Origin of the sequence: Candidatus Nitrotoga arctica, assembly GCF_918378365.1 — a bacterium.
Classification (GTDB): Bacteria; Pseudomonadota; Gammaproteobacteria; order Burkholderiales; family Gallionellaceae; genus Nitrotoga; species Nitrotoga arctica.
The window spans coordinates 287753-344403 of the sequence record NZ_OU912926.1; the positions used below are offsets into that span (position 1 = coordinate 287753).

General features: G+C 51.6%; 56 protein-coding genes, 1 tRNA gene and 3 pseudogenes (2 of these 60 running past the window's edge). 41 read left to right on the top strand and 19 right to left on the bottom strand.

All coding sequences use genetic code 11. The annotated features are described in order from the left end of the window. The 3 genes from aat to yjgA form a co-directional block, all read right to left on the bottom strand. Positions 1-11, bottom strand: the 5' end (the start) of a protein-coding gene (gene aat / locus MKZ32_RS01300) for a leucyl/phenylalanyl-tRNA--protein transferase (protein WP_239795613.1). Its footprint begins 688 nt before the window's first position; only the first 11 of its 699 coding nucleotides appear in the window; it begins with the start codon at positions 9-11; its stop codon lies beyond the left edge, outside the window. A gap of 73 nt (positions 12-84) precedes the next feature. Next, positions 85-759: an alpha/beta hydrolase gene (locus MKZ32_RS01305; protein WP_239795614.1), complete on the bottom strand. Its 675-nt coding sequence runs from the start codon at positions 757-759 to the stop codon at positions 85-87. Between the two features lie 9 nt (positions 760-768). Beyond that, entirely contained in the window at positions 769-1326 is a 558-nt protein-coding gene (gene yjgA / locus MKZ32_RS01310) for a ribosome biogenesis factor YjgA (RefSeq protein ID WP_239795615.1), read from the bottom strand. Between the two features lie 61 nt (positions 1327-1387). Here yjgA and pmbA point away from each other — a divergent pair, with 61 nt between their 5' ends. From pmbA to MKZ32_RS15345, 3 genes and pseudogenes are all read left to right on the top strand, one after another. Further along, positions 1388-2743, top strand: a complete 1356-nt coding sequence (pmbA, locus tag MKZ32_RS01315; protein ID WP_239795616.1) for a metalloprotease PmbA — start codon at positions 1388-1390, stop codon at positions 2741-2743. A gap of 71 nt (positions 2744-2814) precedes the next feature. After that, positions 2815-3483: pseudogene (locus tag MKZ32_RS15340) on the top strand (AGE family epimerase/isomerase); the annotation flags it as partial. Positions 3484-3529: 46 nt separating this feature from the next. After that, on the top strand, positions 3530-4084 hold the full coding sequence (locus MKZ32_RS15345; RefSeq protein WP_275584238.1) for an AGE family epimerase/isomerase: 555 nt from the start codon (positions 3530-3532) through the stop codon (positions 4082-4084). 29 nt (positions 4085-4113) lie between these two features. On the opposite strand, the gene MKZ32_RS01325 is transcribed toward MKZ32_RS15345, so the two are convergent. From MKZ32_RS01325 to MKZ32_RS15350, 3 genes are all read right to left on the bottom strand, one after another. Next, on the bottom strand, positions 4114-5964 hold the full coding sequence (locus MKZ32_RS01325) for a putative bifunctional diguanylate cyclase/phosphodiesterase (RefSeq protein ID WP_239795617.1): 1851 nt from the start codon (positions 5962-5964) through the stop codon (positions 4114-4116). Positions 5965-5966: 2 nt separating this feature from the next. Further along, entirely contained in the window at positions 5967-6512 is a 546-nt protein-coding gene (locus MKZ32_RS01330) for a heme NO-binding domain-containing protein (protein WP_239795618.1), read from the bottom strand. Between the two features lie 440 nt (positions 6513-6952). Then, positions 6953-7081, bottom strand: coding sequence for a hypothetical protein (locus tag MKZ32_RS15350; RefSeq protein ID WP_275584239.1), 129 nt, complete (start codon positions 7079-7081; stop codon positions 6953-6955). Between the two features lie 67 nt (positions 7082-7148). Here MKZ32_RS15350 and MKZ32_RS01335 point away from each other — a divergent pair, with 67 nt between their 5' ends. The 6 genes and pseudogenes from MKZ32_RS01335 (at position 7149) to MKZ32_RS01360 (ending at position 11620) form a co-directional block, all read left to right on the top strand. Beyond that, positions 7149-7445, top strand: a complete 297-nt coding sequence (locus tag MKZ32_RS01335; protein ID WP_239795619.1) for a hypothetical protein — start codon at positions 7149-7151, stop codon at positions 7443-7445. Between the two features lie 269 nt (positions 7446-7714). After that, positions 7715-8702: pseudogene (locus MKZ32_RS01340) on the top strand (IS110 family RNA-guided transposase). A gap of 143 nt (positions 8703-8845) precedes the next feature. After that, a complete protein-coding gene (locus MKZ32_RS01345; RefSeq protein ID WP_239795621.1) occupies positions 8846-9127 on the top strand; it encodes a DUF768 domain-containing protein in 282 nt (93 codons plus the stop codon). 403 nt (positions 9128-9530) lie between these two features. Next, positions 9531-10568, top strand: a complete 1038-nt coding sequence (locus MKZ32_RS01350; protein ID WP_239795622.1) for an IS110 family RNA-guided transposase — start codon at positions 9531-9533, stop codon at positions 10566-10568. A 144-nt stretch (positions 10569-10712) separates the two neighbouring features. After that, a complete protein-coding gene (locus tag MKZ32_RS01355) occupies positions 10713-11198 on the top strand; it encodes a hypothetical protein (RefSeq protein ID WP_239795623.1) in 486 nt (161 codons plus the stop codon). Between the two features lie 8 nt (positions 11199-11206). After that, the gene (locus MKZ32_RS01360; protein ID WP_239795624.1) at positions 11207-11620 is read left to right on the top strand and encodes a HEPN domain-containing protein; all 414 of its coding nucleotides are present in this window, start codon (positions 11207-11209) and stop codon (positions 11618-11620) included. Between the two features lie 76 nt (positions 11621-11696). Here MKZ32_RS01360 and MKZ32_RS01365 read toward each other — a convergent pair whose 3' ends face one another. Then, on the bottom strand, positions 11697-12266 hold the full coding sequence (locus tag MKZ32_RS01365; protein WP_239795625.1) for a hypothetical protein: 570 nt from the start codon (positions 12264-12266) through the stop codon (positions 11697-11699). A gap of 242 nt (positions 12267-12508) precedes the next feature. Between MKZ32_RS01365 and hrpA the strand changes: the two genes are divergently transcribed. The 15 genes from hrpA (at position 12509) to MKZ32_RS01440 (ending at position 27701) form a co-directional block, all read left to right on the top strand. Further along, complete coding sequence (gene hrpA, locus MKZ32_RS01370; protein WP_239795626.1) at positions 12509-16267, top strand: ATP-dependent RNA helicase HrpA; 3759 nt, start codon at positions 12509-12511, stop codon at positions 16265-16267. A gap of 83 nt (positions 16268-16350) precedes the next feature. Beyond that, positions 16351-18666 carry an NADP-dependent malic enzyme gene (locus tag MKZ32_RS01375; RefSeq protein WP_239798072.1) on the top strand — a complete coding sequence of 772 codons (2316 nt, stop codon included), beginning with the start codon at positions 16351-16353 and terminating at the stop codon, positions 18664-18666. Continuing rightward, positions 18651-18908 (top strand): hypothetical protein, encoded by a 258-nt coding sequence (locus tag MKZ32_RS01380; RefSeq protein WP_239795627.1) that lies wholly within the window; start codon positions 18651-18653, stop codon positions 18906-18908. Before MKZ32_RS01375 ends, MKZ32_RS01380 begins: the two co-directional genes overlap by 16 nt. A gap of 21 nt (positions 18909-18929) precedes the next feature. Continuing rightward, on the top strand, positions 18930-20099 hold the full coding sequence (locus tag MKZ32_RS01385; protein ID WP_239795628.1) for a patatin-like phospholipase family protein: 1170 nt from the start codon (positions 18930-18932) through the stop codon (positions 20097-20099). Positions 20100-20110: 11 nt separating this feature from the next. Further along, positions 20111-21130, top strand: coding sequence for a biotin--[acetyl-CoA-carboxylase] ligase (locus MKZ32_RS01390; protein ID WP_239795629.1), 1020 nt, complete (start codon positions 20111-20113; stop codon positions 21128-21130). Continuing rightward, positions 21127-21855 (top strand): type III pantothenate kinase, encoded by a 729-nt coding sequence (locus tag MKZ32_RS01395; protein ID WP_239795630.1) that lies wholly within the window; start codon positions 21127-21129, stop codon positions 21853-21855. Before MKZ32_RS01390 ends, MKZ32_RS01395 begins: the two co-directional genes overlap by 4 nt. 79 nt (positions 21856-21934) lie before the next feature. Beyond that, complete coding sequence (locus tag MKZ32_RS01400; protein ID WP_239795631.1) at positions 21935-22621, top strand: hypothetical protein; 687 nt, start codon at positions 21935-21937, stop codon at positions 22619-22621. 109 nt (positions 22622-22730) lie between these two features. Next, positions 22731-22807 (top strand) — tRNA-Met (locus MKZ32_RS01405). A 176-nt stretch (positions 22808-22983) separates the two neighbouring features. Further along, a complete protein-coding gene (locus MKZ32_RS01410) occupies positions 22984-24198 on the top strand; it encodes a tyrosine-type recombinase/integrase (RefSeq protein WP_239795632.1) in 1215 nt (404 codons plus the stop codon). 100 nt (positions 24199-24298) lie between these two features. After that, positions 24299-24976 carry a hypothetical protein gene (locus tag MKZ32_RS01415; RefSeq protein ID WP_239795633.1) on the top strand — a complete coding sequence of 226 codons (678 nt, stop codon included), beginning with the start codon at positions 24299-24301 and terminating at the stop codon, positions 24974-24976. 127 nt (positions 24977-25103) lie between these two features. Beyond that, positions 25104-25307, top strand: a complete 204-nt coding sequence (locus MKZ32_RS01420; RefSeq protein WP_239795634.1) for a helix-turn-helix transcriptional regulator — start codon at positions 25104-25106, stop codon at positions 25305-25307. A 13-nt stretch (positions 25308-25320) separates the two neighbouring features. Next, a complete protein-coding gene (locus MKZ32_RS01425; RefSeq protein WP_239795635.1) occupies positions 25321-25671 on the top strand; it encodes a helix-turn-helix domain-containing protein in 351 nt (116 codons plus the stop codon). Continuing rightward, positions 25664-26443: a KilA-N domain-containing protein gene (locus MKZ32_RS01430; RefSeq protein ID WP_239795636.1), complete on the top strand. Its 780-nt coding sequence runs from the start codon at positions 25664-25666 to the stop codon at positions 26441-26443. The genes MKZ32_RS01425 and MKZ32_RS01430 overlap by 8 nt, the downstream gene beginning before the upstream one ends. Then, positions 26436-26909, top strand: a complete 474-nt coding sequence (locus tag MKZ32_RS01435) for a hypothetical protein (protein ID WP_239795637.1) — start codon at positions 26436-26438, stop codon at positions 26907-26909. The genes MKZ32_RS01430 and MKZ32_RS01435 overlap by 8 nt, the downstream gene beginning before the upstream one ends. A 189-nt stretch (positions 26910-27098) precedes the next feature. Further along, positions 27099-27701, top strand: coding sequence for a hypothetical protein (locus MKZ32_RS01440; protein WP_239795638.1), 603 nt, complete (start codon positions 27099-27101; stop codon positions 27699-27701). Between the two features lie 158 nt (positions 27702-27859). Here MKZ32_RS01440 and MKZ32_RS01445 read toward each other — a convergent pair whose 3' ends face one another. Continuing rightward, positions 27860-28786 carry a right-handed parallel beta-helix repeat-containing protein gene (locus MKZ32_RS01445; RefSeq protein WP_239795639.1) on the bottom strand — a complete coding sequence of 309 codons (927 nt, stop codon included), beginning with the start codon at positions 28784-28786 and terminating at the stop codon, positions 27860-27862. A gap of 149 nt (positions 28787-28935) precedes the next feature. Beyond that, a complete protein-coding gene (locus MKZ32_RS01450; RefSeq protein WP_239795640.1) occupies positions 28936-29091 on the bottom strand; it encodes a hypothetical protein in 156 nt (51 codons plus the stop codon). A 254-nt stretch (positions 29092-29345) separates the two neighbouring features. Between MKZ32_RS01450 and MKZ32_RS15355 the strand changes: the two genes are divergently transcribed. Next, positions 29346-29471: a hypothetical protein gene (locus tag MKZ32_RS15355; RefSeq protein ID WP_275584240.1), complete on the top strand. Its 126-nt coding sequence runs from the start codon at positions 29346-29348 to the stop codon at positions 29469-29471. A 254-nt stretch (positions 29472-29725) separates the two neighbouring features. Here the strand turns inward: MKZ32_RS15355 and MKZ32_RS01455 are convergent, their stop codons facing one another. Both MKZ32_RS01455 and MKZ32_RS01460 read right to left on the bottom strand, forming a co-directional pair. Next, positions 29726-31486, bottom strand: coding sequence for a hypothetical protein (locus tag MKZ32_RS01455; RefSeq protein WP_239795641.1), 1761 nt, complete (start codon positions 31484-31486; stop codon positions 29726-29728). A 200-nt stretch (positions 31487-31686) separates the two neighbouring features. Beyond that, entirely contained in the window at positions 31687-31860 is a 174-nt protein-coding gene (locus tag MKZ32_RS01460) for a hypothetical protein (protein ID WP_239795642.1), read from the bottom strand. A 126-nt stretch (positions 31861-31986) separates the two neighbouring features. On the opposite strand from MKZ32_RS01460, the gene MKZ32_RS01465 reads away from it, so the two are divergent. Genes MKZ32_RS01465 through hsdR form a run of 4 tightly spaced genes read left to right on the top strand, consistent with a single transcriptional unit; the run spans position 31987 to position 37998 of the window. After that, on the top strand, positions 31987-33468 hold the full coding sequence (locus MKZ32_RS01465; RefSeq protein WP_239795643.1) for a class I SAM-dependent DNA methyltransferase: 1482 nt from the start codon (positions 31987-31989) through the stop codon (positions 33466-33468). After that, the gene (locus tag MKZ32_RS01470) at positions 33465-34700 is read left to right on the top strand and encodes a restriction endonuclease subunit S (protein ID WP_239795644.1); all 1236 of its coding nucleotides are present in this window, start codon (positions 33465-33467) and stop codon (positions 34698-34700) included. Before MKZ32_RS01465 ends, MKZ32_RS01470 begins: the two co-directional genes overlap by 4 nt. 11 nt (positions 34701-34711) lie before the next feature. Next, complete coding sequence (locus MKZ32_RS01475; RefSeq protein ID WP_239795645.1) at positions 34712-35572, top strand: BRO-N domain-containing protein; 861 nt, start codon at positions 34712-34714, stop codon at positions 35570-35572. Beyond that, positions 35569-37998: an EcoAI/FtnUII family type I restriction enzme subunit R gene (gene hsdR / locus MKZ32_RS01480; RefSeq protein WP_239795646.1), complete on the top strand. Its 2430-nt coding sequence runs from the start codon at positions 35569-35571 to the stop codon at positions 37996-37998. The genes MKZ32_RS01475 and hsdR overlap by 4 nt, the downstream gene beginning before the upstream one ends. 130 nt (positions 37999-38128) lie before the next feature. On the opposite strand, the gene MKZ32_RS01485 is transcribed toward hsdR, so the two are convergent. Beyond that, positions 38129-39457: an NnrS family protein gene (locus MKZ32_RS01485; RefSeq protein WP_239795647.1), complete on the bottom strand. Its 1329-nt coding sequence runs from the start codon at positions 39455-39457 to the stop codon at positions 38129-38131. A 317-nt stretch (positions 39458-39774) separates the two neighbouring features. Between MKZ32_RS01485 and argS the strand changes: the two genes are divergently transcribed. From argS to MKZ32_RS01505, 4 genes are all read left to right on the top strand, one after another. Beyond that, the gene (gene argS, locus MKZ32_RS01490) at positions 39775-41451 is read left to right on the top strand and encodes an arginine--tRNA ligase (protein WP_239795648.1); all 1677 of its coding nucleotides are present in this window, start codon (positions 39775-39777) and stop codon (positions 41449-41451) included. Between the two features lie 124 nt (positions 41452-41575). Further along, complete coding sequence (locus MKZ32_RS01495) at positions 41576-42211, top strand: SPOR domain-containing protein (RefSeq protein WP_239795649.1); 636 nt, start codon at positions 41576-41578, stop codon at positions 42209-42211. Between the two features lie 216 nt (positions 42212-42427). Then, the gene (locus tag MKZ32_RS01500; RefSeq protein ID WP_239795650.1) at positions 42428-43054 is read left to right on the top strand and encodes a thiol:disulfide interchange protein DsbA/DsbL; all 627 of its coding nucleotides are present in this window, start codon (positions 42428-42430) and stop codon (positions 43052-43054) included. Continuing rightward, entirely contained in the window at positions 43054-43821 is a 768-nt protein-coding gene (locus MKZ32_RS01505) for an SDR family oxidoreductase (protein ID WP_239795651.1), read from the top strand. The genes MKZ32_RS01500 and MKZ32_RS01505 overlap by 1 nt, the downstream gene beginning before the upstream one ends. Before the next feature lie 10 nt (positions 43822-43831). Here MKZ32_RS01505 and MKZ32_RS01510 read toward each other — a convergent pair whose 3' ends face one another. Genes MKZ32_RS01510 through MKZ32_RS01520 form a run of 3 tightly spaced genes read right to left on the bottom strand, consistent with a single transcriptional unit; the run spans position 43832 to position 45338 of the window. After that, positions 43832-44782 carry a DNA ligase gene (locus MKZ32_RS01510; protein ID WP_239795652.1) on the bottom strand — a complete coding sequence of 317 codons (951 nt, stop codon included), beginning with the start codon at positions 44780-44782 and terminating at the stop codon, positions 43832-43834. A 59-nt stretch (positions 44783-44841) separates the two neighbouring features. Beyond that, positions 44842-45057: a hypothetical protein gene (locus MKZ32_RS01515; RefSeq protein WP_239795653.1), complete on the bottom strand. Its 216-nt coding sequence runs from the start codon at positions 45055-45057 to the stop codon at positions 44842-44844. Next, positions 45057-45338: a plasmid mobilization protein gene (locus MKZ32_RS01520; RefSeq protein WP_239795654.1), complete on the bottom strand. Its 282-nt coding sequence runs from the start codon at positions 45336-45338 to the stop codon at positions 45057-45059. Before MKZ32_RS01520 ends, MKZ32_RS01515 begins: the two co-directional genes overlap by 1 nt. 80 nt (positions 45339-45418) lie before the next feature. On the opposite strand from MKZ32_RS01520, the gene MKZ32_RS01525 reads away from it, so the two are divergent. Continuing rightward, positions 45419-45580, top strand: coding sequence for a hypothetical protein (locus MKZ32_RS01525; protein WP_239795655.1), 162 nt, complete (start codon positions 45419-45421; stop codon positions 45578-45580). Positions 45581-45758: 178 nt separating this feature from the next. Here the strand turns inward: MKZ32_RS01525 and gatB are convergent, their stop codons facing one another. From gatB to gatC, 3 genes are read right to left on the bottom strand one after another with little or no spacing between them, the layout of a single operon-like run. Beyond that, a complete protein-coding gene (gatB, locus tag MKZ32_RS01530; RefSeq protein WP_239795656.1) occupies positions 45759-47207 on the bottom strand; it encodes an Asp-tRNA(Asn)/Glu-tRNA(Gln) amidotransferase subunit GatB in 1449 nt (482 codons plus the stop codon). A gap of 11 nt (positions 47208-47218) precedes the next feature. Then, complete coding sequence (gene gatA, locus MKZ32_RS01535; RefSeq protein ID WP_239795657.1) at positions 47219-48679, bottom strand: Asp-tRNA(Asn)/Glu-tRNA(Gln) amidotransferase subunit GatA; 1461 nt, start codon at positions 48677-48679, stop codon at positions 47219-47221. An 18-nt stretch (positions 48680-48697) separates the two neighbouring features. Continuing rightward, positions 48698-48985 carry an Asp-tRNA(Asn)/Glu-tRNA(Gln) amidotransferase subunit GatC gene (gatC, locus tag MKZ32_RS01540; RefSeq protein ID WP_239795658.1) on the bottom strand — a complete coding sequence of 96 codons (288 nt, stop codon included), beginning with the start codon at positions 48983-48985 and terminating at the stop codon, positions 48698-48700. A gap of 112 nt (positions 48986-49097) precedes the next feature. Here gatC and MKZ32_RS01545 point away from each other — a divergent pair, with 112 nt between their 5' ends. The 5 genes from MKZ32_RS01545 (at position 49098) to rodA (ending at position 54704) form a co-directional block, all read left to right on the top strand. Next, complete coding sequence (locus MKZ32_RS01545; protein WP_173053658.1) at positions 49098-50141, top strand: rod shape-determining protein; 1044 nt, start codon at positions 49098-49100, stop codon at positions 50139-50141. 148 nt (positions 50142-50289) lie between these two features. Beyond that, positions 50290-51201, top strand: a complete 912-nt coding sequence (gene mreC / locus MKZ32_RS01550) for a rod shape-determining protein MreC (RefSeq protein ID WP_239795659.1) — start codon at positions 50290-50292, stop codon at positions 51199-51201. Next, positions 51198-51716 (top strand): rod shape-determining protein MreD, encoded by a 519-nt coding sequence (gene mreD / locus MKZ32_RS01555; RefSeq protein ID WP_239795660.1) that lies wholly within the window; start codon positions 51198-51200, stop codon positions 51714-51716. Before mreC ends, mreD begins: the two co-directional genes overlap by 4 nt. After that, positions 51713-53614: a penicillin-binding protein 2 gene (gene mrdA, locus MKZ32_RS01560; protein WP_239795661.1), complete on the top strand. Its 1902-nt coding sequence runs from the start codon at positions 51713-51715 to the stop codon at positions 53612-53614. Before mreD ends, mrdA begins: the two co-directional genes overlap by 4 nt. Further along, positions 53607-54704: a rod shape-determining protein RodA gene (gene rodA, locus MKZ32_RS01565; protein WP_239795662.1), complete on the top strand. Its 1098-nt coding sequence runs from the start codon at positions 53607-53609 to the stop codon at positions 54702-54704. Before mrdA ends, rodA begins: the two co-directional genes overlap by 8 nt. 90 nt (positions 54705-54794) lie before the next feature. On the opposite strand, the pseudogene MKZ32_RS15595 reads toward rodA, so the two are convergent. Next, a pseudogene (locus tag MKZ32_RS15595) lies at positions 54795-55025 on the bottom strand (IS3 family transposase); the annotation flags it as partial. A gap of 131 nt (positions 55026-55156) precedes the next feature. Here MKZ32_RS15595 and MKZ32_RS01570 point away from each other — a divergent pair. Then, a complete protein-coding gene (locus MKZ32_RS01570) occupies positions 55157-56086 on the top strand; it encodes a septal ring lytic transglycosylase RlpA family protein (RefSeq protein ID WP_239795663.1) in 930 nt (309 codons plus the stop codon). 112 nt (positions 56087-56198) lie between these two features. After that, positions 56199-56651 carry the 5' portion of a TOBE domain-containing protein gene (locus MKZ32_RS01575; protein WP_239795664.1) on the top strand. The gene runs 357 nt beyond the window's last position, so 453 of the gene's 810 nt are visible here — the first part of the coding sequence; it begins with the start codon at positions 56199-56201; its stop codon lies off the right edge, out of view.

The window sequence follows — 56651 nt, forward strand, 5'->3', positions numbered from 1 at the left end:
CACGCGATCATCTTCTGTAACGAGCCAGCAGCGTGAAGAGGTGTAAGCAGGCAATCTGCTTGGCAGATGCTCGTAAATCAAGGTTTAACGAGGGTCTGTATTTAATTTGTGTGTCAGCCAAGTCTGGATATCCCGCACTTCTTCCGCGCATACCGAATGCGGCATGCCATATTCATGCCACTCGACCTGATAACCCTGTTTTTTTAATTCATCAGCCGAGGCTTTTCCTCGCGCATAGGGCACGATCGAGTCACTATGCCCGTGTGCCATGAAGATGGGGGTATTGAGAGCAGCTGCGCTGGCTTCACTCGACAATGTTTCGGCCAGCGGAAGATAGGTGGATAGGGCAAGAATACCGCCCAGGCGCGATGCATGACGCAAACCAGTATGCAGCGCAATGGCGCCGCCTTGTGAGAAGCCCGCGAGAAAAATATTATCTGTAACAATCCCACGCTGCTTTTCCTGTGCAATAAGCACTTCAATAGCGGCTTGTGAAGCACGAATACCCTTTACATCTTGTTTTGTAACCATATCAGAAGCCATGATGTCATACCATGCGCGCATGATTAAGCCGCCGTTGAGGGTGACTGGCTGCTTGGGTGCATGCGGAAACAGGTAGCGAACCGCTACCGGCAGTTTCATTTCTTCCCCCATGGAAACAAAATCCTCGCCGTCAGCGCCCAAGCCATGCAGCCAGATGATGCTGTGTTGGGGGGACTTCCCGGTTTCAAGCGTGATATGTGGTAGAACGCTATTCATGGGTTGATGTTATGCGCCTGAAATGGAAGATGAGTCTATTTCGGGTGCTTGGGAAGTCTGCTCCGGCAGAATTTCACGCAGCACCTGAAAAATTTCACGATAGCTCTTCGGCGGTTTTGCCAGTTCTTTTTCTTTTAGTGCATTTCGGACCAGCGCGCGCAACCTTTGTGCATCTGCTTCGGGATGATCAGCGAGCAACTCGGTCAGGGCCGCATCGTTTTCCAGAAGGCGATCTCTCCACCGTTCCAGTTGATGCAGCCACGCGATATGCTGGTGCGATTTGCCGCTCCATGCTTCCAGCTTGGCGATGATGGGCGCGGTTTCCACGTCGCGCATCAATTTGCCAATGAATTGCATTTGCCGTCGTTGCGCGCCAAATTTATTGATGCGCTTCATCTCGCGAAGCGCGTCAAACAAGCTTTCCGGCAAATCCATTTGTTTCAGTTTGTCGATACTGAGTTCAGCCAATTGCTCACCGATATCCTGCAGATCATGCATTTGTTGCTTGATCTTGGTTTTGCTGGGTGGCAAATTTAATTCTTCGGTATTGTCATTGTAGTGGTGCATAGGTGCGAAATTATAAATAGATATTGTTATGATAACGCTTTCCCATGAAAGCGTTTACCTTATGAATGACATTACACCACCTGAACATCGTTTTTCCCATTCCGCAGATACCCTGCACCAGATTGCGCGGGATATGCTTGAATATGCCAACCATCAAGGGGCAACCGCCGCTGCGGCGGAAGTGTCGGATGGTTTCGGGCAAGCCGTTACTGTCCGTCATGGTGAGGTCGAAACCATAGAATACAACCGGGACAAAGGTGTTGGCATTACCGTTTACATCGATCAGCGGCGCGGCAATGCCAGTACTTCCGATTTCTCGCCGCAGGCAGTACGCGACACGGTGGACGCCGCCCTCTCCATTGCTCGCCACACTGCCAGCGACGACTGCGCCGGGTTGCCTGAAAAGGATATGCTGGCCACCGAGTTTCCCGATTTCGACCTGTACCATCCCTGGTTGCTGGACGTGGAAGGTGCCATTGAGCTGGCCAAGACCTGCGAGCAAGCTGCATTTGATACCGATGAGCGGATTGACAATTCGGAAGGTGCCACGGTAAATGTGCATGAATCCCACTTCGTGTATGCCAACAGCCTGGGCTTTATCAGCGGTTATCCCACTTCGCGTCATGGCATCAGCTGCGCTGTCATTGCTGGCAAGGACGATGGCATGCAGCGCGATTACTGGTATAGCGAAGCGCGTGCCGCAGGCGACTTGGTGGCAGCGGAAAAAGTCGGACAAATCGCTGCAGAACGTGCCGTGCGGCGGCTCAATGCCCGCAAGCTCGATACCATGCAAGTGCCGGTGCTGTTCGAGGCGCCAATAGCCGCCAGCTTGCTCGGTCATTTTGTCGGAGCAGTGAGCGGTGGCAGCTTGTACCGAAAATCCTCTTTTCTGCTCGACTACATGGGCAAGCAAGTGTTCTCATCCAACATCTGTATTGATGACATACCAGACATTCCCCGTGGCCTGGCGAGCAGTTCGTTTGATGGCGAGGGCGTGAAAACGCAGCGCCGCACCATCGTTGAAAATGGCGTACTGCAAAGCTATTTTCTCGGCACCTATTCCGCGCGCAAGCTGAGCATGAAAACGACCGGTAATGCAGGCGGCAATCACAATCTCATTCTGCGTCCGGGCGAACTGGATTTCAACGGCCTGCTAAAGAAAATGGGACGTGGTCTGCTGGTTACCGAACTGCTCGGACAGGGTGTAAATCACATCACCGGAGATTATTCGCGCGGCGCGGCGGGCTTCTGGGTGGAGAACGGAGAAATCCAATACCCGGTAGAAGAAATCACCATCGCCGGTAATTTGAAGGACATGTACACGCATATTGCGGCTGTGGGTAATGATATGCTGGTGCAGGGGTCACGGCAGTGTGGTTCCATCTTGGTTGAAAACATGATGGTGGCGGGGCAATGAACCCATTTGAAACAGTGAAGTGTTGATGGCAATCGTTTCGTGATCGATACAAAGGCTATAGGGCCCCCCTAATGCTAAGCCAATTCTTCCAGCGAGTCAGGCTCTATGCGCTTCATTTTTCGTGCCTGTTGGGTGTGGTGTTGCTGTGTGGTTGCGACATCGCATCCGACAACACTCAGGTCATTGATACCAAGTGGCACCGACAGGACCTAGAAACACATTTGTCGCGATGGCTGGCAGTAGCGCCCACGCCATCAGGCCTGCTATTAGGCAGCTTTGATCGACAGTGGCGCCCCGTATCGACAAATGAAAGTGATTTGACCACGCATAGCCGACTGATCTTCGCCATGGTCATGGGCTATGAGATTACGGGAGATGCTCGCTACCTTGAAGTGGCCGTTCGAGGCACGGACTTTCTACTTAGTAACTTTCGGGACCCTTTGAATGGTGGTTTTTTCGCCCGTGTCGACACCAGTGGGCGGGTTATCAATGCAGCCAAGAACACCTACGGCCACGCCTTCGCGTTGTTGGCCTTGTCTCATATGGCCCGTGTCACCAAGGAAGAGAAGTATCGTGTGGCTGCATTGAATGCGTGGCGTGACATAGATCTTCATCTGAGTGATTCCGATGGAGGTTTTCGCCCGGAGGCTCCTCGTGACTTTGGCCCATCGAATGATCTACGCACCCAGAACCCCGTGATGCATATGTTCGAGGCCTTGCTGGCCTTGGTTGACGCTACGGGAGACCCCCAGGCGCTAGCTGGGGGTACAACGTGTGGGGCATTTCGTGCTGTACAAACTACTAGAGGGGCAACCAGATGGCAGCGCCTATATCCCAGAGTGGTTCGACGAGCACTGGAAACCACTTCCTACCAAGGGCAAGAACGAGGGGGGCTATATCGATATCGGCCACCAATTCGAATGGAGCCACCTACTTGCCGGTGCGGAACGCCGAGGGCTTCCAGCACTCTATGGACCGGCTGCGGAAAGGTTGCTGAAATACGCGCTGAAAATTGGGTATGACGAGATCGAAGGAGGAGTGTTCAATCGTGCCTATTCGGATGGCTCGGTCGACCGTGACAAGTTCTGGTGGGAACAGGCCGAGGGTTTGCGCGCTCTGATGGTCACTGCCTCTACTAGCCACAGTCGTGACTTGTGGCATCGGTACGAGCAGACGCTAAAATTGGTGAAGGAGCAGTTCGTCGATGATGCCCATGGTGGATGGAAGCTTACAGTCAAGCAGACCTGTGATTCCGGCCATTGCGGTAATGAGCAACCTGATCCGTACCATATGATCGGGATGGACGTCATCGCGCTGGGTCTGTCGAAAGCTGGCCGCTAGTTGGCAGGGAGCAGCCAGATGGCTGCCCCCTATGTCGATTGGCTTCCGTGCACAGCCGGGTCCAGCCCGATTCCGGACTGAAGCATGGTAATCATCTGTTCTTCCGGGACCGGCCGGCTGAAGTAGTAGCCTTGGATCTCGTCACACCCTTCGGCTGCGAGCATCCGCAGCTGCTCGACCGTTTCAACTCCTTCAGCGACCGCGCGCAGTCCTAAGCTGTGGGCTAGCCGGATTACTGCCGTGACGATGGCGCCGTCTTCTGGCACGAAGGTGAGGCCGCGCGTGAACGACTGGTCGATCTTCAGCTTGTCGACCGGGAAGCGCTTCAGGTAGCTGAGGTTCGAGTAGCCGGTGCCGAAATCGTCGATCGACAAGGTGATGCCGATTGCCTTCAGGCGATTCATCAAGGCGATCGATGATTCCGGGTCTTCCATCGACAGGCCCTCGGTCAATTCGAGGCTAAGGAAACGCGGCTCCACGGCATGGCGGTCAAGGGTGCTGCGCACCAGCTTGTCTAGGTCCTGGTTGGCGAACTGCGAGGCGGCCACGTTGATCGCCATCGGCACCAGCGGCACCCCGCTGTCCTGCCAGCGGCGCAGCGTGGCGCAAGCCTTCTCCAGCACCCACTGGCCTATCGCTACAATCAGGTTGCTTTCCTCGGCCACCGGGATGAATTGCATCGGCGGCACCAGCCCCAATTCGGGCGACTGCCAGCGTAGCAGCGCTTCGATGCCGATCACCCGCCCGCTGGCCAGGTCGACTTGCGGCTGGTAGTGAAGCACGAATTCGTTACGCTGCAAGGCGCGGTGCAGGCCCTGCTCTAGCGCGACGCGCGCATCGAGGCGACGCTGCATTTCCTCGGTAAAAAACTGGAAGCCGTTGCGCCCGCTTTCCTTGGCCCGATACATGGCGATGTCGGCCTGGCGCAGCAGCACTTCGGCGTCGCCGCCATCCTCGGGATAGGTGCTAATGCCAATGCTGCCGGTGACGACATGCTCCTGTCCCGCCAACATGACGGGCACGCCGAGCCGCGCGCCGATGCGTTCGGCGATGGCGCCAGGCATGGCCGGACCAACCGGGTCGTCGAGCAGCAGCACGAATTCGTCGCCGCCCAGTCGCGCCACGGTATCCGATTCGCGTACGCACAGTTTGAGCTGGGCGGCGACGACGCGCAGCAGCTCGTCGCCGAAACTATGACCGAGCGTGTCGTTGACGGCCTTGAACTTGTCGAGGTCGACGAACATCACCGCCAGCCGGCTTCCGTGGCGCTCGGCGCGGCGGATCGCATGGGCCAGGCGGTCGAGGAACAAGGCGCGGTTCGGCAGGCCGGTCAGCAGGTCGTGGGTGGCCTGGTACTCCATCGCCTTCTCGTGTGCGCGCCGTTCGGTGAGGTCGTGGGCGACGTTCATGATCGAGTCCGCGTCATCGAAGCGGATCGCGCAGCCGAAGAATTCCACCTCGACCAGGCGGCCATCGAGCCGTTCGACCTGCAGCAAGCAGCGCGGCTGGCGCTGCGCAGCCGCGATGTCGCTATATGTCCCTTCCAGCATCTGATGGCGGAATGGCGCGGGCACCAGGTTCAGCGCATCGGTGCCGAGCAATTGCTCGGGTGCGCTGGCGCCGAACAGGGTACAGGCGGCCGGGTTGGCAAATACCACCCGGCCGGCGCTGTGGATCCAGATCGCATCGGGAATCAGTTCGACCAGGGTACGGTAGCGCCCCTCGCTCTCTTCCAGGTGCGCGTTAAGGCTGCGCAGGTTCAGGTTGATATCGTACAGTTCGCGGCTCTTTTGCTCGAGCAGCGTTTCGGCTTCCTTGCGCGCCGTGCGTTCCCGCACCAGACTGCGCGAGGCAACCGTGTCTGGCACGTCGGCCGTCATGCTTATCCGCGCACTAGGTCGAAACGGACCCGATGACAGGCATCCAATTTTTCGAGGTCGGTGCGGGTAACACTGATCGGCTCGTCGAAATGTTTGATGCAGCCCGCAATCAGGCCGGCGGCAAGGTCGCCAAATCCGCGGGGCGAACTGTACAGGATGGTCAGCTCGTTGGCGGACGGCCGTTCGCACTCGAGCTTGGGCAGCTCGGCGTCGGGATATAGCTTGCGCACTTCAACGTGGATGACGCCGTCGATGCGGCTGAGGAAATCGAACGCATTGTGAACGTCGCCGAACAGCGCCGGATAGCTAACGCTGAAGCGCTGGAACAACTGTTCACCGAAGATAAAAATCAGTTGCTGCGTGTTCAGCCCGGTCGCGTTCGACAGTGCTGTGACCAAGCGCACCAGTTCAGCGTGATCGTAGGTGCCGACCGAGGTGTAGGCGCCATCGTTCGGCAGCGCAGCTTCGGTGATGATACGGTCGAGCATGTCGAGGCCCATGCGGGACTCCACCATCTCCATGAATTCGGTAAAGACGACACCTTTCATGGCAGTTCCTATTCGAGATAGAAAGCAAACATTATAAAGGGCGCACCTCCATACCAGCAAGATACTTGCGCATGAGAACCAGACAAGATTGATCTGCGTCAATGTGCAACAACTGATCCAAAGCTGCACGGCGGCATGTTCACTTCTGGCACAAAGCGAGAGCCTGCTGTGCGAAAGCACGGGGTCACCCATTAGCCATCGATAGTCAAGAGTGCAAACAAAACACTCGCAAATAACCGCGATAAAAATTTACTGCACTGGCCATCACCCACATTTTGCAAACCTGTTTCGCCTACTTTGCTTCATCGTGTGGTTGCGTGAATCGCACCGGTTACCCATGTAGATCAAGCAAAAATGAGGTTGATTGTTTTGCCCTTACAGCTTGGTAGGTTGGCGCTGAGCTTGCGAAGCCCAACATTATAAGGGGATGAACACAGGCGTTACCGACGCGCCAATGCGGTGGAGGCACCTACTTCTTCACTGTTAATCTGGCTGAACGGTGCTCCGATATATTGGTGCGGCATATCGATGACTTGCGGGCAGCCATGAAAACGGTGAAAAATGCGCATCCGTTTGCTGTTCTGGCGATGGTGGTGTTATTCGAACACCTGCATGCGATATGGCGCTTGCCATCGGATGATGCCGACTATCCCACTGCGCTGGTCGCTCATCAAGGCAGGATTCTCGCGGCGGCTGGCAAAAGGCGAGCATATTCGTGCCAACTGTCAAGCCAAGCGTGAGCGCGGCATCTGGCAGCGGCGGTATGGGGAACATCAAATCAGGGATGAGATTGATCTTGCGCGGCCCATCGATTACATTCATTTCAATTCTGTAAAACATGGCTGGGTCACTCACCCTGTGATTGGCCACATTCAAGATTGCATGGCTACATTGAACGGGGGATGGCAGCATCTGATTGGGGTATGCCAATAGGTGATGGAGTAGATGGTTATGGTGAGCGGTGAGATGTTGGGCTTCATTTCATTCAGCCCAACCTTGTATCTTTCTTTCCGTGGTGGTTAGTTACCATCACACGAAGCAGAGGAAGCTTGAGCCCAACCTTAAGGCTCGACTTTGCGACGTAGATCAAGCCCTCTGCTTCACCTTTCGCCAGCATAGACACTGAACGGTATCCAAGGGGTGAACCCTGCATGCACAAGGCAAGTGGGCGAAGTTGGCTAACATTGCAACAGGAGGTCATCATGTTTTATCTCGGTATGGATGTGGCAAAAGCCAGATTAGATTGTTGCCTGTTGCTGGATGAAGCCAGTGGCAAGCGCAAGACAAAAGTAGTGAATAACACCCAGTCAGGCATTGTTGATTTGCTGGCTTGGGTTGCCAAACAAAACGTTTCCCCAGAAGAATTGCATATCGTCATGGAAGCCACCGGTGTCTATCATGAACAAGCTGCCATGGCGCTCACGGATGGTGGCGTGATGGTATCCATCATCAATCCGGCGCAGGTTAAAGATTTTGGCCGTGGGCTGGCCGTGCGCACCAAGACCGATGGCGTGGACAGCGTTGTGCTGGCCCGTTATGGCGCATTACTCAAACCCAAAGCTTGGATGCCGCCCACTCAGGAAGCACGGATACTGCAAGCGTTGTTAGTGCGTCGTGCAGCCATTGCCCAAGATTTACAGCGCGAGCGCAATCGCCAGGAGAAAGCCGATGCCACAGACACACCAGCGCTGATTCATAAATCACTTGAAGAAAGCATTGGGTTTCTGGTCAAACAGTTAGCCCAGCTACAAAAGGATATTGACGCACACATCGACAAGCATTCGAATCTTCAGAAAGATAGGGCATTGCTCCAGAGTATTCCAGCAATTGGCCCGCAGGTGGGGAGCAATATGCTCTCTGTGATGCACAACCATGATTTCGGTTCGGCGGAACAGTTAGCGGCTTATCCGGGACTCGTTCCGGTGGAACGACAGTCGGGTAGTTCGGTGCTGGGACGCGCGCGAATGTCCAAGGCCGGCCCCGCCAGAAAACGCGCCGTGCTCTATATGGCTGCCGTCGTGGGAACACCGCTACAACCCACACGTCAAAGCTGTTTATGAGCGCTTGCTTGCCCGAGGCAAGTCCAAGATGTCCTCCCTCGGTGCCGCAATGCGCAAGCTGGTGCATTTGTGCTTTGGCGTACTCAAAACTCAACAGCCCTATCAACACGATTACTTGAAAAATGCTTGACGTTAGAGACGGTATCTACCACGCTATTGAAGCATATAATGCGATGTAGTAGACTTCAATTTACTTGGACCGAAATATCGGGTGGGTCACAGTGGCCCGGGAAAACCGGCCCCGAATACGATGCAGAAGATAGGTGGGCAATCATGAGCAAGCGCTTCCAAAATTGGGCTGAGACCTGGATCGAGGATAACATCCTTCCTGGCGCTAATCCCGACATCGAGAGCCACGATGCGCGGGCAAGGCGGCTGATGGATGAAATGTACGCCGCGGCGGCTGCGGCCAACTTCTCAGACTTAGAGACCGCTGAGGAGCGGGAGCACCTTGCACCCCTGGTTTTGGCGGCGGTCGCGGACGACACTGAATTCGACTACGATACATTTACGCTCAAGTATCTACTGGCGATTGAGCTTGAAGACGGCGACTGAGCCCCGCCCGTCCGACTTACTCACACCGGCTCACCAACGCATTCAGGATGGTCCATGGAAAACTTGGAATCAATTGGGGTCTTGACCCCATTTTTTCACTCACTCCTATACCTATAGTCTTTACCATCATATTCTCTCATTTGAACACTTCCAAACTAATTTCACGCTAGACATAACCTACCGTGCTTGACTACTTGACTGACCCCGTTCGTTTCGTGATGTTGGGCTTCATTTCATTCAGCCCAACCTTGTATCTTTCTTTCCGTGGTGGTTAGTTACCATCACACGAAGCAGAGGAAGCTTGAGCCCAACCTTAAGGCTCGACTTTGCGACGTAGATCAAGCCCTCTGCTTCACCTTTCGCCAGCATAGACACTGAACGGTATCCAAGGGGTGAACCCTGCATGCACAAGGCAAGTGGGCGAAGTTGGCTAACATTGCAACAGGAGGTCATCATGTTTTATCTCGGTATGGATGTGGCAAAAGCCAAATTAGATTGTTGCCTGTTGCTGGATGAAGCCAGTGGCAAGCGCAAGACCAAAGTAGTGAAAAACACCCAGTCAGGCATCGTTGATTTGCTGACTTGGGTTGCCAAACAAAACGTTTCCCCAGAAGCATTGCATATCGTCATGGAAGCCACCGGTATCTATCACGAACAAGCTGCCATGGCGCTCACGGATGCTGGCGTGATGGTATCCATCATCAATCCGGCGCAGGTTAAAGATTTTGGCCGTGGGCTGGCCGTGCGCACCAAGACCGATGGCGTGGACAGCGTTGTGCTGGCCCGTTATGGCGCATTGCTCAAACCCAAAGCTTGGGTGCCGCCCACTCAGGAAGCACGGATACTGCAAGCGTTGTTAGTGCGTCGTGCAGCCATTGCCCAAGATTTACAGCGCGAGCGCAATCGCCAGGAGAAAGCCGATGCCACAGACACACCAGCGCTGATTCATAAATCACTTGAAGAAAGCATTGGGTTTCTGGTCAAACAGTTAGCCCAGCTACAAAAGGATATTGACGCACACATCGACAAGCATTCGAATCTTCAGAAAGATAGGGCATTGCTCCAGAGTATTCCAGCAATTGGCCCGCAGGTGGGGAGCAATATGCTCTCTGTGATGCACAACCATGATTTCGGTTCGGCGGAACAGTTAGCGGCTTATCCGGGACTCGTTCCGGTGGAACGACAGTCGGGTAGTTCGGTGCTGGGACGCGCGCGAATGTCCAAGGCCGGCCCCGCCAGAATACGCGCCGTGCTCTATATGGCCGCTGTCGTGGGAACACGCTACAACCCACACGTCAAAGCTATTTATGAACGCCTGCTTGCCCGAGGCAAGTCCAAGATGTCTTCCCTCGGCGCCGCAATGCGCAAGCTGGTGCATTTGTGCTTTGGCGTACTCAAAACTCAACAGCCGTATCAACACGATTACTTGAAAAATGCTTGACTTTAAAGACGGTATCTACCGAGCTTGGTTGAAGATATGATGGTGGCGGAGCAGTAAATTTATTGGCGGCGGTAAAACCGAAAGAAAATGTAGTTATGTTATTAGAACTGCTTCCGTGTTTGATCTATCTTCATTGAGGAACCTATGTACACAGTTCGCATCCCGTTTTTAGTCCCCTCCACCACAAGAATTGACGAACATGCGGCGCTAACAACCAGAGCGCAAATAACCTTCACGCTGAAGTGGGAGGGCTACTATCACGTGCTCTCGGCCGTTGGCTTCGGTTCTCACGAGGAGGCCAATGCTTTCCTGGGAACGGTGCGAAGCGCGTTTGCTTGGCTGCTACTTCAGAAAGGCATTGTAGCTGAAACCAATCTCGTGCCCCAGCAAATCCAGTACAACACGGACCCAATTAAAGCTGGCATAAATCAATCGCGGTCGTTTGGTAACGCTGATCTTGGACCAGTAGATGCGAGCATTGATGGTTCGCAAGCTGCAATCTTCGAAACTCTCAGGAGCGTTCAGAAGTTCACCGGGTTACCGCTTAGTGTTTCCACCACTGTTCGGTCAGACCAAGCGCTTTCGGTCATTATTGACGGCGCCTTACTTCCCCCAAGGCAAAGTATCTGACGCTCATTATGTCGCTCGAATCGCTCGCGACCGCCACCTCAAAGACTCCACTCGCAATCGAACTCATCAAAAAATGGGCAGCAGAACTTGAGCAACTCAAGAATGACCTCCCGCCGCAGTCTGACGATGCCGTGTCGCTTGAGGCTCTCAAACGAGAACTGCTGATTCGCCGAGATGATTCGGTACGCTCTCAAATACGCAAATTAGTCCTCTCCACTCTACATCCGGATATAGACGCCTCCGATCGAGCAGACTATGCGGTGAAACTTTATGACCTCCGCAGTAAATTGGTGCATGAAGGCACAGTCGACAGCCAAAAACTCGCCACCGCCCTTACGGAGGCGAAGGCTCTAGTCTGCCGTACGCTATGCGCTCGGTTCATTACGGAAGCTCAAGCGCCACATCACCGAGCCGTCTCTTAAGAAATATTCCTAACGCCAGCAACTCTGGGGTAGCGTACTCTCCCTGTTTTTTCTGGTGTGTGCAAAGGCAATTCCGCTACTTCACCAGTGCGGGCACCGGAATAACCAGTTTTCCTTCATATTCCGCAACATACCATTGGCTGGTGCCATTGGTCGTCAAGTCCGCCGATTTGGAGCCGGTTGTGATCAATAAACTTTTGATCGGCTTGAGCGGCATTTTCATGGGCTTGCCTTGAATGTTTTTGCCACCCAATTCCATTTGTTTGTTTTCTTCGGCGGTGAGATCCACTAGCTTGATCGATTTGATGGTTGATCCGAAATCTGCAACGATCATCATGTTGAAGAACTCAAGCACTGTCGGGTCAGCGTCGCGGGTATACAGCAACGCCTTTAGCGCCTTGGCATCTTTGCGTTCAACGGCTTTTTTGAACCCATCCACGAACGCTTTCTCTTGCGCCGGTGTCGCGGCAAGCACCGGGGCAGTAAGCATGATGACGGAGATGAGAAATAAACAGGCAGTGATAAGCCATGTCTTATTGCCAGTTACCATCTCGGCTACTATCGTACCTAGTCCACTATAGGATAAAGTTGAAACTGCTGTTACATCTTCCGCTATAAGCGCTTTCCCTACTACTGCTGGTGACATTTTCTTCTCCCGTGTTTTATTTGTGACATAGTATAAATAGTGATTTTTTCTAAGCTACTATAATCCTTTAATTCAGGAAATAGAAAATTCAACGCACAAGTCAACATACTTCGCCCCACATTTCCTCGCCAATCCGATTTTAGGAACAATTAGGAGCACTCGATTTAATCTGCTCCAACCATGCTGCTTCTTGATCTCCCCAGTTTTTATGCACCTACTGATTTCGGGTACAATCGCGAGCAATGACTGACCGCCAATCCCACCCCATTCACGCTGGATCTTTTCAAGCTCGTCGTGCGGCACGTATTGAATTGCTTGCTCCCATCGAGTTTCCGCTTGACCTGCCGGTAGTATTGCGGCGCGAAGAATTAGCGCAAGCCATCGTTGCCAATCAGGTGATCATCGTATGCGGTGAAACTGGTTCTGGTAAAACCACGCAGTTACCTAAAATCTGTTTGAGTCTCGGTCGGGGTGTGCAAGGCGTCATTGCCCACACTCAGCCACGCCGTGTCGCGGCGCGGTCTGTGGCAACGCGCATTGCGTTTGAACTGAAAACCGAGTTGGGTGGCGTAGTGGGCTATAAGATTCGCTTTAATGACAAGGTATCGGCGGATACCTGCATCAAGCTGATGACTGATGGTATTTTGCTGGCGGAAATCCAGAGCGATCGGCTGCTAAAAAAATATGACACCATCATTATCGATGAGGCGCATGAGCGCAGCCTGAATATCGATTTTCTGTTGGGTTACTTCAAGCAGCTGTTACCACGCCGTCGTGATCTCAAGCTCATCATTACTTCTGCCACGCTGGATGCGGAGCGCTTCGCTAAGCATTTCAGTGGTGCCCCGATCATGCTGGTCAGTGGCCGCAGTTATCCGGTGGAAGTACGTTACCGTCCGTTGCAGGAGAATGCCGAAGGCGAGATGCAGGATATTCCACAGGCGGTGTGTGCTGCGTTGGACGAACTGGCAGTGGATGGCTTACGCGGCGACATTTTGGTATTCCTACCGGGAGAACGCGAAATCCGCGACACTGCGGAAGCTTTGCGCAAGCATCATCCCATTGGCGTGGAAATTTTGCCGCTGTTCTCGCGTCTGTCGGCGGCGGAGCAGGATCGCGTATTCAAAACTTCCGGCATGCGCCGGGTCGTGCTGGCCACCAATGTCGCGGAGACTTCCTTAACCGTACCGAATATCGGATATGTGATCGACAGCGGGCTGGCTCGCATCAATCGTTACAGCATACGGCAAAAAGTCGAGCAATTGCGCGTGGAGAAAATCGCGCGTGCCGCCGCTAACCAGCGCGCCGGGCGTTGTGGGCGGGTGATGAGCGGGATATGCGTGCGTCTGTATGACGAGCCGGATTTCCTGGCGCGCACAGAATATTCCGATGCGGAAATTTTCCGTGTGTCATTGGCAACAGTAATATTGCGTATGAGTGCGCTGGGCTTGGGCGAAGTCGAACAATTTCCATTCATCGAGCCGCCCGGATCGCGATCAATTGCCGATGGCTACCAGTTGCTGGCGCAATTGAATGCGATAAACGAAGAGCGGCAGCTGACGCCGCTGGGACGCGAGCTGGCAAAGCTGCCGCTCGACCCAAAAATCGCACGCCTGCTGCTGGCGGGAAGGCAATATCACTGCCTGCAGGAAATTCTCATCATCGCCAGCGCGCTATCATTGCAGGATCCGCGTGACCGTCCCTCGGAGTGGCGCAAAGCGGCGGATGACGCGCATCAGCGTTTTAATGATGAGCGCTCGGATTTTCTGGCCTATGTGAATTTGTGGGCATGGTTTCAAGAGGCGGTGAAGCATAAAAAATCCAAGCGCCTGTGGGCAAATGAATGCCGCGAGAAATTCTTATCGCCACTGCGTCTGCGCGAATGGCATGAGCTGTATCAGCAGTTGCACGCGCAAGTTGCCGAGATGGGCATGCGGCTGAATGAAATTCCTGCCAGCTATGAGGAAATCCACAAGGCGCTGTTAACGGGTCTGCTGGGTAATGTCGGCTGCAAGAGCGTGGACCGCGAAGCGCATTATCAGGGCGCGCGCGAAATAAAATTTTTTATCGTGCCGAATTCGGTGCTGGCGAAAAAAAGCCCAAAATGGGTCGTGGCAGCAGAATTAACCGAGACGACGAAATTGTATGCCCGTTGTGTGGCGCGCATCGAACCGGAATGGCTGGAAGAAGTGGGTGCGCATCTGATCAAGCGCCACTATTTTGATCCGCACTGGGAGAAGAAGGCGGCACAGGTAGTGGCATTCGAACGCAGCACCTTGTATGGCCTGATTATTAACCCGAAAAAACGCGTGCATTACGGCCCGATGAATGTGCCGGAATCGCGCGCGGTGTTTATTCGCCAGGCTTTAATGGCGGGCGAATTTCATACACTCGCGCCCTTTTTCTCGCACAATCAGAAATTAATCCAGGACATTGAGGCGCTGGAGCATAAGGCGCGCCGACCGGATGTGCTGGTAGATGACGAATTGATTTTTGCCTTTTACGATAGCATCATCCCGCCGCACATTTACAATGGCGCGGCATTCGAGGCATGGCGCAAGGAGGCGGAACGCGCCAATCCGCGCCTGCTGTATCTCCAACGTGACGACCTGATGCGGCACGAGGCAGCAGGTATCACCACCGATCAGTTCCCACCGCAACTGGTGATGAACAACATCAGCTATGCACTGGCTTATCATTTTGTGCCGGGCAAGAGCGACGATGGTGTGAATCTCACCGTGCCGCTGGCTCTGATTAATCAAGTATCCGCTCCGCGTTGCGAGTATTTGGTGCCCGGCTTGCTGGCAGAAAAAGTGACGCAATTGGTAAAGACTTTGCCGCAGAAGCTGCGCCGCCATTTGGTGCCGGTGCCGGAATTCGCTGCCTTGTTTTGTCGTGAGGTGCCGCCCTCGGATACGCCCCTGCTGCAGGCATTGGCACGCTATATTCGCGAACAAAAACAATTTGAAGTACTACTGGATGCATTTCGGTTAGAGCAATTGCCGGCTCACCTGCTCATGAATTTTTATGTAGTAGACGAGCATGGCAGACAGTTGGGGGTTTCGCGCAATTTCATTCAGTTGCGTGCCGAGCTTGCACCCAAGCTTGCGCCGGCCGCTGCAAAGGGAGCAGCCGCAGAACAAAAGCGGGTACGTTTTATCGATTGGAGTATGGATGAAGATGGTTTGGGTGGATTTAAGGAAACTTCAGAAATTCACCGCGCAGGACAAGTTGTAACGCTATTCAACGCCTTGGTGGATGAAAACGATGCGGTATCTTTACGAACATTCGATACCCGCGATGAGGCGCTGAGTGCCCATCGTATCGGATTACGGCGCTTATTTATGCTGGCGCTCAAGGATCAGGTTAAATTTCTGGAAAAAAATCTTGGCTTGCAAGCAATGGCAATGCAGTTCTTGTCCTTCGGCAGCATTCAGGATTTGCGACGCCAGATTTTGGCTGTAACCTTTGATCGCTGTTGTATGAATGAACCTTGGCCAACAAATGAAACCGAATTCACTGCGCGTTGCAAGGAAGCCAAGAGCCGTTTGACGTTGGTGGCGCAGGAAATCGCGCGGTTGATCGGTGAAATCCTGAGCGAATATCAACTCGTACACAAAAAAATACAAGCTGCCAAATCCAACGGGCAAGCCGTCCAGGATATGCGCATGCAGTACGAATGGCTGTTGCAAAAGGAGTTTATCGCACGCATTCCTTACGAACGTTTACAGCATCTGTCACGCTATCTAAAAGCGATCAATGTGCGATTGGAAAAGCTGCGCGTCGATGCGGCACGTGATGCGCGTCAATACACGCAAATGCAATCCTTGCAGCAGGCTTGGCAACGCAAATTAACTGCGCAGCAAGGCAATATAGATGCGCGGATGGAAGAGTTTGGTTGGCTATTGCAGGAATTGCGCGTGTCGTTGTTTGCGCAGGAATTGAAGACGCCCGTGATTGTGTCGGTGAAGCGGCTGGAAAAGTTGTGGGAGCAGATGTAGCTCTGCCAAATTTTTTGCTCTTTGGTTCCTGCCCTGCCAATGGGAATCTGAAGAATTGGCTGTCAGGTATAATCCGCGCAATTATGGTTACTGATAACACTCTTGATGAGAAATTGCGGGCAGCCGCACTGCAATATCATCGCCTGCCCAAACCGGGCAAAATTTCCGTTGTGCCGAGCAAGCCCATGTTAACCCAGCGTGATTTGGCGCTGGCCTATTCGCCCGGTGTGGCAGCGGCATGTGAAGCCATCATGGCGGACGTTAATGAGGCGCGCAACCTCACCGCGCGCGGCAATCTGGTGGCGGTGATTACCAATGGCACAGCGGTGCTGGGACTGGGCGCAATCGGCCCTCTGGCAGCCAAGCCGGTGATGGAAGGCAAGGGCATGCTGTTCAAGAAATTCGCCGGTATAGACGTGTTTGATCTGGAAATTAACGAGCGGGACCCGGACAAGTTGGTGGACATCATTGCCGCGCTGGAGCCGACCTTCGGCGGCATTAACCTGGAAGATATCAAGGCACCGGAATGTTTCTACATTGAGCGACGCTTGCGTGAACGCATGAAAATCCCGGTGTTCCACGACGACCAGCATGGCACTGCCATCATCGTCGGAGCAGCCTTGCTGAATGGACTTAAAGTAGTCGGCAAGCAAATTGATCAAATCAAATTAGTAGCATCCGGTGCGGGCGCTGCAGCTCTGGCCTGCCTGGATATGCTGGTGAGCTTAGGCGTGCGTAGGGAGAACATTATCGTCACCGACATCAAGGGGGTCGTGTTCCGAGGACGCATCGAGGAGATGGATGAGCACAAAATTCGTTACGCGGTGGACATCTCCGCGCGTACCTTGGCTGAAGTGATCTCTGGTGCGGATGTGTTCCTGGGTTTGTCTGCAGGTGGTGTGCTCAAACCGGAGATGGTAGAACAGATGGCCCCCAACCCTCTGGTTTTCGCACTGGCCAACCCTACGCCGGAAATCTGGCCAGAGCTGGCGAAGGCGGTGCGCCCGGATGCCATTCTGGCCACCGGGCGTTCGGACTATCCCAACCAAGTCAACAATGCACTGTGCTTCCCCTACATTTTCCGCGGCGCGCTGGATGTCGGTGCCACCACTATTAATGAAGAAATGAAGCGTGCCGCCGTGTTTGCAATCGCTGGACTGGCGCAGGCCGAGCAGTCCGCTGCGGTGGCGTCGGTGTATGGCGAGGAAAGCCTGGCATTTGGTGCGGAATATCTGATTCCCAAGCCGTTCGATCCACGCCTGATTATAAAGATCGCTGCGGCAGTAGCCCAAGCTGCCATGGATAGCGGAGTAGCGGAAAGGCCACTGGCCGATATGGCGTCCTACCGTGAGCATCTTTCGCTGTTTATCTATCAGTCTGGGCTGTTGATGAAGCCGGTATTCGATTTGGCAAAAAAAAATCCCAAGCGCCTGGTCTATGCTGAAGGCGAGGATGAACGCGTACTGCATGCGGTACAAATGGTACTGGACGAAGGCTTGGCCAAACCCATCCTTATCGGCCGTCCGTCAGTAGTGAAACAGCGGATTCAAAAGCTCGGCCTTCGCATCTGCGCAGGAGAACATTTTGAACTGGTAAATCCGGAAAACGACCCGCGTTTCCGCGCCTATTGGACAGAGTATCACCGTTTGATGCAACGCACAGGCGTATCCCCTGATGACGCCAAGCGCGAGATACGCCGCCACAATACGTTGATAGGCGCCATGCTGATACACATGGGGGACGCAGATGCCATGCTGTGCGGAACCTTATCGCAATCCCGTAACCACCTGCGCCATGTCAGCAATGTGATCGGTCTGCGGCCAGGTGTCAGCGTGCTTGCCGCGATGAATATTTTACTGTTACCCAACCATACGTTGTTCATCTGCGACACGCAGATCAATCTCGACCCCAGCGCTGAACAAGTGGCGGAAATGACGTTACTGGCGGCAGATGAGGTACGCAGTTTCGGTATAGTTCCCAAAGTTGCACTGCTGTCGCATTCCAGTTTCGGCAGTTTCGATGACGTGTCCGCGCACAAGATGAGTCGGGCGCGCGAATTGCTGGAGCAGATGGCACCGGAGCTGGAAGTGGAAGGGGAGATGCACGGCGAAGCTGCTATTTCGGAGAAGCTACGGATGCAGATCCTTCCCAACTCACGCTTGAAAGGGGTGGCAAATTTGCTCATCATGCCGAATCTGGACGCGGCAAACATTTCCTTCGGTCTTTTAAAAATGCTTGCGGGCGACGGTATCACCATAGGACCGATTTTGCTTGGTGCGGCGAAGTCCATTCATATCCTGACCCCTAATGCCACTGTGCGTCGTATCGTAAATATGAGTGCGCTGGCGGTAACGGGGGTTGAAACTCATTGTAAGGAGGTTATATGTCGGACAAACTAAATACTCAGGAAGTTGCCATGCTGCGCGAGGAGCTGGAGATACTGATGAATGAGCGTACTGGCTTACTGAAAGTGGTGGGAGCTGCCGCTGTACTGGTGGCAAATACCGATGGTCGCAACCTGCCGCCGGAGGCGGCAGAAGCGGCGGCGATGTTGTCGAAGTGCGTAAATGATCTGTCCGAGGAAACACTGAAAGATGCGCTGGAAACTGTGCATGCAGAGGTTGGGCCCGGCGATTTGTAAATCCTTGATGGGGACGGTCAGATGAGTGCGCCAGAAAAGCTTGGCTTGGTTCTGACTGGGGGTGGCGCGCGTGTCGCTTATCAGGTGGGCGTGCTGAAGGCCATCGCCGAGTTTCTGCCGCGTCATGCACATAATCCCTTCCCTATTATCTGCGGAACTTCATCAGGTTCGCTTAATGCGGTCACGCTTGCAGTAAATGCCCTATCCTTTCGCAAAGGTGTGCAATACCTTCTTAATATCTGGAAAAATTCTCACGTTGATCATGTTTATCGCACCGATCTGATAAGGGTTTTAAAGAATAGTTCGCGCTGGTTTGCAGGGCTGATCTTGAGCAGCATGGGTATCAATAAGTTGAACCAGGTGTCGCTGCTTGATAATGCGCCGATGGTAACGATGCTGGAAGCAACGCTGCCGTATGAAAAAATCCAGGAGAATATTGATGCGGGACACCTTTACGCACTGAGTATCACTGCCTCGGGCTATGGTTCGGGGTGCTCCGTGACTTTTTACCAAGGGGTGGAGGATATTCTGCCCTGGAAGCGGGCGCATCGTCTAGGCATTCCAACCAAGATCGAACCCAAACATTTATTAGCCTCTTCAGCTATCCCGTTTATCTTCCCAGCGGTCCTCATCAACCGTGAATATTTTGGCGATGGCTCGATGCGTCAGATCGCACCTATCAGCTCTGCGCTACATCTGGGTGCTACTCGCGTGCTAGTCATCGGCTTAGGTCATAGCGAGGAGGAACAACCCAACCGCAGCAACATCTGTGACTATCCTTCGCTAGCGCAGATTGCCGGCCATGTTATGGATAGTATTTTCCTCGACAGTCTGGAGGTGGATTTGGAGCGGGTGCAGCGCATCAATCATTCAATCGGAATGTTGTCGGAAGATGTTCAGCAGCAAATAAATTGGCGCCATGTCGATGTCCTGGTGATTAAGCCTAGCCAGGCTATTGAAAAAATTGCTCAGCGTTATGCCATGCACTTGCCATGGACTATCCGTTTTCTGTTGCGCGGGATAGGCGCGATGCGCCGTAGCGGGGCAAATCTGATGAGCTATCTGTTGTTCGAAAAGAATTTTTGTCGGGCGATGATCGAGCTGGGATATCAGGATGCACTGAAACAGAAGCAAGAAATCCTGGCTTTTATTAATAAGCACGAGAAAGCGGCGGAAAGCCTGCCACAATGAAAGCTGTCCGCATGGGCGCCCCCCACCCATGCACCACGATGAAACCGCTTACTTTTGCCCTGTTGCGCCAGTTGGTGGACCGGAAATTCCATTCTGGGGAAATGCTGGCGCAGCGTTTGGGCATATCGCGCGCCAGTGTGAGCAATGCCTTGCATGGGGTAGAAGATTATGGCTTGGCTTTATATAGCGTACCCGGTCGTGGCTATTGTCTGAGCAATCCGCCGCAATGGCTGGATGCTGCGCTTATTGTTCACCATCTAGGTGGGCAGGCGGGACAATACCAGATTGAAATTTTTGACAGCCTGCCCTCCAGTAATACTCTGCTGTTACAGCGCGCAGCGCAGGGCGCACCCAGCGGCAACGTGCTGGCAGTGGAACTGCAAAGCGGCGGACGGGGGCGATTGGGGCGGTCATGGCATTCCGGCTTGGGCAACGCGCTCACGTTCTCACTGTTGTGGCGTTTTGAGCTTGATTTATCAGCACTGTCTGGTTTGAGCTTGGCCGTCGGAGTGGCGTTGATCCGTGCGTTGCACGCGCTTGGCATGGTAAACGCACGGCTTAAATGGCCCAATGATGTGCTGGGTAGTAACGACGGTAAACTAGCCGGCATTCTGCTGGAGGCACAGGGTGATATGTTGGGGCCAAGCGCGGTAGTGATTGGCATTGGCCTCAACCTGTCCACGCCTAAACACCTATTGCCGCAGATTGATCAACCGGTGTCGAGCCTGGAAGACATGGTAGCTGGCATGCCGGGAATTAATGTGCCGGAACGCAACTACTTATTCGCGGTAATTTTACGTGAGTTGCAGGCAATACTTTATGAATTTGCCAGTAATGGTTTTGCGGCACTGCGTGCGGAATGGGAAAGTCATCACGCTTTGCACAACCAGACGGTACGGCTATTGTTGCCAGATGGCAGAACTGAAATTGGCATCGCGCGAGGCGTAACCGAGAATGGCGCGCTTATTCTGGAAACGGTGGGCGGAATGCAAGTCTTTAATGCGGGAGAGATTGGTTTGCGTGCATCATGAGAATGTTACTGATTGATGCCGGTAATAGCCGTGTCAAGTGGGCCATGGTAGAAGGTGGCATGGGGTTGCGGCAAAATGTGCTTGAAAATACGCATGCGCCCGCATTGAGCGTGGCATTCTCGGAATTGCCACCGCCGGACAGAATTCTCATATCCAATGTTGCTGGTGAGAATATGGCGCAACTGCTATCGGCAGCCTGTGCCGCTTGGCAGTGTCCCATTGAGTTCATCGTAGCCCGAGTAAGGCAATGTGGCGTGCGTAACTTGTATGAACACCCTGCCCAGCTTGGCAGTGACCGCTGGGCGGCGCTAATCGCAGCCTGGCATCAAGAGCGCGCATCCTGTCTGGTGGTAAATTGCGGCACAGCAACTACGGTGGATGCACTGTCTGCCGAGGGCGAATTTTTGGGTGGGCTAATCCTGCCAGGTGTGGACATGATGCAAAGTAGTTTGGCCGCAGGCGCTGCCCAATTAGTACAGGCCGAGGGTGTCTGGCGCGAATTTCCGCGCAATACTGCCGATGCCACGTTTAGTGGCTCAATCCAGGCGACAATTGGCGCTATCCGTTTGCAGTTCAAGGCATTAGCAGTACGTGGGGACGTGCGCTGCCTGTTAAGCGGTGGCGCAGCGGATAAGGTACAGTTGCATCTCAAGTTGCCGTCGGTGCGGGTGGATAATCTGGTATTGCGTGGCTTGCAAATTATTGCGCAGGAAAATCTATCTTGAACGCGTTAATCTTTTAGCTGCCGGTCTCTCTGGCGAATATATTTTCAGGTTTAAAAATAAAATAAAAAATGAGGTAACGATGAAGTGGCTATTCTGGTTATTGCTGCTGGCAAATTTGATGTTTTTTTCATTTATTCAATGGGGTGAAATATTGACAGTTGAAAATAAAAATTTGAAGCATCAACCGTCGCTGAATGTGGAGAAGATCAAGTTACTGGATGCGCCAAATGTAGCGCCGGCAACTTCGTTGTCTTCTTCTGTTGTATTGGCAACATCGCAGGATCAGCGAGCATTTACTGATGTTTGTCTGGAATGGGGAGAGTTTTCCGGCACCGACAGCGTACGTGCCACGGCAGCGTTAACCACATTGAAACTGACGGATAAATTGACCCAGCGACAGACTGAATATGCGATTGGTTATTGGGTATACCTGCCACCCGCACAAACCCGTGCGGAAATGGATAAAAATATCGCCGAACTCAAGACACATAATGTTAAGGACTATTTTACCGTGCAGGATGCCGGACCATGGAAGAACGCTATTTCGCTGGGCGTATTCAAGACAGACAAGGCAGCGCGTAAAGCTTTTGATAGCTTCCGGGCAAAAGGCGTTAAAACTGCCGTGATGGGAGAGCTCATGAGCAAGTTCAAACTTACGGTGTTTGTGCTGAAATCCCCGGACGTAGCGGCAATTGAGAAAATGGTAACATTGCAACAGAAGTTCGCCGGCAGCGGGGTACATTTGGTGGCTTGTGATCAGCATTAAGACCAATGTGCAAGTACTAGCGCAATTGACAAGCAGCAGTTAAATCTGGAAAATGCCGCGCTCTTCGTGGCAATTTAGGGCGGCTTGACTAAAGCGACGACACGATTCAGGTGATATAGCTCAGATGGTTAGAGCGCAGCACTCATAACGCTGAGGTCGGTGGTTCAACTCCACCTATCACCACCAATAAGTAGTATAAAGCAGTGCAAGCAAGTCCAACAAACCCGCGTCAATCCTAGTGATTCGCGGGTTTTTTGCTTTACCGCGTCCATTCTCGTATATTGCAATCTTGAGCGCACAGGGGGCACAATTATCGTGTTTATGCCCCCAATAAAATTTTATGCCCCCAGCGAGGTGATGACGTGAAGCTATCGGATGCAGCGGCAAGAAAAGCAAAGCCTGAAGCGAAGGCCTACAAAATGGCAGATGGGGGCGGCATGTATCTTGAGGTTATGCCGACGGGATCAAAATACTGGCGGCTCAAATATCGTTTTGGCGGCAAGGAGAAGCGCCTGGCCTTCGGCGTATATCCAGATGTAAGCCTGGCCCAAGCCCGTGAACGTCGCGGTGATGCGCGCAAGTTACTGGCGAATGACATAGACCCCGGCATAGTGAAGCAGGCGCAAAAGGCAACCAAATTAGAGCTGGCGGAAAACAGTTTTGAAGTGATTGCCCGCGAGTGGTTTGTGCGCCATACCCCCAATTGGAAAGAAAATCATTCGAGCAAGATTATCGCGAGACTGGAAAAAGATGTTTTTCCATGGATCGGTGCGCGGCCTATTGCCGAGATTGCCGCACCTGCATTACTGGCAACGATGCGCCGAATAGAAGCCCGTGGCGCACTGGAAACGGCACACCGCGCCCTTGCCTGTTGCGGGCAGATATTTCGCTATGCCGTATCAACTGGACGCGCTGAGCGTGATCCTACAGGCGACCTGCGCGGCTCACTTCCCCCGGTGAAAAGAGATAAGCACTTTGCCGCGATAACCGAACCCAAAAAAGTGGGCGAACTGATGCGCGACATTGATGGCTATCAAGGATCGTACATTGTCAAAAGCGCATTTAAGCTATCCCCCCTGCTATTCGTGCGACCCGGAGAGTTACGCAAGATGGAGTGGAAAGACTTGAACCTGGATGCGGCTGAGTGGTGTTACTTCATCACCAAAACAGAAACACAACACATAGTCCCGCTGGCACGTCAGGCCGTCGAAGTTCTGCGCGAAATCCAACCGCTGACCGGGCGCGGCAAATATGTATTCCACGGCGAACGCGACCACGACAGGCCAATGAGTGACAACGCGATTAGATCGGCACTACGACGCATGGGGTGGGCGAATGACGAAATGACACCCCACGGTTTCAGGGCAATGGCCTCCACTATTCTGGACAATATGGGATATAAGCAAGAATGGTTAGAGCGACAGCTTGCCCATGAAGAGCCGAACAAGGTTAAAGCCGCTTACAAGCGCGATGCGTGGCGCATGTACCTACCTGAACGCACAGCCATGATGCAGGCGTGGGCGGACTATCTGGACAAGCTGAAAGCTGGCGCGGTTGTAATCCCGCTGCGCGCATAATTCGAGTTATCCACGCCTAGCCAGACGGGGCGTATGCATGGAAACCTTTCCATGCTGATCCGGCATCTATCAATGGAAATTTAAAGAAGCGGGTTTAACTATGAGCAATGCAACGATTAAAAATTCCAAAAAATTTGTTAATGGAAATACCCAAGAGTTTATTAATACAGAGTTTATAAAAATCCAAGAATATATTAAGAAAAAGATTGATTCGCAAGCGAGTAGATTCGAGGATGCACTCATTCATTACGGTTATGTAGAAGCGGATATTGTGGAATCGGCTGTAATAACTATAGAAAAAGGGATGACCAAACAGGATTTCAATGATGCTTTTATGAGATGGGTGCATCAGGATGAGTTGAGGGCTTTATTATGTGTATCGCACTCTATGCACAATCGCAGCAAAAAACGATTTCAGAGTCGTGATTTATCAAGTGCGCTGATAAGCTTAGATTGCGCGGACGCATTTTTTGAATTGGCGCGAGTCGAAAAAACTCCAGCTCAACGGGAAGAATTAAAGGAATCTATTTTTCGCGATGCAAGGAAAGAAATGTCTTCCCGTGGCGCAATGGCGAGACTTGCTAACGACCCAAGACAAACTGCAAAAAAATACGTTAAGGATTGCTGGCTGGTATGGCAAGAGGAGCCTGAGCGTTATAAAGGCAAGACAGATTTTGCTACGGAAATGCTTAAACAAGAGCAGTGCAGGAGCCTCAAAAGTCAGGTAAAAATTACGGGCTGGTGCAGGGAGTGGGAAAAGTCACACTCTGCTGGCTGAGTGAGCATTTAGCCAGCAGAGTAAGCACCGAGCCAGCAAGGCTATATATTTTTAACTAAAACTAACGCATACCATACGCATCGTGCCGTCGCTTGGCGGTTAACCCCAAATCTTTGGAGGTAACACGATGCAAACAAAACAAACCCCGCAACCCCCTGCCTATCTGCGGCTTGCCGATATGCGAACTCGCTACCGTGTATCGGGTAGCACGATCTGGAACTGGTGCAAAACGAACGGCCTGCCTAGCCCGCACAAGCTGGGTGCAAATACGACCGTATGGAAACTCGCTGACCTGCTGCAATGGGAAGCAAGCCGCACTTCTGCGAAATAAGGGGGCGGCGATCATGGACAAAATCAACAATGAAAAAGCCGCCGGGGGCGTGGAAACCATAGCGGCGGCTGGTGATGACAAGCCGAGCAATTCTAACACCCGCCAAACACCCCGGAAAGCGCCACAGGATGATTCTTCGCACTCGCAGAGGTTGCGCCTGTTTGAACGTCTGAAAGTCGCGCCTGTGGACACTATAACCGCACGTCGTGAGTTGGATGTGATGCACCCGGCGGCGCGCATTCAGGAGTTGAAGCAGCGCGGCAATCTGATTGATACCGTTCGCGTAGGGCGCTCAAGCGATTGCGGCAAGGTTCACCGTGTCGCGCTATATGTCCTGTTGCCGGGGGAGGGTTGCGATGACTAACATAGTTAAGACTAAATTTGGCGACACTGAATTTGGCTACATTGCCGTGACCTTTACCGACGACGGATGGTTCTACGCGACCGAGGTTGCCGATAAACACAAAAGGCGGGTAACCGACTGGCTATACAACAGTGAAACTCAGCAATATCTCGCTGCGCTTGCTGAAATTCTAAAAGTGCCTAAAGAGCACCTTTTAAAAACGCGGCGCGGACGGTACGGCGGAACATGGATGCATCCCCGGTTGGCGGTTGCTTTTGCCCGATGGCTGGATGTCCGTTTCGGCGTTTGGTGCGACGACCAGATTTTCCAGATATTGTCTGGCCAGCATATTCACTATGACTGGAAGAAGTCTCGCCATGAAACCAGCGCCAGCTTCAAGGTATTGGTGCAAGTATTGCAATTGACGCGCCAGCGGTTGGGCAAGACCTGCGCCCCACACCACTACAGCAATGAAGCGCGGCTGATAAATTGGGCTTTGACTGGCGAGCTTGGGAAGATCGACCGGGACGGACTCAGCTCCGGCGATCTGGATTTACTCGCCAAGCTGGAGAACATGGACACGGTGTTGATTGGCTGTGGCGCAAGTTATGACGACCGGAAGAAAGAGCTTGTGCAATTCGCCAGCGAGCAGCGCAATAGAGCACCCACAAGCGGCCTGCAATCGGTTGTCTTGCCTTTGCGCAGGGTTGCACCTTGCTGTGCCCTCGGCAAGCAATCCATAGAGCCTGCATCGATTCCTGATGCAACTGACGGACAGTTAACCGATGGCTAAAAGCCGATACAAAAACGCGAAAGATAAGCGCGATGGTGAAAGCCATATCGGTGTACCTCATTGCGTGTTGAATGGTGCGGCGTACCTTGGCTTGAATGCTTATGCGCGCATGTTGCTGTGGGACTTGGCCGCTCAGTATCGCGGCGACAACAACGGCGATATGTGCGCGGCATGGAAGCTGATGCAGCCACGCGGCTGGAAGTCAGAAGAAACACTGGGCAAGGCCAAGCGACATTTATTGGAAGTTGGCTTGATCGTGGAAACACGGAAAGGCGCGCGACCAAACAAATGCAGCCTGTTCGCTTTGACGTGGTATGCGCTGGATGTCTGCAAAGGAAAGCTGGATATTTCCCCACAATCTTTTCCGCGAGGCGCATACAAACTAAAAGACCGGCAGCCCATGATGGTTTTATGTGTCAAAGAAATTACATCGCTTACTACGGCAGGCGTAGTAGAGCACTCATGATAGCTACGGCAGGCGTAGTAAGGAAATCAGAAAAGCATCTCTACTACTACGGTAGGCGTAGCTATGCGGTCTGTTTTTACAGTCTCTCTACTACGGTAGGCGTAGTGCTCTATAGAATTACCATCTATCCCCGGCTTCTTATAGGGCCTGGGGTTAGCAGTGACGACCCAAACTCAGAGAGATTGAAAAATGACAATTAAAAAAACCATTGTAAAAGCGAAAGTCCCTGTTAAGACCGACAAAGCGATAACCGAACAAATTGCAAAGGTTGCATTGATGCCTTGCACTAATGCGGCGGCGGTTGTTGCAGAATATTCAAAAGTCTTTGGTGAGCAAGATGTGCAAGCACTGATGGAACAGCTACGCCCGCATATGATCAGTGTTAATAATGGTGATTTAGATCACTGTGAGGCTATGCTGGTAGGACAGGCGCACGCACTGCAATCCATCTTCATGAACCTTTCACGGCGGGCAGTTAGTCAGGAATATTTGAAACAGTACGAAATGTATTTACGCCTGGCACTAAAAGCACAGAATCAAAGCCGCATGACGCTGGAGACCCTGGCCAAGATCAAGAACCCCCCTGTGGTGTTTGCCAAACAAGCCAACATCAATCAAGGCAGCGGCAACCAGCAAGTGAACAACGGCACACCCGCCCCCGCTCCGCACACGGAGAAAACCATAAATCAGCAAAACGAACTATTAGAGGTGAACAATGGCAGCGAGACAGTGGACAGCAGAGCAACGGGCACAGCAATCAGCAAAGATAAGGCAATGGCAACCGTGGGCTAAATCCACTGGCCCAAGCACACCAGAGGGTAGGGCAGTATCATCGCGTAATGCTTATAAGGGTGGTGAGCGCACCCTGCTTCAAAAAATGTCGAGACTACTTCGTGAGCAGAGCGATGCGCTAAAAGTGGTTAGATGCTGAGAAATGGCTGTGCCTGAATTTACTCCTGAGAAATAATTGATGTAGGCGACCCTTCAGCGGCATTACCCGAAATTTTGTTATTGCCAAATGAAATTATTTGCCCACTACTAATGGGAGCAAGGCCCTGGGCGTTATTGAAAACATTTACATTCGAAATGTATACCTTTGCAGCTCCTCCATTTGACGTTATTCCCGTTGCACCGTTGCTGGCAGAAGAATTTTCAATAGACATTTCGGTTGCGGCGCTAGCTGAAAATGCCACAAAACCATTGCCAGGATTAGAGTTTGCTGCGACGGTATTTCTAACAGCTGCCTTGGTTCTATCTTCTATACGCAGGCCAAATTGGTTACTGTCCATAGTTACATTATTAAGAGAAACTGTTATAAAAGCGCCAGCTGCTGGTTTTATTAACATTGCACCACCATTGGGCACATTAGCAGCATTTCGTATAACTGTATCTCTTACAAAAAGCGCACTAGTGGGAGTCGAAGTTTGCGCGTCAATCCCTTTTTGAACTACATTTTCAATAACGCAGTTTTCAACATGCAGCGCTTTCCCAGCAAGAAAACGAATTCCGTTTAAACCTGTATTTGCGCCATTGATGTAAATACCACGGATTGTCACAACGTCTGATGGCCCGGCATTGACGATGACTCCATTAGTTAGAGAGGACAAAATGCTTGCCATCAGTCCGCCTCCGTCAATTGTGATTGCTTTGGTAATTGTGACTGTGCCAAAACCTCCAGGATCGAGAACACTAATTTCGCCTTGCGCAGCCGTCTTTGAAATAGCTCCGGCGAATGTTTTGCAGGGTGCAGTCCGACTGCATGGGTTAACATCGTCACCAACGCCTGATACCCATGTTCGCGTCGCTTGCGCTGCAGCCAGTGGGGATGTCGCTATCATTATGAACATGACCGCATATTGAAATGAAAACTTGAACATCTATGTCCCCTCCTTTAATGAATATTACAAATTAAAACTTCTTCCACAGTGCCAGATATTTACGTGTAGGCGCAAATTCTTTTGTGCTTGCCATTAGATATATCGGATCTTTTAGCGAGAAGTTTAATTTTTTTAAGTATTGGCTGCACTTAATCAGCAAGTAAACAATAGCGTTCCTGCCACGGCTTCGCACGCAGGGAAAACAATAAATCAGCAAAACGAACTAAAGAGGTGAACAATGGCAGCGAGAGAGTGGACAGCAGAGCAACGAGCGCAATCGGCAAAGATAAGGCAATGGCAACCATGGGCTAACTCAACGGGCGCACGGACTGCGAAGGGAAAGACGGCATCGTCACTCAACGCGTACAAGGGCGGACATAGGGCAGTACTGCGGGCAATGGCTGCGGTTATTGCGTGAGCAGCGGGAAGGATTGAAGCGGCTTTGAACGACGTGCCGTGGGCTGAATGAGGGGCGGGTAATATCTCTAGGACATTGCGAGAACCTAGACCGCTTGCCTTCCCACGCAGAAATTATTTTTCTCTATAAAAATAAATTCAAATGGTCTCAACAGGAAAGCTATCTGGTATGCACATGGCGGAGAAGATGGGCACGCCTAAGCGGATGCTTGAGAAACTCGGTGATAAGTTTAGCCGCTTGCTGGCGGATGGCGCGCAAGCGCACTAGGTAATCACTGATACAAGATCATACTAAGGGTATAGCAAGAAACCTTAGCCGTCGTTATTAGGTCTGTTCATAATGAAGTTCACTCCTGCATTTTTTCTCAAGTTTACAGTAAAAAATATCTCTCGTGCCATATATTGTGAACGTCGTCCATTACGCAAGAGTGATTTTTTTATCTGGAATTGCCAATTGACTTTAACACAGCCTACATGGCCAGATATAACTCCATCTGTGCGTTGCAGCACCAATGGATAATTCTAGTTAATACTGTTCGATTGCTCAGTCGTACATGTTTTAAATGCCAGCCTCACAATATCCATTACGACCGAAACATCCAAAAGTGAAATTTCTGCAAGGCCTTTCTCCCAAATATCCAGGATTCTTTTAGCAACTGCTAGTGCATCTGATTTTCTCTTTAAGAAGATGTAAGCCCTAAGGCAGGTATCTAATTTTTCTAAGTCATTGGATTGTGTCGGGATATTAATCTTCTCAAGAAATTTTAAACTTTCTTCCATTTGTTTAACGAATTGGGGTGGGGGGGGCGACTCTAACTCAAGGTAGTCAACAGCATAATAAAGTAAATTATTATGGACAGTTCCGTCTAACGGCAATTTTTCAAGCAAGTGCTTGGTTTCATCAAAAGCCTGAACCAGTAAATTCGCACGTTTTGAATTGTCATCCGTTACTTTTTCCGAGTTTATCCATAGTTGAAACCCAAGCAATTTTGGTAGCAAGTGTTCTATATGTTCCCGGTCATCATGAGGTAGTTTATCAGTGACGTTCGTACCGAACAGTTTGTCTATCTGGATTAGCTTTTCTTTTGCTTCTCTAAATTTTGCAATTGCCATATCTGAGTTGCCCAACTTCCCAAGTGCTTGTGCATAACGAAACGTGACTAAAGGATAATCACCATATTCATCTTCTAAATTTGCATAAATCTTGGCTGCAAGTTCTATTCCGCTTCGTTCGCTTGTAGAGAGCAAACACAGACCTTCGTTCATGCGGGTATAGTACAAGAACAGCTTAACAGCTTCGCTAAGCAATTCATTTTCAGTCGAAATGGCATCCCCCAATGTTTTAAAAAAATCGGCTGCTTTAATAAGTCCTTCTTTTCCCTTTTGAGGTTCTGATTCCATTAGCATGGAGGCATCTTCTCTTTGCCGCCTGCCCTCGCCATAAGCATTTATGTACTCTTTAGGAACAGCCAGTACATCGAATCTTTCTAGTATCTCCTTATCCGAGCCAACGGAAATTACTTTCCCCTCAATTACTGACTTCCTATCTTGAGGTACGGCCTCAGTGAAAATAACATCCGCATACTCAGCGCAAGCATCTGAGAATTTTTTTAGTACCTTTAAATGCTCTTGTACCATGCTTGCATTCCCTACAGGTTTGCCAGCTTCTTTCCCAGTACGAATTACATAGCCAAATTTATGGTCAACCTCACCCCATGCATCTTCAAATACAGTCCTGATTTGAATCTCAACTGGAATATGAATGTTGCAATGATGCTTCATATTGGATTGCTTATTTACTCTAGCCACAATGTGAACACTGGAGTAGCTGGCATGGGTGCCATCCAAAATAAACTCCGTATTACTTTCAGTAAGAGTCGAAGAGATCTGGTGTGCGATAGCATCGTGGGCTGGATTTGCTGAATAGATAATTAACTCTTCTATCGAGTTTTTTAGAAATGGATTGGGGTGGAGATTAATCTCATGGTTAATCAGGGAAATTACGCTGCTAACAACATCAGGCATTTCCTTCCGAAACAAAGTAACAAGCCTTAATCCAATTACGTCCTTTATGTCGGTCAACACATAGCCTGATTTGGTCTTCTGCTTCCTCTTTAGCTTTTCATACAGTTTACCTTCTGGCTTAACTCTAGATTTAAATGCGTAGCAGCTGGGGCTGATTTTTGAAAGAGCAATTGCTGCAATCAAGTCACCCACAATTGAATTGGCGTCAGTTTCAAGCTTCAATGCATCATATAAGATGTTATTTTCTGCCGCGTTCATACTGACAAGCCCCCACGTGGTATTTTAAGAATAAATTGCTTTTTAGCGTCTACTATACAAGAATGTTCTGCCACGACAGGAAAATGTTCTTGCAAACACTGGTGCAAGGATTGGCTGTCAGAACTGATAGGTTTTTGATGATCTAGCCAAACCCAAGCCCGCCACATCTGGGGGCATAATTGGGGGCATCTATAAAAGTACTAACATGCAGACTGACCAATAGCGCGGTTTCTAGCCAATGATTCAATTGCACCTATCCCACCAATAAATTGTTTTAAGTAGTCCAATTTTAAGTAGTCCAAAGAAATACATAAACCCGCGTTCTCCTTGTGAGTGAGCGGGTTTTTTGTTTCATACACGTTTTCAACGTCCATTCATATCCAAGGTTTTTCTGTTATGGCATAGTGATTCAAGCTTTTTGTCCAGCAACATCGATACCGGTTATATTAGCGCCTTCGGCCTCATACAGCCCATCACCCCGGAATTGCGACCGCCCCCCCATGTTCGAACAAGCTTTTAAAAACATCGACGACGTCCTTTGGAAAGAGGCTGGTTGTGCCAGTGAACTGGACTACACCGAGCAGACCTCTTGGCTGCTGTTCCTGAAATTCCTGGACAGTCTGGAGCAGGACAAGGCAATGGAGGCCGGGCTGGAGGGCAAGGAATACACCTTCATCCTCGACGCGCCCTACCGCTGGGAAAGCTGGGCCGCACCCAAAGGGACTGACGGCAAGCTTGACCACAACAAGGCGCTGACCGGCGACGACCTGCGCGATTTCGTCGACCGCAAGCTCTTTCCCTACCTGCACGGTTTCAAGCAGAAGGCCAGCGGGCCGAATACCCTCGAATACAAGATCGGTGAAATTTTCGGCGAGATCAAGAACAAGATCCACAGCGGCTACAATCTACGCGAGATTATCGACCACATCGACGAACTGCGCTTCCGCTCGCAAACCGAAAAGCACGAGCTGTCGCACCTGTACGAAGCCAAGATCAAGAACATGGGCAACGCCGGGCGCAACGGCGGCGAGTACTACACCCCGCGGCCGCTGATTCGCGCCATGGTGCAAGTGGTGCAGCCAAAAATCGGCGAGCGCATCTATGACGGCGCCTGTGGCTCGGCGGGCTTCCTGTGCGAGGCGTTCGATTACCTCAAGGCCAAGCCCGGCCTTACCACCAGCAACATCAAGACGCTGCAAGAGCGCACCTTCTACGGCAAAGAAAAGAAGTCGCTGGCCTACGTCATCGCGATCATGAACATGATCCTGCACGGTATCAAGGCGCCCAACATCGCTCACATCAATACCCTGGCCGAGAACCTTGCCGACATTCAGGACAAGGATCGCATGGACGTGATCCTGGCCAATCCGCCCTTCGGCGGCAAGGAGCGTAAGGAGGTCCAGCAGAACTTCCCCATCCGCACCGGCGAAACGGCTTTTCTCTTCCTTCAGCACTTCATCAAAATGCTCAAGGCCGGCGGCCGTGCCGCTGTGGTGATCAAGAACACCTTCCTGTCCAACACCGACAATGCTTCGGTGAGCTTGCGCAAACTGCTGCTGGAAAGTTGCAACCTGCACACCATCCTTGATTGCCCCGGCGGCACCTTTCAGGGCGCGGGCGTCAAAACCGTGGTGCTGTTCTTCGAGAAGGGCGCGCCGACCCTTTGGCATGGCTCAGGGCAGGCACGCAAAATTTGGTACTACCAGCTCGATCCGGGGCGCAATATGGGCAAGACCAACCCGCTCAACGACGCCGACCTTGCCGAATTTATTGAGCTGCAAAAGACCTTCGCCGACTCGCCCAAAAGCTGGTCTGTTGATATCCATGCCCTGAGCGCAGTCGAAGGGTACGATCTGTCGGTGAAGAACCCCAACGGCGGCGAGGAAATCACCCACCGCAGCCCGCAGAAGATCATGGACGAAATCGCCGCACTGGATGCCGAGAGCGCAGAGGTACTGGCGGCCATCAGGTTGCTGCTATGAAAGCGGGGTGGCCAGTAAAAAAATTGGGCGAAGTCTGCCAGATCAAGCCACCAAAAAGCGAAGCCCGCAGCCTTCTCGCCGCCGATGGGCTGGTCTCGTTTCTGCCGATGGAGAAAATGGGCATCGGCGAGAAGTTTGTGCGGGCAACTCATGTAAAACCACTCTCCGCAGTCGTGGGAAGTTACACATACTTCGCGGACGGTGATGTCCTCCTCGCGAAAATCACGCCCTGCTTTGAAAACGGAAAGCTCGGGATTGCAGAAGGACTGATCAATGGAATCGGCTTCGGATCTAGCGAATACATCGTGTTCCGCCCTGAGAAGATGCTTGGCAAAGAATGGCTTTACTACTACCTTTCTCGAGAAACTTTCCGAGTCGAAGGCGCGGCGCGGATGTCGGGCGCTGTCGGGCACAAGCGTGTAGCTAAGGAGTTCATTGAAAGCTACCCAATTCCCGTCCCCCCGCTCTCCGAACAACAGCGCATCGTCAGCATTCTCGACGAAGCGTTTGACGGCATCGCCGCCGTCAAAGCCAATGCCGAAAAGAACCTCCAAAACGCCCGCGCCCTGTTCGAATGCCACCTGCAATCCGTCTTCACTCAGCACGGCGAGGGATGGATGAAAGAGCTTATTGGTTCTGTATGCGATGTTCAACATGGCTTCGCTTTCGATGGCGTGGACTTCTCTAACGATGTTCCTGCAGGAAATCCATTAGTCATCACTCCAGGAAATTTCACGGAAGACGGAAGACTGCTTTTTAACGAGAAGAACACGAAGCGCTTCAGCGGTGCGCCGCTAGACAGATATCGCTTTGGAATTGGCGACTTGGTGGTGGTGATGACCGACTTGTCATCGAAGATGAAAATTCTCGGCAAACCAGCTTTTGTCGAAACGAACGATGTGTTGCACAACCAGCGAATTGGCAGAGTCGTTTTCTTGAATGACCGCATCGAAAAACGTTTTTTGTATTACTTCATGATGAGCGAACAGTTTCTAAAGAGCATCAAGATGTCGGCAACGGAGACTATGGTGAAACACACTGCCCCTAAAAGAATCTTGAATAACTTGATACCTTTTCCTCGCGACCGAAAAGCGCAGCAAGCTATCGTTGCTCAATTTGATTTCCTTCGCGAAGAAACCCAGCGCCTCGAATCCATTTACCAGCGCAAGCTCGCCGCGCTGGACGCTTTGAAAAAATCCCTGTTGCACCAGGCCTTCAGTGGTCATTTATAAGGAGCCGAACCATGCCGATTCAGCCTGCCCTATTTGAGACACACGAAATCCGCCGCGTGTACGACGAAACCAGCGAAACCTGGTGGTTCTCGGTGGTCGACATCATTCAGGTGCTGACCCAGCAGCCCGACTACCAGACGGCGCGCAAATATTGGAACAAGCTCAAAGAGCGGCTGGGCAAGGAGGGCAGTGAGTCGGTGACAAATTGTCACCGACTCAAATTGCCTGCCGCCGATGGCAAGAATTACCTCACCGATGTGGCCACCGCCGAAACCCTGCTGCGCCTTGTACAGTCCGTGCCCAGCCCGAAGGCGGAGCCAATCAAACTGTGGCTGGCCAAGGTCGGTTACGAGCGTATGCAGGAAATGGCCGATCCGGCGTTGTCGCTGGATCGCGCCCGCGAGACCTGGCAGAAACACGGGCGCAGCGAGAAATGGATACAGCAGCGCATGACCGGGCAGGAGACGCGCAACAAGCTGACCGATTATTGGACAAACCACGACATCAAAAAGGGCGAGGAATTCGCCATTCTCACCAATATCATTCATCAGGAATGGTCGGGCGTAAGCGTGAAGGCGCACAAGACGATGAAGGGTTTGCAGAGTCACAATCTGCGCGACCACATGAGTGAGGCGGAGCTGATATTCACCGCGCTGGCGGAGTTGTCTACGCGGCAGATTGCCGAGACGGATGAGGCGACCGGAATGGCCGAAAACAAGGTGGCCGCCACGAAGGGCGGGGCAATTGCCAAGCAGGCACGCCAGGCGCTGGAAGCCAAGACCAACAGACCGATGGTGTCCGCCGACAATTTTCTGCCGCCCGGCAAGACATTGCGTCCCAAGGCTGTAAAGAAGGACGGGGAGAAGAAATGAACGAAGCTGAAACCCGCGCCGAACACATCGACCCTGCCCTTGCGGCGGCGGGCTGGGGCGTGGTCGAAGGCAGCCGCATCCGCCGCGAGTATTCGATCACGCTCGGCCGCATCGAGGGCCACGGCAAGCGCGGCAAAGGGCTCACCGCCGATTATGTGCTGGAGTATCGCAACACCAAGCTGGGCGTGGTCGAGGCCAAGGCGTGGGACAAACTGCTGACGGCGGGCGTGGGACAGGCCAAGGATTACGCGGGCAAGCTGGCTGTTCGCTTCACCTATTCCACCAACGGACAGAGTATCTACGGCATCGACATGCACACCGGCATCGAAGGTGAGTTGCCGCACTATCCCTCGCCGGAGGAATTGTGGAACCGCACCTTTTCCGCTCATAACGCATGGCGCGACCGCTTCGCGGCCGTGCCGTTCGAGGATCGGGGCGGCTACTTTCAGGGGCGCTACTATCAGGACATTGCCGTCGAGCGGGTGCTCGAGGCCATCGCCGACCAGAAGCAGCGCATTCTGCTGACGCTGGCGACCGGCACGGGCAAGACCTTTATCGCCTTCCAGCTTGCATGGAAGCTGTTCCACAGCCGCTGGAACCTGAACGACCGGAAGACGGAGAACGAACCGACGCGGCGGCCGCGCATCCTGTTCCTGGCCGACCGCAACATTTTGGCCAATCAGGCGTTCAACTCCTTTTCGGCCTTCGAGGATTCCAACCCCGGCTCCCTAGTACGAATCGCCCCGGAGGACATCCGCAAGAAGGGCAAGGTACCGAAGAACGGCAGCATTTTCTTCACCATCTTCCAGACCTTCATGGCTTCGGCAGGCTCAGCCACCGGGCCTTCGGCGATCCCCGAGCCTGTCGAGGGGTATTTCGGCGAGTACCCGCCGGATTTTTTTGACTTTATCGTCATCGACGAGTGCCACCGGGGCGGGGCGAATGACGAAAGCAACTGGCGCAGCATCCTCGACTACTTCGCCCCCGCCGTGCAGCTTGGCCTGACTGCCACGCCCAAGCGCCGCGACAACGTGGATACCTATGCTTACTTCGGCGAGCCGGTGTTCGTCTACTCGCTCAAGGACGGCATCAACGACGGTTTTCTGACGCCGTTCCGGGTGAAGCAAATTTCCACAACGCTCGATGAGTACGTCTATACGTCCGATGACACGCTGGTTGAGGGCGAGATCGAGGCGGGCAAGCGCTACGAGGAAGCCGACTTCAACAAGATTATCGAGATCAGGGAGCGGGAGAAAAAGCGGGTCGAAATTTTCATGTCGCAGATCGACCAGCGGGAAAAAACGCTGGTTTTCTGTGCGAACCAAGCGCACGCGCTGGTAATACGGGATTTGATCAACCAGGCGAAGAGCAGCACTGACCCGAATTACTGCCAGCGAGTGACGGCCGATGATGGTGTGTTAGGCGAACAAAACCTGCGGGATTTTCAGGATAACGAGAAGACTATTCCCACTATCCTGACCACTTCGCAGAAGCTCTCAACCGGCGTGGACGCCCGCAACGTACGCAACATTGTGCTGCTGCGGTCTATCAATTCGATGATCGAGTTCAAGCAGATCATCGGCCGCGGCACGCGACTCTATGACGGCAAGGATTACTTCACGATCTATGATTTCGTGAGGGCGCACCATCATTTCAATGACCCGGAATGGGATGGGGAGCCGCTTGAGCCAGAGACCTGCCAAGTGTGCAATCACGCTCCCTGTGTATGTATCAACGAACCCCTGCCACCTTGCTATGTCTGTGGTAAACAACCTTGCAAATGCGAGAAGGCACTGTGCCGAATTTGCGGTCAGCGCCCCTGTGTTTGCACTAAAAAGGTCAAGGCCAAGATCAAACTCGCCGACGGCAAGACGCGCACTATTCAGCACATGATGGTGACCAGCTTCTGGCATCCGGACGGCACGCCGATGTCAGCACAGCAGTTCATGGAAGCGCTGTTCGGCAAGCTGCCCGAATTCTTCAAGGACGAAGAAGAGCTGCGCGCCTTGTGGAGCGCGCCGGATACGCGCAGAAAGCTGCTGGAGGGGCTCGCCGAAAAAGGCTTCGGCAAGGATCACCTGGCCGAAATGCAGAGGATCATCGACGCGGAGAAGAGCGATCTGTTTGATGTGCTGGCCCATGTTGCCTATGCCTTGGCCCCGCTCACCCGCGAAGAACGCGCTGCCCAGGCAATGGCATTCATCAGCACCCACTTCAATAGCAAACAACAGGTCTTTCTCGACTTCGTGCTGTCGCACTACGTCAGCGTCGGCGTGGAGGAGCTCGACTCGGCAAAGCTGAAGCCGCTACTGTGTCTGAAGTATCACGATTCGATTGCGGATGCCGTGGCTGATCTTGGCAAGCCGGAGGAGATCGGCAAGGTGTTCAGCGGCTTCCAGAAGTTCCTTTACCAGGAAAAGGTTTGAGGGCACCTTGAAAGCTCCCTCTCCCACCGGGAGAGGGTTGGGGTGAGGGAAGCAGGCATGGCGGGCTTAATCATTGGGGGCAACATCATTGCCATGCACGTTAGATTGAGTGATATGTTGTTAGCACAGCTCAACCGGGTCGGCCATCGGTGCGTGGTCGCCAGTAGACGGGTAAATAGCGCACTGCCCAAGATCCAAAGCATGCCAACCAAACTGTTCCAGCAGCGACATACAGCCAGTGTCCGGCTTGCATCGGCAACATGTCCGCCAGCAGACGCAGCATGGCAGTAAGCTGCAATCCCATAAACATTAAATTGATCGAGTTACCCACTTTCATCGGCAACCCAGAATGACCGAGTGTGACGCGTGTGGCCATGCCGATCAGTAAAGTAGAGAAGCAGCCTATGGTCAGTGCATGCAAGGGTGCAAGCCCCCAGATAAAGGTTTTGCCATGACTGATGAAGAGCATAAAACTTTGCGCGGTGAACAGCAGCATGGCGATGCCAAGCCAGGCAAAACCGATGTGCAATACGCCTAGCAGCGGGAATTTTAGACTGCGGCGTAATCCCCAACTGTGCGTCAAATGGAGTGCCACGATAGCCAGTGGCGCGTCGCATAGCCAAAGCCAGGCAGATGCATCATTGATTTTAAGCAGACCATGCCCTGCGCTGGCAACCAACATGACCCACCAGGCCCAATACGGACTCGCGATATAGTTATGCGTCAGGGCACTGGCAGTAAAGAATGGAATCATGCGATGCGCAACACTGGAAAATACCGGTAACAAGAATAGCCACAGTCCGCCTTGAATAGAGAAACGTAGCCATACTGCGTTGTCACCCAATAACCAGATGAGATAGGCAACGAGGCCGCACCAACCCAGGCTCAGTGCGATGAAAATGAGTTGCGGGTGACGTTTGTCCTGGTGTGGCGTGTCAAGCAATACGCGTAACAGTGCATACAGTGCCAAGATCCATCCCGATAGCGTGCTGAAGATGGCAACAATCAATAGGGTATGACTAATCAATAGCCCGATATAGAAACTGACAGCCCCCAGCATGAGCAGCACAAAGGCGGGCACATATCGATGTGGCGGAATTTCGCTACCTTTCATCCAGCGTGGATAGGTAGTCATCAGAAAGCCGAACATGAACAACGGAAACAGGCCGTAAATCATCAACCATGCGTGCGCGGCACTAGGTGTAATTGTCCAAGGTATGGGATGCCAGAGCACACCATACCTTGTCAGCAATTCAGTTAGTAGCCACACCATCACGGCGATCGCTTGCAGTGCGCCGCCGAAGAACATGACGCGGTGAGGTGCGGCAATAAAGATATGCCACTGTTTTGAAGTTATCATAAGTTCGTGTGGTTTATCTGCGCTTAATAGCGCAGCGTAATAGGGCGTTATCTGAGTTTTTTCCTGTGCATTTTTCGATGGCTTTATGAATGTCGACATTCTACTCGGTGCAGTTCATCAAACCCAGCAGGTGTAGCAGGATAGCTCGGTAGTGTGGACTGAATGAAATGAAGCCCAGCATCACAGGGAGTGGATGAACTGATGCTTCACCGATTTGCCGATGCAGCGGGAGGTACATACTTTATCACTTGAGATTGAACCACTACCCTGACTCAAAATAACTTGAAGTTGAATAAATCTGGTTTAAGGTCGATGAAATGATTCAGAGTGTATGCGAAAGCGCGGAGCAGTTGCACCCTGTCATTGGGTGCCCTATCAAGTGCTATAATTCGCGCTTCTTGTGAAAGTGTTGTGTAATGTTTGCCGTCCTGAATTTCAAATCCCATCTTACCGAATTGTTTGCGCAGGCTATGCGCGTTGTTGCACCTGAACTGACACCGACTGACATCCTGATCGAGCGCCCCAAACAGGTGCTGCATGGCGATTACGCCTGTAATCTTGCGATGCAGCTGGCAAAGCCGCTGCGCAAATCTCCACGTGACATCGCGCAAGCATTGGTCGCGGCCTTGCCTGCATCTCTAGTGGTGGAAAGGGTGGAGATAGCAGGAGCGGGTTTTATTAATGTATTCATCACTACGGCAGCTAAACAGAATGTGGTGCGTGGCGTGCTGCAGGCAGGCGCGGGTTATGGTCATATTCATCTGGGCGCGGGCCGTAAGTTGCAGGTGGAATTTGTTTCCGCCAATCCAACGGGGCCGCTGCATGTAGGGCATGGTCGCGGTGCGGCAGTGGGCGATTGTTTGTGCCGCGTGTTGCAGACGGCAGGTTGGAATGTGACGCGAGAGTTTTACTATAACGATGCTGGCGCGCAGATCGACAATCTCACACTATCAGTACAGTTGCGCTGCAAGGGTGTGACACCAGAGGATCCGTCATGGCCTGAAAATGGTTATCGCGGTGATTACATCACCGATGTCGCCCATGCGTATCTGGCGCAAGAAGCGGTGGAAGCCGATGATCAGCACGTGCGGGCATCAGGTGATGTGAATGATGTCACTGCCATCCGCCATTTTGCGGTGGCTTATCTGCGTAGTGAACAGGATCTCGACTTGCGCGCCTTCGGAGTAAATTTCGATGTGTATTCGCTGGAGTCTGCACTCTACACCGAAGGTAAAGTAGAGGAAGTTGTCAGCAAGCTTATCGCCAGCGGCCACACGTATGAGCAGGACAATGCACTATGGCTGCGCACGACAGATTTTGGTGACGACAAAGACCGCGTAATGCGCAAGAGTGATGGCAGCTATACCTATTTTGTACCGGATGTGGCCTATCATCTGGAAAAATGGCGACGCGGCTTTACCCGCGTCATTAACGAACAGGGTGCAGATCATCACAGCACCATCACCCGCGTGCGCGCGGGGCTGCAAGCTTTGGATGTTGGCATTCCGCAAGGTTGGCCGGATTATGTGCTGCACCAGATGGTGACGGTGTTGCGCAATGGCGAAGAGGTGAAAATATCTAAACGCGCGGGCAGTTACGTCACCCTGCGTGATTTGATTGATGAAGTGGGCTGCGATGCTACGCGTTTCTTCCTCGCTGCGCGCCATCCTGATTCTCAACTCGTGTTCGACATTGACCTGGCAAAATCGCAGAGCAATGAAAATCCTGTTTATTATATTCAGTATGCCCATGCGCGTATTTGTAGCGTGTTGGGGCAGTGGGGCGGCGATGTTGCGGCGCTACACCAAGCTGATGTGAGTACGCTGGAGAGTGACTACGAGCGCGCCTTGTTGCAACGCTTGATTGACTATCCGCAGGTGATCGAAAGCGCTGCGGAAGATTTGGCACCGCACCTGATCGCGTTCTACTTGAAAGATTTGGCCGCTGATTTTCACAGCTATTATAATGCTTCACGCTTCCTGGTTGAGGAGGAAGGCATAAAGCTGGCGCGGTTGGCGTTGATTGCTGCGGTGGCACAGGTCATGCGTAACGGCTTGGTATTGTTGGGTGTTTCCGCACCGGAAAAAATGTAGGCTGGGTTCCTTCCACTATGGGATGAAAGTCCGCGAGATCCAAATAAAATTTGGAGTTGCCGACTTTATTGGGTTGTGTGACGAACTTCACGAGAATGAATGAAATTTTTTAAAGACTAATTATATGAGCAAAAACACTAACACTCGATCCGCAGGACCGCGCCAAGGTAGTTCGTTACTGACTGGAGTTTTGGTTGGTATGGTAGTGGGGCTGGTTATTGCGGGTGGGGTCGCATGGTACATTTTAAAGACTCCCAGCTCGTTCGTAAATAATGTACCGCATGAAATGACTAAGCTTGCGGCGGACTCTGAGAAGCAGTTTCCCGCATCTGTAGCAAAAACTGCTCAGGCACCCACTTCTGCGGCTGCATCAGGTGTGGAGGAAGGCAAACCGCGTTTTGAATTTTACAAAGTGTTAACCGACAAGCAAGATGCAACGGTACTTATACAAAAAAGCAGCGACAATGCGGCAACGATAGAGAATAAGTCTGCATCTGTCCAATCTGCGGCCAATGCCACTGCGAAAGAAACTTATTTTTTACAGGCGGGTTCGTTTTCCAATGCGGATGATGCGGATAAATTAAAGGCCAAGTTGGCTATGCTCGGTATAGAAGCCAGTGTGCAAATCGTGACCATTCCTGATAAAGGGGTGTGGCATCGCGTGCACGTCGGTCCTTATAAGGGCAAAGAGGAAATGAATAATGCCTTGGCAGTGTTGAAACAAAATGGGGTAAGTGCTACTCCAATGCTTGCGAAATAGGCGAAGATGTCTACTCACTGGCTAAAGAAGCAGGTGTCGATTCATTAGCTAGTGAAGTGTTTAAATTTAACTTTTAGTCCGAACGTTTCATATTCGCATGAAACCGTATTGGATATTATTTGTTAGGCAGTTAAAAATATGCATAACAAACAAAGAGTAGAGAGTCGCATAATGATATATTTGTGTTGGCAGTCCTAACTTTGCATGGAGATAGATATGAAATTCATCAAACAGATTTTTGTGTTACTAGCGTTGTTATGTGTTAACCAAGTTTTTGCTGAGCCTGAACTGGGCAAGGATTACAAAGTGCTCAATACGGTGCAGCCAATGCGCGCAGGCAGTAAAATTGAGGTGTTGGAATTTTTCTTCTACGGTTGTTCACACTGTTTCAAGATGCACCCAGCGCTGACCGCGTGGGAGAAAAAAATGGCTAAAGATGTTGAATTGGTCTATGTACCGACCATTTTCAATAACTCTTGGGAGCCGATGGCACGTACTTATTACACGCTAGAATTGCTGGGACAGCAAAAGCGGCTGCACGACGACCTATTTAATGCTTGGAACGTGGACAATATTGACCTGAGCGACGAGGCCAAGATCGTTGAATTTGTTGGCCAGCGCGGCGTGGATCGCAAGAAATTCAGCGACGCCTATAATTCCTTCGCCATGCAAAGCAAGGTAACACGCAGTAAACAATTGGCGCAGATATATGGCATTCGCGGCACACCGTCGCTGACGGTGGACGGCAAATATCTGATTAGCGGTCTGGGACCGGAAGAAAGCATTAAAGTATTGAACGCTTTGATCGATAAGGCACGCAAGGAGCGCGCGGGCAAACGTTAGTGGCCGCACAACGCGTCGTTATTAGCGGCGCATCCAGCGGTCTGGGTCTGGCGCTGGCGCGTTATTACCTTGAGCAAGGCGCGATGGTTGCGGTGCTTGCCCGTCGCGCTGATTGTCTGCAAGACCTCTCTAAGCAGTTCCCCCAACAAGTTTATTGTTACCCACTGGATGTGCGTGACTCGACTGCCGTGCAAGCGGCGGCGCAGAGCTTCATCGCACACACAGGCGTGCCGGATATCGTGATCGCTAATGCCGGTATTAGTGTCGGAACGCTTACTGAATATGCCGAGGACATTGATGTTTTCCAGCAGATAATGGATATCAATATGTTGGGTGTAATGAAAACTTTTCAGCCGTTTCTTGTACCTATGCGTGAGGTCAAACAGGGTTCATTGGTTGGCATCGCCAGTGTGGCAGGATTTCGGGGGTTGCCGGGGGCGGGTGCCTATTCCGCATCCAAGGCGGCGCTAATCTCATATATGGAAAGTTTACGTGTGGAATTGCGTGGCAGCGGGATGCGCGCAGTTACCATCTGTCCTGGCTACATCAAAACGCCGATGACCGTCGTCAATCCTTACCCCATGCCTTTTATTTTGCCAGCTGACGAAGCAGCGCGCCGTATTGCACGAGCAATTGCTTCCGGTAAGTCATTTGCGGTAGTGCCGTGGCAGATGGGATTAGTCGGGCGAGTGCTTAAGCTGTTGCCTAACGGGTTATATGATCTTGTGTTTTCAGGGGCTCCGCGCAAGCCGCGCAAGTTGCCTTAACTTCCCGCTTTTAATTCGGGTTTTGGTTGAAGTTCTTATGAGTGTTACTCAAGGGTTCACCACCTGTCTCGAGAGAGTCATAATCTTCGCGTACTCGTATGAAGCGAGCGAATCGTGGGATACCGGTTTTTTCATTCAGTCCGTTATAGCGGTAGGTGACCCATCTTCCCACCTGGGGTGGATGGCGCCGATCTGCGTTAGATAGCCCAGTACCCAGACGAAAGTGCAATCCGTCAGCCGACTCCACCTCCAAAGCGCCTAATGTGCTTGCATACTTACCTTTACCCGGCAGATGAGCGACTACCTTGGCTTCGGCATCATCGTAGGGTTTAAGTTTTAATAGATCGTCGCTGCGGACTGCCCGGTAAAATGAAGCGCCCCGATGCAGCATCAGGCCTTCACCGCCTTGCTTGACTACCCGCTTAAGCATTGCTCTCAAAGCGGCCTGATCGGCCACTTTAAATTGCTCAACGTGACGCACCCATGGCTGGCCGATCTGCGCGATGACTGGCTGTAGTGCCGCATTGCGTTCGGAATAGCTACCTGGATGCACTGGTAGATCGAATACCATGAAGTGCAGCGTGCGCCACTGGATTTCATCGGGAATTTTTTTCCTGACAGTGGAAACTGCGCGGGAAAACTGGCCGTGGCCAACCCATAATTCTCCGTCGAGAGGAATTTTGGGCCAGCCGGCGGTGAACCATACTGGGGCTTCGATATGCTCGCCGCTCCGTGTCAATAGTTTTTCACCATCCCAGTAACCGCGCATGCCATCAAATTTTTCACTCACCCAATAATCTGCCAGCGTGATATTGCCTCGAAAGACGTTTGCCAGCATCACCGGAGGCGGCGCAAGCCCTGCTGCTCGTAGGGGTAGACAACAAAAAACAAGTGCTAGCGATAAAATACAAAGCCGCACCCAACTGGGTAGGTTGATTTCAGACCAGCAGTGTATTTTCATTTGAACAGGTGTGAAATGTGTCATGTATCCATCCGAAAGGTACTGCTCGTGGCAAATTTTCAGGTCTTGTGTTCGAGACGTTTTGACGGTGATGGTTTGCCTGCTATGCCAGAGGAAAGCGCGATTTCCAAGGCTGTTTCCAGCCGGATAATTCGCGCAGTAAGATTTTCAATTTTTTCCTGCTGAGTTTTCATTGTCCCCGCCATGCGTTCCACCTTATCGTTCATTTTGATGATGGTGGTAAGAGCGTCCCACATCTTCTCGGTAACGCCCATCAGATTTTTTTTCCGGAAATTTCCATTTGAGCTATCCTTCGATTGGATTTTTCGACGAAAGCCAACGCATCATCAATGGCGTTTTCTGCCTGAGCGGTTGATTTCTGCATCTGGATGATCATTCCTTCCAAAAGTGTGTCATTTTCTCGTGTTTGATAAGAAGCCGCGGCGCGGCGAAACAGCTCGCCAAGCGAGATGCCTGCCTGTTGCGCTTTTTCGACAAACAGATTTTTTTCCATTGGAGACATCAGCACGGGAACACGTGCGGTTGCGGTAGCCATGTAAAAATTTCCTTTTATAATGTGCAGGACATGCACATTATAACGAGTGGCATTGAAAGTCCAACATTTGGATATTGCAGATGAGTAATGCAGTTGCGAACGTAGACGAAGTTACAGTCCAGATTACCAATAAACGTGAGTTCAAGCCCAGGATATTAGGTATTGATAAGCCTTTTGACGTTGCTGTATTGAAGATTGAGGCTCAAAACTTGCCCACAGTAAAAATGAGGGAGCTTGGATAGGATAATGGGCAATAGTGATAGGCTCGCCCTGCGGTTTTAAAAACAACATTGCTGCAGAGTGGCGTTGCAGTAAACCCAAGCGAACCGCTATTTAATATTTTTGGGTTCAATTCCCCATCTCTTGGGGTGAGGGCTGGTTGAAAGCCAGCGGGTCGTAAGAGCGTAGTTGATAACGTGCCTAACCCGCCAGTTTGCGCTTTAGAATTTCATTCATCTGTGCAGGATTGGCTTTGCCTTTGCTGGCCTTCATGGCGAGGCCGACAAAAAAGCCAAACACTTTTTCTTTGCCGCTGCGATATTCGGCGACTTGCACTGGGTTGGCAGCGATAATCTCGTCTACCATTGCCTCCATTGCGCCGACATCGGACATCTGTTTCAACCCTTTTGTTTCGATAATGGTATCGGGGTTGCCACCTACACTCCAGAGCAACTTGAAAACTTCCTTGGCGGCGGCATTGGAAATGGTTCCATCGGCAATACGTTTAAGCATCCCGCCTAGCTGCCCGGGTGAGATTGGGCATTGTGTAATATCGCGATCTTCACGGTTAAGTGAGGCGCTTACATCACCCATCAGCCAGTTGGCGCACAGCTTGGCTTCCTTGGGGATTTCGTTTAGCGTCGCTTCGAAGAAATCCGCCATTTCTCGTGATGAGGTCAAAGTGTCGGCGTCGTAAACAGATAGGCCGAGATCGGCAACATAGCGTGCCTGCTTGGATAGTGGCAACTCAGGAAGCGTGCCGCGCACCTGCTCGATCCACTCATTATCAATCGCTAGCGGTAGTAGGTCAGGGTCCGGGAAATAGCGGTAATCGTGCGCGTCTTCCTTGCTGCGCATCGCGCGGGTTTCACCCTTGTCGGAATCGAACAACACTGTTGCTTGCTGGATCGTACCGCCGTTTTCCAGCGTATCTATCTGCCACTGTGCTTCGTACTCAATAGCCTGCTGCAGAAAGCGGAACGAGTTAAGGTTTTTGATCTCGCGGCGTGTGCCTAATTCAGTTCCCGGGCGACGCACGGAGACATTGGCATCGCAGCGGAACGACCCTTCCTGCATGTTGCCATCGCAGATGCCGATCCAGCGCACCAGAGTGTGCAGCATTTTGGCATAGGCCACTGCCTCGGCGGCAGAGCGCATATCCGGTTCCGAGACAATTTCCAGCAAAGGTGTTCCAGCGCGGTTGAGATCGATACCGGTCATGCCATGAAAATCTTCGTGCAACGATTTTCCTGCATCTTCTTCAAGATGCGCACGGGTCAGTCGCACCACTTTTTTATAAGTTTGCCCTGCGGTCGTTGTAGGGACCTGAATAGTCAACGAGCCTTGGCCAATTATGGGTAAATCAAACTGACTGATTTGATACCCTTTGGGCAGGTCAGGATAGAAATAATTCTTACGTGAAAACACGGAGCGTGGCGCAATATGCGCACCGACCGCAAGGCCGAACTTGATAGCACGCTCCACTGCGCCACGGTTTAGCACCGGTAATACGCCAGGCAGCGCCAGATCTACCGCGCAGGCTTGGGTGTTGGGTTCTGCGCCAAATGCGGTCGAAGCGCCAGAAAAAATTTTGCTGCTAGTCGAGAGTTGAGTATGAACTTCTAGTCCGATAACGATTTCCCATTGCATGGTGCGGTTCCTTACACCTCGATGTGTTGCGGAGTGCGGGTGTGCCAGTCGGTCACCTGCTGATATTGATGTGCCACGTTTAGCATGCGCGCCTCGTCGAAATAATTGCCAATAATTTGCAAGCCAATGGGCAGGCCATTGCTGCCGAAGCCTGCCGGGATGGACATGCCAGGCAGGCCTGCTAGATTCACCGCGATGGTATAGATGTCGGAAAGGTACATCTGCACCGGGTCATCGTTTTTTTCGGCCAGATTGAAGGCAGTGGTGGGAGTGGTTGGACCCATGATGACGTCACATTGCTTGTATGCTTCCACAAAATCCTGCGCGATCAGGCGGCGAATTTTCTGTGCCTGCAAATAATAGGCGTCGTAGTAACCATGCGAGAGTACATAAGTGCCGATCATGATGCGTCGCTTTACTTCTTCACCGAAACCTTGCGCGCGGGATTTTTCATACATGTCTGCAAGATTGGTGTATTCCGGCGCGCGGTAGCCGTAACGCACACCATCGTATCGCGACAGATTGCTGGAGGCTTCTGCCGGAGCCAGCACGTAATACACTGGGATGGACAGGCGCGAGTTGGGCAGGCTGATGTCTACCACGCTGGCCCCTAATTTTTTATATTCGGCAATCGACGCTTCGATTGTTTGCGCGACATCTGCGCTCAAACCTGCGGCGAAGAATTCTTTGGGCAGACCGATGCGCAGACCATTCAGCGGCTTATTTAAATCTCGTGCGTAATCTTCCGTCTCACGTTGTAGGCTAGTGGAATCACGCTCGTCGAAGCCGGCCATTACATTCAGCAGCAACGCCAAATCTTCTGCGCTGCGGGCCATTGGCCCGGCCTGATCTAGGCTGGAGGCAAAGGCGATCATGCCGTAGCGGGATACTACGCCATAAGTAGGTTTCAGGCCTGATATGCCACATAGTGCGGCTGGTTGGCGGATAGAACCGCCCGTGTCGGTGCCGGTGGCTGCTGCACATAAGCGGGCCGACACAGCTGCTGCACTGCCGCCGGAACTGCCGCCGGGCACGGCGTTGTTGTTCCAGGGATTTTTTACAGCGCCAAAGTAAGAGGTTTCATTGCTGGAACCCATGGCGAACTCGTCCATGTTGGTCTTGCCCAGATTTATCGCGCCGACGCGGTTGAATTGTTCAATCACATGCGCATCGTAGGGGGCAATAAAATTAGACAGCATTTTCGAGCCGCAAGTGGTACGCCAGCCCATTGCACAGAATATATCTTTTTGAGCAATGGGAATGCCAGTGAGAGCATGGGTTTTGGGTTGCGCCAATTGGACATCAGCTGAATGTGCTTGCATCAAGCTCATCTCCTCATTTACCGTGATGTAGGCATTGAGTTTTGAGTTGAATGCGGTGATGCGCTGAAGATACAGTTGCGTTAACTCAACGCTGGAGATTTTCTTGCTGCGCAATGCGGCGCCTAGCTGTAGCAAACTGGAATTAAGCATGATCTTGGAACTGGAAAGTTATTCGATGACTTGTGGTACTAAATACAATCCTTTTTTAATTTGTGGGGCTGCAGCCTGGAATTGCTCACGTTGATTGTGTTCCGTGACCACATCTTTACGCAAGCGTTGGGTTATCTCCTGAGCGTGCGACATCGGTGCAATCCCATTAGTATCGACTGCCTGCATTTCGGCGATCAAGCCAAAAATATTCAAAAGCTGGGCGTGCGCTGTTTGCGCTTCCTGCTCTGTCATTCCTAGCCTGGCCAGCCGGGCGATCTTATAGACATCATTAATACTGAGCGACATAGGCTGAATTCTTTATCTTTATTAAAGGTAGCGTAATAGGTTATCATCAATAGCATTGCCAGACTAATTTTTTGCGATATCGGGCACATTTTTTTCTATTTTGGGATTCTTCATGTTTGGATTTTTTGACAACTATTTTGCTAATGATTTAGCGATAGATTTGGGCACTGCTAATACCCTGATCTGGGCACGCGGCAAAGGCATTGTGCTGGATGAGCCATCGGTGGTAGCAATTCGTCATGGGAGTGGCCCAAACGACAAGAAGGTGATTCAGCAAGTTGGGCTGGCAGCCAAGCAGATGCTCGGGCGTACGCCCGGCAATATTACTGTCATACGCCCGATGAGGGACGGCGTAATTGCCGATTTTACCGTCACCGAACAAATGCTTAAACAATTTATCAAGAGAGTGCATAAGTCTGGGATTTTTAGCCCTAGTCCGCGCATCGTGATTTGCGTGCCGTGTGGCTCTACTCAAGTGGAACGGCGCGCTATCCGCGAATCAGCTTATGGTGCGGGGGCACGCCGGGTGGAGTTGATTGAAGAACCTATGGCAGCAGCAATAGGCGCTGATCTGCCAGTGGAAGAGCCAAACGGCTCAATGGTGGTGGATATTGGCGGAGGTACCACCGAAGTAGGTGTGATTTCATTGGGCGGTGCGGTGTATTCCGGTTCCATACGCGTCGGTGGCGATAAGTTCGACGAGGCTATCATTAATTATATTCGCCGCAACTATGGCATGTTGATTGGTGAAACGACCGCGGAACAGATCAAGAAAGAAATCGGTTCGGCATTTCCTGGCAGCGAAGTGCGCGAAATGGAGGTGATGGGACGTAATCTGGCGGAAGGGGTGCCGCGTAGTTTTACCATTTCCAGTAATGAAATACTGGAGGCCCTTACTGATCCACTTAATAATATTGTCAGTGCGGTGAAGATCGGGCTAGAGCAGACCCCCCCTGAACTGGGTTCGGATATCGCCAGAAAGGGGATGGTTCTGACTGGCGGTGGCGCATTGTTGCGTGATATCGATCGCTTATTGATGGAAGAGACTGGTTTGCCCGTGTTGATTGCGGATGACCCACTTACCTGCGTGGTGCGCGGGTCCGGCAAGGCTCTTGATCGGATGGATAAATACAGTGGAATTTTTACCAGCGATTAAGCATTAGATTTAACGGCGTGTGGATAATTTTAAATTAATGCAGTCCGGTAATTTTCTCCTCTTCCGACTTTACTTCCGTAAACGGAAGAGAGTAGCGATGGTGTTGTAACTGAGAACTGTAAGCAGAAATGGCTGTTGAAACGCCCTAATGGAACAAAGCCAGCCCCTTCGCTTCTTCAATCGAGGCCCCTCTCCTGCCGTCCGGCTGGTATTTTTCGCGCTGCTTTCATTGCTGCTATTGTTTGTGGATGTACGCTATCGATATCTGGAATCCATACGTAGCGGTCTTTCAGTCTTGCTGTACCCTCTGCAACGGTTAGTCACGGCACCCAGTAAGCTATGGCATGAGGTTGATGATTTTTTTGTCTCGCATAACAGCTTGATTCGCGACAACGCTGAATTACGTAATCAGCATACTTTAGATATTGCGCAGTTGCTACAGCTGCAGGTACTGAAGGCGGAGAATCACCACTTGCGTAACCTTCTTATGGTGCAGCAACGCGCCGATTATCCAATGCAGCTAGCGGAAATTATGTATGTCGAACGAGACATTTTTAATCGCAAAATATTATTGGACAAAGGTACGCAGGCAAATGTGCTAGCCGGACAGATAGTGATGGATGATAGTGGTATCGTTGGCCAGGTTACACGCGTTTACCCTTGGATGAGCGAGGTCACGTTAATTACTGATAAGGATCACGCGGTGCCGGTGCAGGTGCTCCGTAATGGCTTGCGCGCAGTGGTGTTTGGCTCTGGTGACACCGGTGAGCTGGCGCTGCGTTATATGCCCATCAGTTCGGATATTCAGAATGGCGATGTATTGGTAACTTCCGGTATTGATGGCACTTATCCGCCCGGTCTGCCGGTGGCCAAGGTAATCCATGTTGAGCGCGACCCTGCCTATCCTTTTGCTCGCATTTTATGTACCCCGATTGCGGGGGTGGATAAGCGGCGCCAACTGTTGATTTTGTCCGCGCTACTGAAGTTACCGGAGCGTCCGGAGGTGGTTGTGGAAACCGCGACCGACAAGTCCAAAAATGGCAAACGGGGGGGGCGGTGAGAGACCGTATTCTGAAAGACCAGGAATTCCAGTTGCCCGTCAGCCGTATTTTTATCGCAGCTAGCCTACTTGTTGCGCTGTTGCTAGATTGGTTGCCATGGCAAGGTATGTGGCTGGCGTTTCGTCCAGATTTTGTCGCGCTGGTATTGCTCTATTGGTGCACGCACAAACCCTACCATGTTGGTATTAGCATTGCGTGGACGGTAGGCATACTTGCCGATGTGGCAGATGCAAGTCTCTTCGGGCAGCATGCATTGGCATACTCGGTATTAGCTTTCAGTGGAATCGTGTTGCATCGTCGGGTGTTGATGTTTAATTTGCACCAGCAGACCTTGCAAATTTTTCCGCTGTTATTACTTGCATATACGGTGTATGCCGCGGTGCATTGGCAGTTACGCGGCAGTATTTCATGGGAATACTTCATTGGCAGTGTCGTTTCAGCTTTGCTTTGGGCACCCGTGACCATATTGTTGCAGGCCTTGCGTCGTCCCCGTGCTGCAACTGATCAGTTATGAAGCGTCACATCGAGTTTAAAGACACTCAACGAGAAATCCATTATTTTCGGCTACGTCTGGCGCTAAGTTTAGGGTTTGTGTTACTTCTACTGTTGATACTGCTGGCACGTTTTGTTTATTTGCAGGCGATACAACAGAGCCACTATCAAACTTTGGCTGAGAATAATCGCATTTCCATCGTGCCCATTGCGCCCAGTCGCGGCCTGATACTCGATCGCAACGGCGTTGTTCTGGCACATAATTATTCTGCTTATACTTTAGAGATAACCTTAAGCAAGGTGGTCGATCTGAAGACGACAATTGATGAACTTGCAAAGCTAATTGATATTCAGCCCGGAGATCGCAAACGCTTTAAGCGACTGCTGGCCGATAACCGTAAATTCGAGAGCCTGCCAATACGCAACCGTTTAACAGATGATGAGGTGGCGCGCTTCTCTACGCAGCGCTATCGTTTTCCCGGCGTGGAAATTAAGGCGCGCTTGTTCCGTGAATATCCGTACCACGAGCAAATTTCTCACCTGCTCGGTTACATCGGTCGTATTAATGAGAGCGAAATTGCGCAGCTGGAGGAGGATGAAATAGCGGCTAATTATCGTGGTTCCGATTACATCGGTAAGACTGGCATCGAGCAGAGTTATGAAGGCGAATTGCATGGTAAAACCGGTTTCCAGCAGGTGGAAGTGGATGCGGGTGGGCGCGAGGTGCGAGTGTTGTCGCGTACGTCACCCGTATCGGGCAACAATTTAATGCTAACGATAGATGCTAAATTGCAGGGAATTGCCGAGCAGGCGTTTGGCAATTATCGGGGTGCATTAGTGGCTATAGATCCAAGAAATGGGGAGGTATTGGCCTTTGTCAGCAAGCCGGGCTACGATCCAAACCTGTTCATTGATGGTATCGATGAACAGAGTTGGAATGAGTTGAACAACTCGCCTGATGTGCCACTCAATAACCGCGCATTGCGTGGGCAATATTCACCGGGCTCCACCATCAAGCCGTTCATGGCATTAGCTGGGCTGCATTATAACAAGCGCACACCTGGCCACACTATTAGTGACCCAGGTTACTTCAGCCTGCCCGGCAGTCGTCATCGATACCGAGATTGGAAAAAGGATGGGCATGGCAGCGTAGACTTGTTTAAATCCATCGTGGTGTCTTGCGATACTTATTATTATGGGCTGGCCACCGAATTGGGCATAGACAACATATATAGCTTTTTTTCGGAGTTTGGATTCGGTAAGAAAACCGGTATTGATATGGAAGGTGAGGTTTCCGGTTTGATGCCGTCACAGGAGTGGAAGCAGAAACGTCACAAACAAAAATGGTATGCCGGCGACACGGTTTCGGTTGGTATCGGTCAGGGCTACAATTTGGTTACGCCGTTGCAATTGGCTTATGCTACTGCGATTCTGGCCAATGATGGAGTAGCTTACCGTCCGCATCTGCTGAAGGAGGTGCAAAGTTCGCGCACTAGCGAAAAACGTACATTGGGGACGAATCTGGAATCTAATCTTAACCTCAATTCGGAGCATCTCGCGCTGGTAAAAAGCGCTATGGTGGCGGTGACGCAGCCCGGAGGCACTGCCGCGAAGGCGGGTGCGGGTGCGTCGTATGCTTTCGCCGGCAAAACCGGCACGGCGCAGGTAATAGGCATTAAACAGGGCGAGAAGTACATCGAGAGTAAAATTCAGGAACGGCATCGCGACCACGCTTGGTTCATGGCCTTTGCACCTTCCGATCAGCCAAAGATCGCGCTAGCAGTGCTTGTTGAGAACGGAGGGCACGGTAGCTCTACCGCTGCGCCGATTGCGCGTAAGGTGTTGGACTATTTCCTGCTTGGTAAGGTGCCTCATCCCTTGCTTACCGTGGATGAGGCCGAAGGGGTGGAACATGATTAAGCGGCGCCTATGGCAACGTTTCGTCGCGCATCTTGATCCCGTTCTGCTGACTCTGCTTGGATTACTTCTGCTGGTTAGCTTGGTGGTGATATATAGCGCCAGTGGCGGTAATTGGTTCCGTGTGTTGGCGCAGATGACAAATATACTGGTGGCGTGCGCCGCACTATGGATAGTGGCCAATATGCCGCTTCATTATCTGATGCGGGCTGCCGTGCCAGCCTATCTGCTAGGGATGGTGTTGTTGATTGCCGTGGCATTTTTCGGCGAAATCACGAACGGTGCTCGGCGCTGGTTAAACATTGGGGTGACGACCATTCAGCCTTCTGAGCTGATGAGGATAGCGGTGCCGTTGATGATGGCTTGGTATTTTGAGAAGCACGAAGCCATGTTGACTTTAAAAAATTATTTTGTCGCAACCTTGCTGTTGCTGCTGCCGGTGGCGTTAATTGCGCGCCAGCCAGATTTGGGTACGGCCATTCTGATCGCCGCTAGCGGATTTTATGTACTATTCCTTGCCGGTATATCCTGGCGAATCATGCTGACCTTCTTGGTCATAATAATGGCAAGTACGCCATTTGCGTGGTCCACGCTACACGACTATCAGCGCCACCGTATTATGATGTTGCTTGATCCGGCCCAGGATGCACTTGGCAGGGGCTACCACACTATCCAGGCCATCATTGCGGTGGGTTCCGGTGGGATATTTGGCAAGGGGTATCTCAATGGCACTCAGGCTCATCTTGATTTTCTGCCGGAGCGCACCACCGACTTCATTTTTGCGGTGTATTCGGAAGAATTCGGCTTGCTCGGTAATATTGTACTTGTAAGCTTGTACTTATTCGTTATTGCGCGTGGTTTCGTTATTACGGCCAATGCTTCAACTTACTTCACACGCCTGATGGCCGGGAGTATTACACTCACTTTTTTCACCTATGCCTTCGTCAACATGGGTATGGTGAGTGGCATTCTGCCAGTTGTGGGTGTACCGTTACCGCTCATTAGCTACGGTGGCACGTCTATGGTCACATTACTGCTTGGTTTTGGCATGCTTATGAGTATTCATACCCATAAAAAGCTGGTGCAAACTTGATGAGGTCGGTTGGCAATAGTGGCGTCCAACAGGTTAAGCCGCAAGCTGGTTTTCATAATACCGCTGCGTGAAAGCAGCAGGTGATAACTACTAGCCAAGACGGGCCTGTTTCCGTTGCCGGTTAAAAAATTCGATGCGCTTAGTAATCTTTTGCATTGCTTGCTTTCGGGTGCGGTAGCGCCGATGATGAACCCGCTCATTTTTGAGCATACCCCAGATACTTCTCATTGGTGTGTCCCACCAATCCCCTTTGCGATTTATGGATGTCGTCATGCTGAATTGCTTCAGTAGCCTCCGGTAATCGTTTTCGCAATTTCGGCTCCATTTTTTACAGCTGACCTCAACCTGAGGTTGAATAGATTTGGATGGATTACGCTATACTTATATTCAACTCTCTCCTGCATCAAATAGGGATGTGTTTAATAATGGAATTATAAATAGGGGGTTTGCAAGTGAATAAACAAACTGGATTGATACTTTTTGCAGCAATCATCCTCACCGCGTGTGGCAGCGTACCGCCACGCAAGGAAGAAATGCGCAGTACACCCGCTCCTGTAATCGAAGCACAAGCTACCCCAGCCCAACCCAAGCGTGGCGGTTATTTGGAAGGTGACAGTCCTGGTGCCGATGTGCCCGCTAATCTAGATACCATCCCGAATGCAGTGCCGCGTGTTGAGCCGTTGCACCGTTTTGCTAACAGCCAATATACCGCTTTAGGAAAGACATACACGCCTTTAACTACGCCTGGTAGATTTAAAGAGCGAGGTATTGCTTCCTGGTATGGTAAAAAATTCCACGGTAAGCGCACTGCGAGTGGCGAAATATATGACATGTATGGTATGACTGCCGCTCATCCTACATTACCTGTACCCAGTTATGCGCGTGTAACTAACCTCAGCAACAAAAAGTCGGTAGTGGTGCGTATAAATGACCGAGGTCCATTTCTGCGTGAGCGCATCATTGATCTTTCATATGTCGCCGCTTATAAGCTTGGTATTGTAGATAATGGCAGTGCCGAAGTAGTGGTGGAGGTAGAAAGCTTGGCAGCAGACAGCAATGTCCAGCCTATAGAGATAACGGATTCGGTAGTTGTTACCCCCTTGAAGCCAACAACTGCAATGTCTGTTTCAAGCGAACCGGCAGCGATGGGTAATGTGTATTTGCAATTGGGTGCCTTCCGGTCACAGCAGGGTGCAGAGAGTTTTCTCGGACGTATGAATATTGAATTTGAGGGCGGTGGCAAACGCGTCGAGTTGTATCAGAAGGATGATGATATGGTGCGCGTGCACATTGGCCCCTATTCTACACAGGATGAGGCACGCGCTATCGCAGAAAGATTGCAACCGCGCTTGGGATTCAAACCTTTTGTGGTTCTTCATTGAATAAGGGGCTAAATTAGCTATTGATCGTGTCGAGTAGTACTTGTTAATCAATATATTGTGTTATTTTATAAATGAAGTTTTTTACAGCCTGTAATTTAGTAGCATTATTTTAATGACTATGCCACCTAAACAACAAATTGGTAGTTTTAGCGCCCCCTTGTCGCTCGACTTTGACGGTGGCAGGGTTTCCGCACGAAGACTTGAATTACTGGCTGCGATTGGTCAGGCAAACTCGATCAATGGCGCCGCAAAGACAGTCGGGATGACCTACAAGGGTGCTTGGGAAGCAGTTGAAGCCATGAATAATCTTGCTGGTGTACCTCTCGTGGTAGCTCGGCAAGGAGGTCGTGGTGGTGGCAGGGCAGAGCTAACTGAGGTGGGGCAGCGTTTGGTAGATGAAATGGGGCGCATTGCTGCTTTGCAAACCCAATTTTTCGCGGCGCTTGATGAAGATGGAACTCTGGGTAATAGTTTTCAGCTTCTGAAAAGGATAGAAGTAAAAACGAGTGCACGTAATGCTTTCATGGGAATTGTTGAAAGCGTTCAAAAGAGTGTAGTAAATGCG

Coding starts and splice junctions, on each gene's coding strand:
- MKZ32_RS01305 (WP_239795614.1), bottom strand. CDS start 759: ATGAATAGCGTTCTACCACATATCACGCTTGAAACCGGGAAGTCCCCC.
- yjgA (WP_239795615.1), bottom strand. CDS start 1,326: ATGCACCACTACAATGACAATACCGAAGAATTAAATTTGCCACCCAGC.
- pmbA (WP_239795616.1), top strand. CDS start 1,388: ATGAATGACATTACACCACCTGAACATCGTTTTTCCCATTCCGCAGAT.
- MKZ32_RS01325 (WP_239795617.1), bottom strand. CDS start 5,964: ATGACGGCCGACGTGCCAGACACGGTTGCCTCGCGCAGTCTGGTGCGG.
- MKZ32_RS01330 (WP_239795618.1), bottom strand. CDS start 6,512: ATGAAAGGTGTCGTCTTTACCGAATTCATGGAGATGGTGGAGTCCCGC.
- MKZ32_RS15350 (WP_275584239.1), bottom strand. CDS start 7,081: ATGCGCATTTTTCACCGTTTTCATGGCTGCCCGCAAGTCATCGATATG.
- MKZ32_RS01335 (WP_239795619.1), top strand. CDS start 7,149: ATGATGCCGACTATCCCACTGCGCTGGTCGCTCATCAAGGCAGGATTC.
- MKZ32_RS01345 (WP_239795621.1), top strand. CDS start 8,846: ATGAGCAAGCGCTTCCAAAATTGGGCTGAGACCTGGATCGAGGATAAC.
- MKZ32_RS01350 (WP_239795622.1), top strand. CDS start 9,531: ATGCACAAGGCAAGTGGGCGAAGTTGGCTAACATTGCAACAGGAGGTC.
- MKZ32_RS01355 (WP_239795623.1), top strand. CDS start 10,713: ATGTACACAGTTCGCATCCCGTTTTTAGTCCCCTCCACCACAAGAATT.
- MKZ32_RS01360 (WP_239795624.1), top strand. CDS start 11,207: ATGTCGCTCGAATCGCTCGCGACCGCCACCTCAAAGACTCCACTCGCA.
- MKZ32_RS01365 (WP_239795625.1), bottom strand. CDS start 12,266: ATGTCACCAGCAGTAGTAGGGAAAGCGCTTATAGCGGAAGATGTAACA.
- hrpA (WP_239795626.1), top strand. CDS start 12,509: ATGACTGACCGCCAATCCCACCCCATTCACGCTGGATCTTTTCAAGCT.
- MKZ32_RS01375 (WP_239798072.1), top strand. CDS start 16,351: ATGGTTACTGATAACACTCTTGATGAGAAATTGCGGGCAGCCGCACTG.
- MKZ32_RS01380 (WP_239795627.1), top strand. CDS start 18,651: ATGTCGGACAAACTAAATACTCAGGAAGTTGCCATGCTGCGCGAGGAG.
- MKZ32_RS01385 (WP_239795628.1), top strand. CDS start 18,930: ATGAGTGCGCCAGAAAAGCTTGGCTTGGTTCTGACTGGGGGTGGCGCG.
- MKZ32_RS01390 (WP_239795629.1), top strand. CDS start 20,111: ATGGGCGCCCCCCACCCATGCACCACGATGAAACCGCTTACTTTTGCC.
- MKZ32_RS01395 (WP_239795630.1), top strand. CDS start 21,127: ATGAGAATGTTACTGATTGATGCCGGTAATAGCCGTGTCAAGTGGGCC.
- MKZ32_RS01400 (WP_239795631.1), top strand. CDS start 21,935: ATGAAGTGGCTATTCTGGTTATTGCTGCTGGCAAATTTGATGTTTTTT.
- MKZ32_RS01415 (WP_239795633.1), top strand. CDS start 24,299: ATGAGCAATGCAACGATTAAAAATTCCAAAAAATTTGTTAATGGAAAT.
- MKZ32_RS01420 (WP_239795634.1), top strand. CDS start 25,104: ATGCAAACAAAACAAACCCCGCAACCCCCTGCCTATCTGCGGCTTGCC.
- MKZ32_RS01425 (WP_239795635.1), top strand. CDS start 25,321: ATGGACAAAATCAACAATGAAAAAGCCGCCGGGGGCGTGGAAACCATA.
- MKZ32_RS01430 (WP_239795636.1), top strand. CDS start 25,664: ATGACTAACATAGTTAAGACTAAATTTGGCGACACTGAATTTGGCTAC.
- MKZ32_RS01435 (WP_239795637.1), top strand. CDS start 26,436: ATGGCTAAAAGCCGATACAAAAACGCGAAAGATAAGCGCGATGGTGAA.
- MKZ32_RS01440 (WP_239795638.1), top strand. CDS start 27,099: ATGACAATTAAAAAAACCATTGTAAAAGCGAAAGTCCCTGTTAAGACC.
- MKZ32_RS01445 (WP_239795639.1), bottom strand. CDS start 28,786: ATGTTCAAGTTTTCATTTCAATATGCGGTCATGTTCATAATGATAGCG.
- MKZ32_RS01450 (WP_239795640.1), bottom strand. CDS start 29,091: ATGGTTGCCATTGCCTTATCTTTGCCGATTGCGCTCGTTGCTCTGCTG.
- MKZ32_RS15355 (WP_275584240.1), top strand. CDS start 29,346: ATGGTCTCAACAGGAAAGCTATCTGGTATGCACATGGCGGAGAAGATG.
- MKZ32_RS01455 (WP_239795641.1), bottom strand. CDS start 31,486: ATGAACGCGGCAGAAAATAACATCTTATATGATGCATTGAAGCTTGAA.
- MKZ32_RS01460 (WP_239795642.1), bottom strand. CDS start 31,860: ATGGACGTTGAAAACGTGTATGAAACAAAAAACCCGCTCACTCACAAG.
- MKZ32_RS01465 (WP_239795643.1), top strand. CDS start 31,987: ATGTTCGAACAAGCTTTTAAAAACATCGACGACGTCCTTTGGAAAGAG.
- MKZ32_RS01470 (WP_239795644.1), top strand. CDS start 33,465: ATGAAAGCGGGGTGGCCAGTAAAAAAATTGGGCGAAGTCTGCCAGATC.
- MKZ32_RS01475 (WP_239795645.1), top strand. CDS start 34,712: ATGCCGATTCAGCCTGCCCTATTTGAGACACACGAAATCCGCCGCGTG.
- hsdR (WP_239795646.1), top strand. CDS start 35,569: ATGAACGAAGCTGAAACCCGCGCCGAACACATCGACCCTGCCCTTGCG.
- MKZ32_RS01485 (WP_239795647.1), bottom strand. CDS start 39,457: ATGTCGACATTCATAAAGCCATCGAAAAATGCACAGGAAAAAACTCAG.
- argS (WP_239795648.1), top strand. CDS start 39,775: ATGTTTGCCGTCCTGAATTTCAAATCCCATCTTACCGAATTGTTTGCG.
- MKZ32_RS01495 (WP_239795649.1), top strand. CDS start 41,576: ATGAGCAAAAACACTAACACTCGATCCGCAGGACCGCGCCAAGGTAGT.
- MKZ32_RS01500 (WP_239795650.1), top strand. CDS start 42,428: ATGAAATTCATCAAACAGATTTTTGTGTTACTAGCGTTGTTATGTGTT.
- MKZ32_RS01510 (WP_239795652.1), bottom strand. CDS start 44,782: ATGAAAATACACTGCTGGTCTGAAATCAACCTACCCAGTTGGGTGCGG.
- MKZ32_RS01515 (WP_239795653.1), bottom strand. CDS start 45,057: ATGGGCGTTACCGAGAAGATGTGGGACGCTCTTACCACCATCATCAAA.
- MKZ32_RS01520 (WP_239795654.1), bottom strand. CDS start 45,338: ATGGCTACCGCAACCGCACGTGTTCCCGTGCTGATGTCTCCAATGGAA.
- MKZ32_RS01525 (WP_239795655.1), top strand. CDS start 45,419: ATGAGTAATGCAGTTGCGAACGTAGACGAAGTTACAGTCCAGATTACC.
- gatB (WP_239795656.1), bottom strand. CDS start 47,207: ATGCAATGGGAAATCGTTATCGGACTAGAAGTTCATACTCAACTCTCG.
- gatA (WP_239795657.1), bottom strand. CDS start 48,679: ATGCTTAATTCCAGTTTGCTACAGCTAGGCGCCGCATTGCGCAGCAAG.
- gatC (WP_239795658.1), bottom strand. CDS start 48,985: ATGTCGCTCAGTATTAATGATGTCTATAAGATCGCCCGGCTGGCCAGG.
- MKZ32_RS01545 (WP_173053658.1), top strand. CDS start 49,098: ATGTTTGGATTTTTTGACAACTATTTTGCTAATGATTTAGCGATAGAT.
- mreC (WP_239795659.1), top strand. CDS start 50,290: ATGGAACAAAGCCAGCCCCTTCGCTTCTTCAATCGAGGCCCCTCTCCT.
- mrdA (WP_239795661.1), top strand. CDS start 51,713: ATGAAGCGTCACATCGAGTTTAAAGACACTCAACGAGAAATCCATTAT.
- rodA (WP_239795662.1), top strand. CDS start 53,607: ATGATTAAGCGGCGCCTATGGCAACGTTTCGTCGCGCATCTTGATCCC.